The sequence below is a fragment of the Nocardia sp. NPDC003693 genome, from assembly GCF_053981095.1.
Map to the genome: position 1 here is coordinate 1 of NZ_JBSFNO010000036.1, position 57,671 is coordinate 57,671.

The window sequence follows — 57,671 nt, forward strand, 5'->3', positions numbered from 1 at the left end:
ATCGACCGGGCACTGCTCCACACACGCACCACACGTCGTGCACGACCACAACACCTCGGGATCGATGATGCCGTTGACATCCTCGTGCCCGACCAGCGGACGCTCCGCCTCCGCCCGCGCCTCGGCCGAAATCTTCGCCAGCGCCGCCTCGTTCGGCTTGCCCTCGGCGTCGACGAGACCGATCTCGTCGCCGCCCATGTCCTTGCGGCCGCCGGCCAGCAGGTACGGGGCCTTGGCGTAGCCGTGGTCGCGCAGCGACATGATCAGCAGCTTCGGCGACAGCGGCTTACCGGTGTTCCACGCGGGGCACTGGGACTGGCAGCGACCGCACTCGGTGCAGGTGGTGACGTCGAGGATGTCCTTCCAGGAGAAGTCCTCGAACTTGCCGACGCCGAAGGTGTCGTTGTCCGGGTCCGCGGTCTCCATGTCGATCGGCTTGCCGCCGGACATCATGGGCTTGAGCGCGCCCAGCGCGACGTCGCCGTCGGCCTCGCGCTTGAAGTAGATGTTCGGGAACGCCGAGAAGCGGTGCCACGCAACACCCCAGGTGACGTTGCGGCCGACCAGCAGCAGGAACAGCGCGCCGGAGAGCAGCTTGATGAGCGCGAAGATAGAGACCATGGTCGGGCTCGCGGGCAGCAGCTTGGCGACCTGCTCGGTGAAGAAGTCGGACCAGGTGGTCGAGTGCCCGTAGGTCGCGATCTTGCCGGCCTTCACGAAGATCATGCCCAGGCCCTCGACGAGCACGATGGACTCGATCACGTAGGCGGGCGCGAACTTCGAACCGCTGAAGCGGGACAGGCGCTCCGGCTTCCGGGGGTGGTTCAGCTGGCGAATGATGATCAGCGTCACGATGCCGATGACCGTGCCGATGCCCAGGACCTCGTCCACGAAGTGGTAGATGCCCCAGGAACCGATGATGGGCCAATGGAATTCGGGGTTGAAGACCTGGCCGTAGGCCTCGAACCAGAGGATGAAGCCGGCCAGGAAGCCGATCATCACCAGCCAGTGGGCCCAGCCGACGGTGCGGAACTTGTTCATGCGCGTGTGCGCGAGGAACTCGACCAGCATTGTCTTCAGACGCGGGAAGAACGGCCGCCACCGGTCAGGTGCGGACTGGCCGACCATGATGGTTCGCACGATGCTGCGTGCGCCGCCGATCAACGATGCCCAACAGAAGATTGTGAGCACCGCCCCAATCGTGCCCAGTGTCACTGTCAGGGCATTCATGTCGCGACCTTTCTACCGGTTCAACAAGCTCTCCGAGGGCGGACGGGTTCCGTCCTGGTGGCTTGTATCCTAACGAACAGTAAGTTACTCGCCGGTAACTTAACTGTCCAGCGTGTTCCCACACCGTAAATCCCGGCAAATCCGGAATGAAACAAAGGGCAGGCTTACTTCGAAACCTCTTCTGATTCAGGATGAAAGCGATCTCGCTTCGAGAGGTTGCTTCGACTAAGCTCACGTCGTCCGAAGTCTGTGCGCATCTTCACATGCTCGGGGAGAGTTCGCCGTTTCGCGCGTAGGCAGGGCCTGAGGGAAGCCACCGGGCCTCGCGTGGCGAAGATGCGGACAGCGGATTACCTGATGACGGATTGGAAAAACCGAATGAAGTTTCGCAGCACCACTGCGGCGGCTGCCTTGGTCATCGGCGCAATGACCATGGGGATGACTTCTGCCCACGCCGACGAACCCGCCCCCGTGCTGGACGTGCAGGCGAACGCGGGAATCAGCTACTCGACCAAGCTGGTCGACGGCAAGAACGTCGTGTCGACGTTGAAGAACGGCATCTTCCAGCTCAGCGAGCAGCCGGGTCTCACCGAAGAGGACCCGAAGACCACCCTGGTGAACGTCGTGGACAACCAGGGCGCCACCGTGATCACCTTCCCGCTGGCGTACAACGTGGCCGGTGTGATGATCCCGGTCAAGTCCGAGGTCAAGGAGGAGGGCCGGGTTCTCGAGATCGTTCCCGAGAAGCCCGCCGACTTCAAGCCCGGCACCGCGACCCTGGTCGCCAAGCCCATCGCCTCCGCCGAGGAGAACCAGCGGGCCATGGGTAACTTCTCCACCCAGTTCGGTCTCGCGACCGGCATCGGCTCGTTCATCGGCGGCGCGGTCGGCGCGGCCATCGGCTGCCTGGTGACCATCGTCGCGGGTTGCGTCCCCGGCCTGGTCGCGGGCTTCGGCATCGGCGGCATCCTCGGCACGATCGCCGTGGGCGGCCCGGCGCTGATGGCCAGCGGCGTCGAGCTCATGGAGACGTTCCAGGCGCCGGACGGCACCTCCAAGTGGGCGAAGTAGTTCACGAGTAGTTCAGCGACACCACGTCTCGGCCCGCCCGCTCGTCGGGGCGGGCCGTTCGTGCTTTCGGGGCCTTATCGAGCCGAATTCGTGATGCGGCCCCGGGCATGTCGCGGCGGCTCAGGCGGGTAGTTCCAGCCGCCCCCGAAACGACGCGGTGCCCACGCGCCGCCCGAAGCGGCCGTAGCTGCGCTCGGTCATCTCGAACCCGCCGTCCTCGCGCACGAGCAGGACTGTGCTGCACCGGGTTCCGTGCAGCGGACTGGCGATGAAGCGCGAGGAGTTGATGCGCTCGCCGCGAATGCCGATCCCGGTGTCGGGCAGCTCGTCGTCGGCGGCGCGGGTGCGATCGGCCAGCAGCTCGAGGTAGCCCTCGGTGTCGCCGGGGTCCGCGGCGACCAGCTCGCGCAGCCCGTACACGCCGCTGCGCACCTTGGGCCACACCGGGGCGGGCCGGCCTGTCGGGAGATCGTTTTCGGCCGTCAGGGAGGCGGCCAGCGGCCCGTTCGACAGGCCGTGGAATCCGGGGGTCAGTTCCCGCGGTCCCTGTCCGCTGCGATTGCCCTGCCACCACAGCGTCCGCAGATCCGAGACCACGAGATTGAATCCGTTGTAGTCGTCCGGGGCGGTGGCGACCGCGCGCACGAACTTCTCGGAATCGGCGTCGCCGCCGAGGAAATCCATCATCAGCGCCCCGCGCGAGCGCGCGTCGGCGCGGCGTTCGCCGGGTCCGCGCACGTTGGTCACCGCGGCGAAACGCCGTGATTCGCGTCCCAGTCCCAGCCAGGTTCCGGGCACCGGCCCGGCCGCTCCGCGATCGCGCCCGGCGAGCAGCCCGGGCACCTCGTCCCACTCCCGCAGCGATTCGGTTGGACGGGTATAGAACTCATCCCGATTGGCGGCGACGATCAACCGATACTCCGGATGCGCCCGCCACCCGAGCAACACCAAACACATGCGTCCAGCATGCCGGATGCCTTCCGGCCGGTCCCATGCCCGGACACCGCCGACTCGCCACCCGCGTGCTGCCCCGGGAAACCCGGTGGGCCGGGCGGGCTCGCATCGCCGAGTTCGCTCGCCGCGGGCGCGAGCGGCATCGGATTCCGGGGGCGAAAGGTCCGATCGACCGTGTCCCGGACACCGAAAAGGCCGGTAGCTGTTGCGCTACCGGCCTTCTCGAAGCTCTTACCTGGTGTGCCCGACTAGCTCGTGCGGACCCGCAGTCCCGGGTTGTCCGAGAGCACCGTGCTCAGCGGCTGCGCGAACAGCTGCGGGGCGTTGCCGGTGATCAGGCCGATCAGGTTCGGGATCTCGCAGATCGGGTAGTCCGCGACCGAGGAGGCGCTGGAGATGCCCAGGGCCAGGGTGCCGGTGACGATCGGGCCGCCGCTGTCGCCGGGCAGGGCGCAGATGTTGGCCGAGAAGCTCTGGGTGAGCAGGCGATCGCCGACCTGGACCGACTGGTCGATCGCGTTGACCACGCCGCAGCTGAACCCGGTGCGCGAGCCGGACTTGCAGACCGGGGCGCCGACCACGGGCACGGCCACGCCGGTCACCGCGATGGGCGCGGCGTTCGGGACCCGAACGATGTTGTTGCTGAAGCGATCCCGGCTCTGGTCGTTGATGGACACGATGGAGTAGTCCTGGTTGCCCAGCACCGACTTCTGGAAGCTGCCGAGCTGGCCGCCGACGCGGTCGCTGCCCTGCAGTTCGAAGACGCCGGGGGAGTTGGCGCCGCCGGTGGCGGGAATGTTCGGGTTGCAGTGGCCCGCGGTGATGTTCACGACGTTGCCGGCGTGATCGGAGCCGTTGAAGCCGAGCGAGCAGCGCAGCGACATGCGACCCGCGATGGAGGCGTAGCCGTCGCCGGCGGCCAGCGGGCCGGTGCCCGTGCCGGCGATGGCGCCGGCCTGCTGAACATCGGCTTCTTCGCTGCCGGTGGGCGGCACCGAGCTGACGATGACGCGCGCCGGGTCGACGAAGCTGGGCAGCGCGAGGCCGGGCTGGTCCACCCGCACCGCGATGCTGTTGTTCATGGTGTCGATGGCGACGCCGCGCACGGCCTTGGCGACATCGGCGGGCTGATCGTCCAGCCACTTCTGGAAGGCGTTCTTCTCGCTGCGCAGCACCGACTCGCTCTTGGCGACGTCCTTGGTGCCGAACCCGGCCTCCTGCGCGGCCTTCCGCGCTTCGTCCGCGCCCTGGCCGTTGGTCAGGGCGACCACGGCGCGGCCGGCCTCGTCGAGCCAGGCGCCGGCGAAGACGTTCGGGAACTGGCGCTGCGCGGTCGCCGAGAAGGCGGCCACCTGCTGGGCGAGATCGGCGCGGGCCAGGTAGTCCTGGGGCGAGATCTTGAGGTCGCGGGTGATCGCCTGCACGAGTTCGGCGGGCAGATCCGGGGTCGCGGGTTCCGCGTGTGCGCTCGCCGCCAGCGGCCCGGCAAGCAGCAGCGCGGTGGCCGCTATGGCTGCGTTGCGGACGAGGGACCGTGGCCTGCGGCTCACGGGCGGCGACGAATAGCGCATACGTGGCAGGAGCATGAGCCGACTATATGGTGTCCGCACCGTTATGCCTACTTATTCCCCGGTGACGATTCGGTATTCCACCGGCAAACAGCAGGCACGCCGATATCAAGATCAATGCGTGTCGCCTCAGCCCAGATTCGGCTTCGTGCGGACCTGGATCCCGCTGCCCAAACCGCCGCCCGCGTTGGCGTCGATATCGGCCAGGATGGCCCGAATCGGAATGCCCAGGGTCGCGGTGCCGCCGTAGGAGGCGAGCGCGGCGTTGGCCTCGTTGCAGTTCGGCGCGTCGGCCGCGTTCGAACCGCTGGTGATGCCGAGCGCGCGGGTGCCGGACACGATCGCGCCGCCGCTGTCGCCGCCCAGGGTGCAGGCGCTGCTGGCGAAGCCGCGCACCGTCTTGGACTGACCCTCGGCGGTGTACAGCTGGGTCTCGACCCGGTCGGCGACGACGTAGCCGCAGGTGAAGGTGGAGGACTGGCCGGACTTGCAGACCGGCGCGCCGGTAATGGGATCCGCCACCCCGGTCAGGGTGAGGGTGGTGCCGTTGGCGCCGCGCACCGACGGCTGATCCATGCCGGCGCTCACGGCGGCCTCGTTGAGCCGGATGACCGAGTAGTCCAGCGCCGCGTACCCGCCCAGCCGGGTGGTCACGAAGGTGCCGACCCGCGGGCTCGAACTCAGATCGCGGACGTTGGGCAGGTAGACGTCGGCCTGCTCGTCGGCCTTGCCCAGATTCGGATTGCAGTGTCCGGCACTGATGTTGAGCGCGTTGCCGGCGTTGTCCACGCTGTTGAAACCGAACGAGCACACGTCGACGCTCTGCAGCGCGGCGTCGTTCAGCGCGGTCGGGGCGCTGATGTAGGTGTCGCCGCCCATGGGCCTGCGCTCCACCGGGCCGCCGCCGTCCGGCGAGAGCACCACCTTGATGTTGGCGATGAGCGTGGGCAGGTTGAGCAGGTGGCCGCCGGGGGTGTTGGCGACGCTCACCACCAGCTGGCTGTTGAGGAAGTCGATGGCGACCGAATTGATGGCGCCGGAGATCTCGCGCGGAATGCCGGTGATCCAGTTGTTCAACTGATCCAGCGAGCTCTCGAGGTTATCGGCGTTGATCGGCGCGAGCCGGGTCTGATATCCGTCGGCGGCGACAACGCGCGCGGCATCGAGGGAGGTGACCGCCAGGACCGGTTTGCCGTCGGTGCCCATCCAGGCGCCCGCGAACTCCTCGGGGCGCTCGGCGCGGAATTCCTTTGCGTAGTTCTGCAATTCCTGCGCCTTGGCGGCACGGTCCAGATATTCCGCGGGCGACATCTTCAGGTCGCGCGCGATCGCCTGCACCAATTCGGCGGGCAGGGCGTCGGCCGCGGGATCGGCGGCGGCCGGTGACGCCGCCAGCAGGGGACTGACCAGGACGGCCGAAACGAAAGCGAGGCTTGCTGTTCGGACCGTGGCGCGGCGCGCCGAGAACTTGCGCATGGAGTCCCTTCGTAGTGCACCAGCAGACCGACTGTCCGGTTACCGTGCGGAACATCGGTCAGCGCATCACTTTAGGGCACAAGCCCGGAAAGGTCTCTACGAAATCAGCGCGAATACTGCGCCCACGGATTCTGCACCGGCGGTGGGGTCGGGAGTTCGAACAGCGGCGGCGGATATTGCTGGGTCGTCACCGGTGGACGCGTCGTGCTCGGGGGCGTCGAATCCGGAATCGCCGTCGGCGGAGCCGTTTCGGCGGTCGTGGTCGGCGGCGGCGTGGTGGCCGGGGCGGGTTCGGCGGGTTCGGACACCGGGGGTGCGGCGGCGTCGGGCGTGGTGGTCAGTGGCGGTACCGCGCCGGCGGTCATCGACGGTTGCGAGGCCACCTCGCCGCGCGGCGGGCCGGGCTGCTCCTCGTCCGGGCGCAACACCGTCGCCACCCCGAGGCCACCGAGCAGCAAACCGATGACCGCCGCCGCGGCGGCGATGATGTACGGCCCGCGCGAACCGCGATCACGCCCGGGCGACGGGGCGGCAACCGGCGCGGGCACCACGGGTTCGGCGGTGGTCGCCACGGGGATGGCGGCCGAATACGCCTGTGCCAGGGGCGCGTGCTTGGACACCGCGGGCAGGATGTCGGTGACCTCCGCCGAATTCTGCGTGCTCGCGGTCGGGTCGGGCGGGGTCACCCCCGCCGGGGTGGCCAGCACCGCGGCCAGAGCCGCGCGAGCGGCGTTGTACGCGAAGGACTTCGCGGTGTCGTCCGCCGAGGACTGCGGCAGGTCGCGCTCGCTGACCAGCACCACGGCCTTGAGCCCCAGGTAGTCCAGCGCCTCGCGCAGGGCGCGCACATTCGATTCCGGCCAGCCGGTCGGATGCGTGGCGTAGAACTCGGCGGGCCCCTCGAGCAGATCGGCGGCCAGATTGATGAGGCAGAAGGCGGCGGTGGCCATGAGGTCCTCGGCGCGATACGCCTCGCCCTCGTCCACCGGCATGCCCGCGGGGTCGCCGACGGCGGTGACGAAACCGCGAATCGAGTGCGCGCCCGACTCCGGCGGGTCGCCGCCGAGCACGGCGTCCCCGTCGTCGGACATGTGCAGCACGGACTCGCGCACGATGTAGTGCACCGGGAGTGTGGCATCGTCACCGGTCACGACAGCCACGACGGATTCGTCGTCGGCTATCCGCAGGCCCACCCCAGTGGCCATCCTCGTTACCTCACTCGGTGCGTCCGGGTCCCGCTCGCGCCCGGGTCATACGAGGAGGGATCCGTGACCCATGGCGCGAAGCATTGACAATAGCTCCGAACGGGAGCTCGCACCGATTCGACGGCGTATCCGTGCCACATGATGCTCCACCGTCTTGGCGGAGATATAGAGCCGCGCGCCGATCTCCCGGTAGGTCAAGCCGAGAAGTACCAGCTCCGCGACCTCCCGCTCCCGTTCACTCAGGACGGTATCCGCGAGTGGTTCGGGGCGGGGAGCCGGGGTGGGCGGCGCGGGCGCGCGGACCGGTGATTCGGGTGGGCGGGCCTGGGCGCGCACGGTGCGGGCCAGCTTCAGCAGGGCGGTCGCGGTGCCGGCGTCGGCGGCCGCCAGGGCGGCTTCGCTGGCCAGGCGGGCGGCGTCCCAGATGAGACCGAGTTCGGCCAGCCGGGCGACGGCGGTCTCGACCGGCGCGCGCTCGACCTGCCCGCGCAGCACCAGGACCCAGGTGCGGCCCGCGTCGGCCAGGATCGCGGCCTGCGGGTCGCCGGCCAGCGCCGCGGCCTTGAGCCGATGTGCGTGCGGCAGCAGATCGCGGGGGCTCTCGTGCGCGAGGGCGGCCTGAATCGCGTACCAGTGGAAGGCATTCGCCCAGGCGGGCGGATCGCCGAGCCGGTGCAGCAGGTCCGCGGCCGAGTCCACCAGGGCCGAGACGCGGCTCTCGTCCCGCAGCCGGATGCCCGCCAGCCACAGCTCGCCGATGGGCAGCAGTGCGAGCAGGTCCGCGCTGACCTCGTCGAACAGCGGGTACGCCGCCTGCCAGGCCAGCACCAGCGCGGTGTGATCGCCGGAGCGGCGGGCCAGGCCGATGATCACCCCGTGCGCGAGCAGCCGGTCGCGCGGATCCAGCGCGGCCACATCCAGTTCCGCGATGCCGGCCGCCGCCGACTGCTCGTCGCCGCCGAGCATGGCGACCCAGGCGGCCAGCACCGCGTGCTGTGGGTCCCCGGCCGCGCCCCGCAGCGCGTCGGCGGCCCGGCGCGGTTCGCCCATGCTCAGGCACAGCAGGGTCGCTATGGATACCGCCGAGCACGGCAGGAATCGGTCCCCGCCGTTCTCCGCGGGCCCGACCCCCGAGTGCGCGGCGTGGATGAGCGCGGAGGCGGCCGCCGTCGCCGCGGTGCGGCCGGTGTCGGCGCCGCGCGGACCGGATCGCGCGGGCGGCGCGCCGTAGCGCGCGAGCGCCGGCTGCCACCGTTCCGGTGCGGGCTCCCGACGGGTGGGCACGCGGTCCGGCCGGTCGGGCTGTGAGCCCGTGAGTACGCCGTTGTGTGGGCGCGCGGGTTGTGCGGCACCGCCGGGGAGGTACCCGGTCCCGGGCGCGGTGGTGCGCGCGGATTCGGGATCATGCGTCGTGTCGGATTGCGAGTGCGCCGCGGTGTCGAGCTGTGCGGCGCCGGGGAGGTACCCGGTCCCGGGCGCGGTGGTGCGGCCGGTCGCCGAATCATGTTCTGCGCGAAGCGCCGTCTCCGAGTGAGGGGACGTGGTTGTCCCCGACGTCGGGTGAGCGGTGGCGTTCGCGCCACGGTGCGTCGATGTCCCGGGGCTCGGCTGTGCCGGTGCGGGCGGGAGATAGCCGCCGGCGCGGGGGCCGGCATGGACTGTGCCGGAACCGAACTCATCGGGGGACGGGGCCGATCCGGGGTCGGGTGCGGGGCGGCCCGGGCGGCGCTGGGGCAGGCCCGGCGGGGTCACGGAGTCGGCCAGGGCCTCGGCGATCAGGGCGGCGCGGGCGGTGGCCTCGGTGGGGGGCCACTGGGACGCGGTGGCGGCGAGGGCGCGGGCGGTGGCGGTGTCCCCTGAGAGGTAGAGCACCGCGGCCGCCACGGCCCAGTCCGGTCCCGCGCGGTCGGGGCCGAGCCAGGTGTAGAGCTGGGCGGCCCGGGGCACCAGGCCGCGCCTGGTCCACACGCCCGCGCAGACGCGCACGGCGGCGGCCAGATCCGCGGGGGTGGCGGTATCGCGGGCCAGGGTCGGTTCGGCCAGGCGCAGGGCGGAATCGCAGTCCCCGGCGCGCGCGGCGGCGTCGGCCCAGCGCACGGCGATGGTCGCGGGATCCGCGCCCGCCGCCGCGGCGGCGGCGTAGTGCCGGACGGCGTCGTCGCCCGCCTTTTCCGCAGCGGTGCAGAGGAATTCGGCCAGGCGTTCGTCGCGGACCCCGGATTCGGCGAGCAGCAGCGCGGTGTGGTCGCGCAGCAGTCCGGCGTCCAGGCGGGCCCGCAGCAGCCGGCGCTGCACCGCCAGCAGCCTGCGGTCGCCGACGAGCGTGCGCAGCGGCGCGATGGCCGGGGCCAGCAGCAGATCCGCGTCGGTGATGAGCGCGCCGGCGCGGGCGCGGTCCACCAGATCCTGTGCGGCGCTCAGTGATACGTCGAGCACCTCGGTGAGCTCACTGGTGTCCAGGCCGGCGCCGATGGCCGCGACCACGAACGTGTCGAGCAGGTCGGGGTCGGCGTCGTCGAGCCGGGCGCGGGCCCAGGCGGCGACGGCCTCGTCCACCGCGGTGATGCCGGAGTCGAGGCGGGTCGCGCAGGCGGCGGTCAGGGCCGCCACCACACCGCCGTGGATACCGGCGGTCTGCTTGTGGATGTGCTGGGCCAGGCCGCGCGGCACCATCATGCCGAGTTCGCGTGCGAACGGGGCGATTTCGGTCGCGCCCAGGGCCCGCAGATCCACCACCCGGCCGCGGCGCGACACCAGATCGGTGAGCGCGCGCAGTCCGGCGTCGTGCGGGCGCGGGCGGGTCGCGATGATCACCGCGCAGCGGCCCGACTCGGCCACGGCGCGGAGTGTTTCCAGCGCCCGCGGGCTCAGGTCGTGCGCGTCGTCCACGACCAGGGCCGCGCCCCGGCGCGCGAGCGAACGGGTCGCCCCCCGGAGGCCGGGCAGGCCGGTGCCGGGCACCTGCGCGACGATGCCGCTCGATTCCGGCTCGTGCGCCGGATCATGCTGGGCCAGTAGCTCGTCCGGGTTGTCGATCAACAGCGCGCCCCGGGCGCGCAGCCGGGCCCGGACCGCGCCGAGCAGCACCGATTTACCGGTGCCCGAGCGGCCGCGAATCAGGAACAGCGGGGGAGCGGAGTCGTCGGAGTCCAGCTCACGAAGGATTTCACGCGCGCACGGCAGGGAATCGAGCGCTACGGGGGTGTTGCCTACCACGATGATTCAACTCTCATCCACCGGTGTGCGGAAGAATAGTGCCCGGCACCTTGGGCGCCGCGTTGCCTAATGGATCGGCGAGCGGTTCGGTGACGAGCGGCGGAACGGCCGGCAGCGCGGGCGGCTGCAGCGACGGGAGTTGCGGGTTCACCGGCTGTGCCACCGGAACCTGCTCTGTGGCAGGCACTTCGGTGGTACCCGGTGGTGCGGTGGGATCGGTGGCCGGTAGCCCGTCGGCGGTCGTGGCCGCGCCCGGTGTGCCCGCGCGGGCCGCGGTGGTGGTCACCGGATGGCCGATGGGAGCGGCGCGGCCGCCGGCGGCGGACACGGCCTCGGGGGTGTCCAGCGCGGCCACCGTGGTCGAAGACGGTTGCGGGGCGGTGGGATCCGCGGGGGCCGACTGCACGCCGGTGCCCATCGCGAGGGTGCCCGTGGCCAGCGCCGCCACCGCCACGGCGACGGCCCCGGCGACGGCTACGCGCCGCCAGTGGGTGAAGCCGCCGGTGGGCTGTTCGGTCGCGGGTAGCGCCGGAATCCGGCGGACGGGGTTGGGGGGACGCACGGGAGTCGCCGCACCGCTTCGGTTCTCGTGGATCGCCGGCCGGTGGTGTGCGGTGTCGAGCTCGGCGTCGTCCGCCGGTCGCGGCGACTCGTGATACCGGTGCGGTGTGTCGGATTCGGCTCGCGCCACCGGGTTCTCGGCGGGCGGCCGATCCTCGAACTCCGCGCCCGGTTCGCGCGCGGTGCCCACCGGATGGTTCCGCAGTCGCGCGGCGCGGACCGCGGCAGGATGCGATTCGCGCCCGGCCTGCCGGGGCGCCGGCAGCGGTACGGACAGGGCGGCATGCGGTTCGGTGGTGGTGATGTCGGCCAGCAGATCGGCGGCCAGCAGCGCCGCGCCGTGCGCGCTCAGGTGCGCCGGGTCGGCGGCCGCCGCCACCGGGATGCCGAATTCGGTGGAGAGCATTTCGGTGACCAGCGGGATGGCCGCGCTGCCGCCGGTGAGCAGAATGCCGTCGAGGTCCGCGATCGTCAGGCCCGCGCGACTCACGGCGTCGCAGACGAGCTCGAGCGAGGTGAGCAGCGGCGCGCGGAAAAGGTCCTCGATCTCATCGCGCACGAGCCGCACATCGACCGGGCCAATTTCGGGCAAACACACCGGAACCATCGTCGCGGTCTCTTTGCTGAGAATTTCTTTCGCGTTTCGGCAGCGCACCCGCAACGCCGACAATTCCTGTTCCACCAGCGGGTCGAACGGGTCGAAATCCTTATCGCCCACCGCATAGGCGAGCACGTAACGCATGGTCAGCAGATCGAATTCCGCACCCGCCACGCCGGTATCGCGGAGGGGCTCGCCGAGCAGGCCCGAGAGTGCGCCGGTGCGGACGATCGAGATCGTCACTCCCGTCGCGCCCAGGTCGTAGACGACCATCGCGCCGTCGTGGCTCGACTGGTGCACCTCCTGCAGCCAGCGCATGGCGGCCGTGGGTTCGGGGACCAGGGCGACGCCGTCCAGGCCCGCCGCGGCCAGGGCCGCACGCTGCGCCTCGACCGTGTGCTGGGTCCACCACGCCGGGTAGCAGGCCACCGCGGCGTCGGCGGCGGAGCCCGCGTCGTTCACGGCCCGGCCGACCGCCGCGGCGACGAGATCCGCTGCGCGCACGGCGGTTCCGTCCGCCATGCGCATGTCCACGGGATCCCCCACCCGGGACAGGAAACTTTCCGGTAGATCCTGCTCGCGGCCCGGCGCACTCGGCCGCACCCGCAGTTGTCGTTGTTCCCCCGAAGATGTCACGGCGACCGTATTGGACGACCCGACAGTGATGCCGAGCGCCATCCCCTGCCTCATTCGTGATCCCCTGTCAATTGATTCACGCGACGTTGAATCGCGTGCCGCCCGCAGCTCATTAGTCCGATTTGTACGAAAAAGTGGTGTAGGCCGGGTGGCCCATGGGGGCTGTCGGTTGCTGGGGGTTCGTTGTTACTGCCCGACACGCGGATGTGGGGAATTTCCCCTAATGTCCCGACACCCCCCAAAGTTGCGACACGCCGTGTAAGGGGGGCGCGCCCCGTTTCGGCGTAACGGCGCGCGTTCCTAACGTGAAAGGAAATTCGAGCAGCGCGGGCCACCGGGGCCTGCCCACCGCAGGAGATGATTCGACATGAGCCCCAACGCAATTCTCGAGTTCATTCTCAACCTGCTGCGCGACCAGGACGCGGCCGCCGGATATTGCGCCAACCCCGCCCAGGCTCTCCTGGACGCCGGCCTCACCGCCGTGACCCCCGAGGACATCGCCGCCGTGGCGCCCATGGTCGCCGAGTCGGCCCTGGTAGCCGGAGGTTCGCAGCTGTCCGCGATCATCGCCGCCGGCGGTGCGGGAGCCGGCGTGAACGGCTCGACCGCGCTGGAAGGGGCCGCCGCGACCAACGGCGCGGCGGTGACCTCCGCCGTCGCGGGCCTCGGGATCACCACCGCCGCCGCGACGACCGCCGGCGTCGGCGTGGACGCCGGGGTCGATACGGCGGCCGCCCTCGGCACGACGGCCGGCGTCGAGGCTGCGGTGAACGCCGCCCTGGGCGCGGGTGCCGCCCTCTCCGCCGCAGCCGACGCGGCCGCCGACGTGGCGGCAGGCGCCGGTGTGACCACGGCTCTGGGCGCGCAGGCGGCCACCGACCTGTCCGCCGGCCTCGGCGCCGCCCTGGACGCGGCCACCACCCTCGGAACCGGCGCAGCCGCGGTGGCAACCGCCGGCGCCCAACTCGGAACCGGCTTGGAGACAGGTCTTTCCGCCGGTGTCGGCGCGGTCACCGGTGTGGGCACCGACGTCGCGGCGGGGGTCGATGTCGCCCTCGGTGCGGGTGCACAGGCTGTGAGTGGTGTGGATGCGGCGCTCGGTGCGGGTGCGCAGGTGGTCAGCGGTGTGGATGCGGCAGTCGGCGCGGGTGCGCAGGCCGCAGGTGGTTTGGCGGGCGGTCTCGCCGCCGGAGCCCAGGCCGCGGCGGGCGCGGGCGCGGCTCTCGGCACGGCGGTGGATGCCGCCGCCGAGCTGTCGACCGGCCTCGGCACGGCGGCGAATGCGGCCGTCCAGGTCGGAAGTGGCTTGGAGACGGGTCTTTCCGCCGGTGCCGGCGCGGTGACCGGCGTCGGCGCCGGCCTCGCGGCAGGCGTGGACGCCGCCGCCGGAGCCGGAGCCGGCCTCGGCGCAGCTGCGGCCGCCGCGGTGGACGCGTCGACTCAGGCGGCGGCGAGTGTTGGAGCGGCCGTGGATGCGGCAGCAGGTGTCGGCGTCGGCGCAGGCGTCGACCTCGATACCGGTATCGATGCTGCGGCAGGCGCGGTCACGGGTCTTGCGGCGGGTGTCGGCGGGACGGTCGACGCCGCTACCCACATCGGAAATGGTCTGGAGACAGGTCTTTCCGCTGGCGTTGGAGCAGTCGCGGATGCGGGGGCCGATCTCGGTGCGGCACTGTCCGCAGGTGTCGGTGCCGGCGCGCAGGCGGCCGCCGGCGTGACCGGCGGGACGGACGCGGCTCTCGGCGCTGTCGTCGACGTGGCAGGCGACCTCGCGACGGGCGTCGACGCGGCCGCGCAGGTCGGAACCGGCTTGGAGACAGGGATTTCCGCCGGTGCCGGTGCTGCGCCGGGCGTGGGTGCGGCCGTGGACGCGGTGGTTGGGGCGGGAGTTGACGCCGCGACCGGACTCGGCGGGATTGTCGACGCGGGCGCGGCTCTCGGTACGGGTGTGGAGGCGGCAGTCGGGGCGGGAGCCGGCCTCGGTACAGGCATTGCCGCCGGAGTTGACGGGGTTCTTGACGCTGGGGCGGCTGTCGGCGCGGGTGCCGAGAGTGTCGTTGGGGCCGGTGCCGGACTGGGGGCGGGGGTGGTTACCGGTCTCGACGCGGCCGTCGATGCTGGCGCTCAGGTCGGAAGTGGTTTGGAGACGGGGCTTTCCACCGGGTTGGGTGCTGCGACCGGCTTGGGCGGGGGTCTCGAGGCCGGGTTGGGGGCCGTCGGTGACGCGGGCGCGCAGGCGGGTGCCGGTGTCGACGCGGCTGTCGGCGCGGGTGCTGGGCTGGCGGCGGGGGTTGGCGCGGCGGTCGATGCCGGGGCGGGATTGGCATCAGGAGTGGGTGCGGCTGTTGACGCCGGTGCGGACCTGGGTGCCGGGATCGGGGCGGTGAGTGATGCCGGGGCGCTGGTTGGGAGTGGTTTGGAGACCGGGCTTTCCAGTGGTGTGGGGACGGTGACCGGTGTGGGTGCCGGGGTTGGGACCGCTGTGGACTCGGGGCTCGATGGTGGAGCGGGGTTGTCCACCGCGCTGGGTGCCGCTGCCGACGCGGGTGTGGGTGCCGCCGCCGAAGCTAATGCCGGTGCGGGAGTTGACGTGGGCGCGGGTGCAGGCGCGGGGCTCGGGGCCGGGCTCGACTCGGGGGCGCAGGCGGGGAGTGGGCTCGAGACGGGACTGACCGGGGTGGGGGACGCGGTCACGGACTCGGGGCTGGGTGCCGAGGCCAATCCGTGGGCGGGGCTGGACGTTTCGCAGGCGTTCGGCGAGGGGGACGCGGGGATCGACGGCGGGCTGTTCGGGGACGGCGGCTTGGACGGTGGCAGCGAGTTGGGCAGCTACGCGGGCGGGGACATCGTGGGGGACATGCTGCACTCGTGACCGGAGGTCGGGGCGCGGGCAAGTCGGTGGGACTAAGTCGAAGGTGGCGATTCGCGGATGTCGCAGGAGGCGAACATGTGTCGTGGTGCTCTACCCGGGAGGGTGCACCAACACGGGATACCCGGTGCGCGGTCGGCGATTCGGGCGGGCGGGACCGTGCAGGGGTTCCCGGCCACCCACCTTCGAAGCGGCCGAACCCCCGCGTCCGACCACTCCGGCGGGGCCCGTCGGGGACGGAGGGTGTGGTGAGCGCGGGGGTGGGACGCGGGGGACTGTTGGAGGTGCTGGGGGAAGCGGTGGGGGTCGCGCGGGAGGCGGGGCGGGGGGACCTGGTGGGGCGGTTGGGGATCGTGGCGGGGCGGGTGCGGGACCCGCGGCGGCGGATCGTGGTGTGCGGGTTGGGGAACCAGGGGAAGAGCCGGTTCGTCAACGCGCTGGTGAACTCGGGGCTGTGTGTGGTTGGGGATGATTCGGCGGGGGTTGTCGCGGTGACGCTCTCGTACGGGGAGCGGGAGCTGGTCGAGCTGGTGGTCGCGGGGGCCGAGGGGGAGGAGCCGGGCCGGATCGAGGTGGCGGGGGACCGGTTGGCGGAGGTGGTCGCGGGGCGGGGCGCGGCGCGGGGGCGGGTCGTGCTGGGGGTGGAGGTGCGGACGCCGAACCGGCTGCTGGCCGACGGGATCGTGGTGGTGGACACGCCGGGGCTGGGTGCGCACGGGGGCGGGGGGACGGCTGCGGTGCTGGCCGGCGCGCCCACGGCGGACGCGGTCCTGATGGTCACCGACGCGTCCACCGAGTTGACCGAGCCCGAGGTGGAGCTGCTGCGACAGGTGCGCGAATTGTGCCCGGCCACCGCGGTATTGCTCGCCAAGGTGGATCTGTATCCGCACTGGCGTCAGGTGTTCGAGGCCGATCAACGGCATCTGGCCACCGCCGGGCTGGACATCCCGATCCTGCCTGTGTCCGCTCTGCTGCGGGAGCACGCGCTGCGATTGCAGGACGAGCAGCTCGGGCGCGAGTCCGGGTTCGGCCCGGTGTTCGGGTTCCTGCGCGAGCAGGTCGTCGCCCGGGACGAGGCGGCGCTCGTACGCACCGCGGCCGTCGACATCGCTTCCGCCACGGAACATCTCGCGCTCGCCCTGGGCAGTGAGCTGGTGGCGCTGCGCGACCCCGAACGCGGCGCGGCCGCCATCGGTGAACTGCACGCCGCCAAGACCGCCGCCGAACAGCTGCGCCGCCGCACCGCGGTCTGGCAGCAGACCCTCGGCGACGGCATCACCGACCTGGTCGGCGACATCGACCACGACCTGCGTAATCGCCTGCGCGACATCGCCCGCACCGCCGAGGACTGGATCGACGAGAACGACCCCGGCCGGCACTGGGACACCGTGGAGGAATGGCTCTCGGGCACCGTCGGCACGGCCGTCGGTGACAATCTGCTCTGGACCCGCACCCGCGCGGTCCGGCTGGCCGAGCGGGTCGCCGAGCACTTCGCCGAGATCGGCGCGGTCGACCTGCCGGACGTACGAGAAGGTCTGGACGGCAACGTCTCCCGATCCGGCTCCTGCACCCTGTCGGATCTGGAGCCCGACCTCGGCTTCGGCCACAAGCTCCTGGTCGGCGTGCGCGGTTCCTACGGCGGCGTCGTCATGGCCGGCCTGGCGGGCACCCTCGCCGGCCTGTCACTGGTCAACCCGCTGTCCCTGGGCGCGGGCCTGATCTTGGGCGGCAAGGCTTTCCGCGACGACAAGCAGGCCCGCCTGCTCAAGCGCCGCGCCGACGCGAAGATCGCCGTCCGGCGCTACCTCGACGACGTCGCCTTCCACACCGCCAAGGAGACCAAGGACCGCCTGCACCGCGTCCACCGTCTGCTGCGCGATCATTTCACCGCCGTCGCCGACCGCACCCTGCGCTCGCTCGACGAATCCCTGCGCGCCGCCCAGGAAGCCGCGACCCTCGAAGCCACCGCCCGCAGCACGCGCGCCGCGACCCTCGAACGCCGCCTGCACGCGGTGGCCGATCTCCGCCGCCGCGCCGACGCCCTCCTCGCTCCAGCCGCGCCGCACACCGCCCTGCCGCCGGCTTCCTGACGCGTCGCCGAGTTCCGCCCGTGGCGCGCCGGTGCGTGTGGGTCTCGGTGAGATTCATCAGGAAATCGAAAGGCCGCGGCAGCGGCGGACCGGTGCGCAACTGCTCAGGGATCGCCGCACGGCCTGCCCCGCAGCTTGCGCCACCCGGGTGACGCGATCGGCCCGTGTGGGCTGTCGCCTGGACCGGCGCACGGCACGTGCGCCGGTCCCGCCCGATCCGATCGGGCGCCCGCCGCCGCGTCGCAGATCTCATGCCGCCGGAGACCTTCGGGAACCCCGCGGGACATCGCGCCTCGACCGTCGCGACACATCGCGTCCCGGAAATCGTGCGATCGCACCGTCGTCACCGGCACACTCGTGCACGGGCCGGCGAAGGCTCGCGCCCACGCACGGCGGGCGGCACCGCGCGTCGCCGTCGATCGCGGCCCCCGTGTCCGTGTTCGCCCGATTGTCGGGTTGCTAACGGGGACACCGATTCGGGCGACAGGTTTGCGACGCGTGGAGGTGCGGAGTGGAAGCTGTGAACACCGGGTTCGGGCTGGGCGCCGAGACCCGCGGACTGCTGGCGGCCGCGCGCCGGGGCCTGGGCGAGCAGGCGCGCGCACAGGTGGACGCGTGCGCCCGCCGCCTGGACGAACCGCTGCGGGTGGCCCTGGCCGGACAGCTGAAGGCGGGCAAGTCGACCCTGCTGAACGCGCTGGTGGGACAGGACATCGCCCCCACCGACGCGACCGAGTGCACCCGCCTGGTGACCTGGTACCGCCACGGCGTCGCGCCCCGGGTCACCGCCCACTCCCGCGAGGGCGCGCGCGCCGACGTGGTCGTGCGGCGCACCCGCGGGGTCGACGGGCTCGCCGGCGCACACGGGCTGACCTTCGATCTCACCGCGCCGCGCTGGCAGCCGCCGGGCGTGCGCGAGGTCGATCACCTCGAAGTGCACTGGCCCTCGGCGGAACTGGAGCGCACCACCATCGTCGACACCCCCGGCATCTCGTCGCTGTCCCGGGACGTGTCGGCGCGCACCGCACGGCTGCTGGCGCCAGGCGCGGACGGAGCCACGCTGCCGAGCGCCGACGCCGTGATCTACCTGCTGCGCCGCCTCGACTCCGCGGACATCGACTTCCTCGAACGCATCGGCTCGGACACCGCAGCGGAGGGGACGGCGAGTGCCCACGCTCCGGGCGGCAACGTCCCCCTAGCTGCCGGTGGCGTCGCGCACAGTACGGGCGGCGACCACCAGCCGACGCGGACAGCGCATTCCCCGCGCTCGTCCGGACCGCTCGGCGTCATCGGCGTCGTCTCTCGCGCCGACGAGATAGGCGCCGGCGGGCTGGACGCCCTGCACTCCGCCCGGGACGTGGCCGCCCGGTTCGCCGGCGAGCTCGAACGAACCGGCCTGTGCCAGTCGGTGATTCCGGTCGCGGGCCTGCTCGCCTTCGCGGCCGCCACCCTCCGGCAGCGCGAGTACGCGGCCTTCGAGGCGCTGGCCGCGGTTCCCGTGGACGAGCTGAGCGTGGCGCTGCTGTCGGCGGATCGCTTCGCCCGCCCCGATTCGACACTGCCGGTGCCGCCGGACCTGCGCGCCCACCTCGCCGCCCGCTTCGGCCTGTTCGGTATTCGCCTGGCGGTCACCCTCGTTCGCCTGGGCGTACGCGATTCCGCCGCCCTCGCCGCCGAACTCACCCGGCGCTCCGGGCTCGAAGAACTCCGCACCGTGCTCGACGTGCAATTCGCCCAGCGCGCCGAGGAATTGAAGGCGCATTCGGCGCTCACCGGCCTGGCCCGCATCCTCGCCGCGCATCCCGGCGTGACCGCCGACGCCCTGCTCCCGCGCGTGCGCACCCTGCTCGCCGATGTGCACGGCTTCGCCGAACTCCGCCTGCTCGGCCACCTGCGCACCGGCGAATTGCCTTTGCCCCCGGCCGATCTCACCGAACTGCACCGGCTCGTCGGCGGCGCGGGCGTGGCCACCCACCTGCGCCTGGACCTGCCGGCGGGGACGGATCTGCCCGTCCAGCGTGCGGCCGCCCTGGCCGCGGTGCAGAAGTGGCGGGCGCGGGCCCGCCATCCGCTCGCCGACCAGTTCCTGGCGAACGCCTGCCTGACCGCCGTCCGCAGCGCGGAGGGCCTGCTCGACGTCCTGCACGAGCCGCCGACCACGCCGTTCGCGCGAATCAGCGGGCACAGCCGCTGATTCGGGGACCCGGGCGGTGCGCCCGGCTCCCCGGCGGGCTCACGGCGCGGTGGCCGCGCTGCGCGGATCGATGAGGATCTTCGCGTGCGAATCCGGCGACGCCAGTGCCGAATACGCCGAATCCACCCCGTCGAGCCCGACGGTCCCGGTGATGAGCGGCGCCGGATCCACCTTCCCCTCGGCGATCATGTGCAGGGTGTCGCGGAACTCGCCCGGGTCGTAGCCGAGCACGAAGCGCAGTTCGATCTCCTTGTTGATGGCCATGGCCGGATGGATCGCGTCGGATTCCATACACACCCCGACCACGATGATCCGCGACAGCGGCGGGGCAGCCGTCAGCAGTTGATCGATCATTCCCGGCACGCCGACACATTCGAAGATGACCGGCCCCGTCGGCCCCTTGTTGAGGGTGTGCGCGGCCCGGAACACGTACCACCAGGGGATATTCGGCAGCCGCCGCAGTTTCTCCATGGCGTCGAAGCCGAGATTGAGCACGTCGGTGACGCCGCTGATGCCGGATTTGCGCGGCGCGGAGGTCCACGGCGAATCCACGCCCGGGTCGACCACCACGTCGGCCCCGCAGCGCGCGGCCAGTTCCCGTCGGCGGGGCGAGAAGTCGCTGGCGACCACCGTGCGCACCCCGGACGCCTTCAACATGGAGATGACCGCCAGCCCGATCGGCCCGCAGCCGATGACGAACGCCGTCTGCCCCTTCTCCACCCGCCCGCGCCGCACCGCGTGCCAGGCCACCGCCATGGGCTCGGTCAGCGCGGCGTGCTCGGCGGACAATCCGTTGGGCACCGGGAAGGTCATCGATTCCTGGACCAGCACCTGTTCGGCGTAGCCGCCGGGCGCGGCGGCCGAGAGCCCCGTCAGGTGCGGCTGGTCGCCGTTCCGCAGGATCGGCAGCGAGACCACCCGGGTGCCCGGCTTCCAGCGCTTGCGGGTCTTGGGGCCGTAATCGACCACCTCGCCGCAGAATTCGTGGCCCATCACCACGCTCTGATCCGAGCGCATGAAATGCTCGTATCCGGTGGCGACGGCCATATCGGCGAGCTCGTCACAGTGCAGTCTGGCGTGCAGGTCGGATCCGCAGATGCCACAGCGCAATACATCGATCAGCACCTGCCCGGCTCCCGGAGTGGGTGTTAGCAATTCCGAGACCCGGAACTCGCCCTTGGTTACCGTCACCGCGCGCATCAGCTGACTCCTGTCGAAGTTCGTGGACAGTTCGAATTGTTCTCCTTCCCCGGCCCGAGAATGCGAAAACAGCCCACGGTTTCGGCATTTCGCCGGAATTCGTGGGCCGTTTCAGCGATATCAGGCCGGGGTCAGCGCCTCGGCGCGGGCCTGTTCGGCGGCGGGCGCAGGTCGCGTGTCCCGGGGGAGGGCGAAGAATCCCGCGCACACCGCGACCATGAGGCCGATGCCCCATTTCAGGGTGTGGTCGAAGGCGTGCGCGAAATTCGCGGCATTGGCCTCGGGGCTCGTCGCCACCACATTGTCGAGTTGCCCGAAGAACACGATGCCGACCAGCGCGACGCCGAGCGCGAGGCCCAATTGCTGACCGGTATTGAGCAGCCCGGACGCCGCGCCTGCCTCCCGATCGGGGATCTGGCCGAGCAGCATGTCGATGGTCGGCGCGACCACGAACCCGAAGCCGATACCGGTCACGATCAGCGGGAAAACCATTTGCCAGGAAGCGAATCCGGCGCCGTATTCCACGCACATCCAGCCGTAGAGCGCGAAGCCCGCGGCCACGATCACGCCGCCGCCCACCAGAACCCAGCGGCCCAGGCGCGGTGCGAGCACACTCACCGAGACGCCTGCGCCGATACCCGCGCCGACCGCGAAGAACATGGCGGTCAGCCCCGCGCGCATCGGTGACCAGCCCAGTCCGGCCTGCATGAACAGCGTCCAGATGAGGAAGAAGCCACCGAAGCCGATCCAGAACAGCAGCCAGCCGCCGAGGCCGACGGTGAAGGCGCGGGAACGGAACAGGCCGAGATCGATCAGCGGGGATCCGGCCGTGCGGGCCCGCCGCCGCTCGTAGGCGATGAACAGTGCGAACACCGCCGCGGCCGCGCCCATCATGAGGAAGGTCCACAAGGGCCAGTCGAGCCGGCGGCCCTCGGCGAGCGGGTAGATCAGCAGCATGACCGCCGAGACGGCCAGCACCATGCCGGCGATGTCCAGGCGCGGCGCGACCGGAGACCTGGAGTCGCGCATGACGATCGCGGCCGCGACGAACGCGGCGACGCCGACCGGGATGTTCACCAGGAAGATCGGCCGCCAGCCCAGGCCGAACAGATCCCACTGCACCAGCAGTCCGCCCAGGGACAGCCCGACCGCGGACGCGGAACCGCCGACGGCGCTGTAGATGGCGATGGCTTTGGTCCGCTCCTTTTTCGGGAAGGTGACGCGGATGATGGCCAGGATCTGCGGCACCATCAGCCCGGCCATGGCGCCCTGTACGAAGCGCGAGGCGATGAGCATGGCCGGATCGGTACTGAGCCCGCAGGCCGCGGAGGCGAGGGTGAAGCCCGCCATGCCGAGCAGGAACAGCCGCTTCCGGCCGTAGATGTCACCGAGTCTGCCGCCGGTGATCAGGACGGCGGCGAAGGACAGGACGTAGGCGGCGATGATCCACTCGATCTGCGCGTACTCCGCGTGCAGATCCTGCTGAATGCTCGGGACGGCGACGTTGACGATCGTCACGTCGAGCAGATCCATGAAGCCGGCGGCCAGGATCACGGCGAAGGCAATCCAGCGGCGGGGGTCGAGGGTTGTCGGAACGGTGTCGGATTCCACGGCGAGCTCACTTCGAATCGGTGGGAGTTTGGCGACCTCTCAAACTATGCACATGAAGTGATTATCACGCAATAGGGCAATCATTTGTGGTGCCTTCATGTAGGCTGGGGCGGTGACCGATGCCGCTCCCGAACTCTCGCCGCTCGCCGCGCATCCGGCATTCCTGCTGGGGCAGTTGGGTTCTCACAGTGCGAGCCGATTCGGCGAGCTGCTCGCGCCGCTGGGGATCAAGCCGCAGCACCACGGCATGCTGCGGATACTGCAGGCCAACGACGGGCAGTCGCAGCAGCAGCTGTGCGAGGCCCTGGGCATCCATCGCAACGTGATGGTCGGCCTGGTGGACGATCTGGAGAAGCGCGGTCTGGTCGAACGCCGCAGGCATCCAGCGGATCGGCGCGCGCACGCGGTGCACCTGCTGCCCGCGGGCACCGAACTGCTGGTGGAGTCGGCCCGCATCGCGAGCGAACTGGACGCGGAACTGCTCGCGCCGCTGCGGGCGGAGGAACGCGCGGTGCTCGTCGCGCTGCTGCAGCGCGCCGCCGTCGGCAACGGCCTGACGCCCGGTGTGCATCCCGGTCTGACGGTCGATCGGCGAGCGCCGGACGGCTGTGACCCAACTCACTGACCCGGCCGGTCACAGCCGCCGCCGGTGAGTGTCCAACCGGGTGAAGGCAATTCACCCGGAAGGACACGCAGCATGGCAACCATCGACGTACTCGACTCGTACCTGGCGTACACCGACACCGGCAGCGGTGACATCCCCGTCGTCTTCCTGCACGGCAACCCCACCTCGTCCTACATCTGGCGCAACGTGATTCCGCACGTCAGCGGCGAAACGCGGGTGCTGGCACCGGATCTCGTCGGCATGGGCGACTCCGGAAAGCCCGAGAGCGACTACCGCTTCACCGACCACGCCCGCTACCTCGACGCCTGGTTCGACGCGCTCGGCCTGGACGAGGTGGTGCTGGTCGGCCACGACTGGGGCGGCGCGCTCGCCATGGACCGGGCCGCGCGGCATCCCGGGCGGGTGCGCGGCATCGCCGTGGTCGAGACGTTCCTGCGCCCGCTGAGCTGGTCGGAGATGCCGCCGCAGGGCGCGGAACTGTTCCGCCGCTTCCGTTCTCCGGAGGGGGAGGAGATGGTGCTGGAGAAGAACATGTTCATCGAGTTCAACCTCCCCGCCTCCACCCGCAGCCTGTCCCTCGAAGCGCTCGAGGAATACCGCAGGCCGTATCCCACCCCGGCCTCGCGCAAGCCGATGCTGGTGTGGCCCCGCGAGTTCCCGCTCGACGGCGACCCCGCCGACGTGGTCGCCATCATGGAGAACTACGGCCGCTGGATGGCCGACTCGCCCGAGGTGCCCAAGCTGATCATGGGCGTCGAGCACGGCGTCGGCCTCGGCTCCGCGGAGGCGATCGAGTGGGCGGCAAGGACTTTCGCGTCCGTCGAGACGGTGAACATCGGCCCCGCCGGACACCACTGCCCGGAGGATCAGCCCGACGCGATCGGGGCCGCCGTGGCCGAGTGGCTGCGACGGCACGCGCTCACCGCCGCGCGGGCGGTAGCCTGATATCGCCGTGGCAGGGCTGATCACGGGGCCGGAGCACGCTTCGCCCCGTGATCCCTGCCGGGGCGGCGAATCTCGACGTGGCCGGGTGCCTGCCCCCTCGGCCGCCCGACGTGGGTCCGGCCCGACGTTCCGGTGATCTCCGGCGAAAGCCCTTGCGCCCCGGGGACAGCCTGCACAAGCTGGCGGTATGTCGATACAGCCCGGCGCTCCCGAACCCGTCGAGCCGGAAACGGTGGATGCCGGGCTTGATTCGATTGCTGTGGAGCCCGACCCGGTTGCCGCCGAGCGCGGTCCGGACGCGGCCGAGCGCGAGCTGGTCGCGCGGGCGGTGGCGGGGGACCGGGCGGCGGTGGCGGATGTCGTTCGGCTGCTGCAGGACCCGATCTACCGGCTGGCGCTGCGTATGGTGTGGCGGCCCGCCGACGCGGAGGACGCCGCGCAGGAGATCCTGCTGCGGGCGGTGGGGAGCCTGCGCACCTGGCGGGGCGAGGCCAAGCTGCTCACCTGGGCGTATCGCATCGGGGTCAACTACCTGCTGAATCTGCGGCGCCGGACCCCGCAGGAGGCGAATCAGCTCAGCCTCGACGAATTCGGGGAGGGGCTGCGGGACGGGCTGGCCGAACAGGATTACCGGGGACCCGAGGCCGTGCTGCTCACCCACGAGGTGCGGCTCAACTGCAGTCAGGCCATGCTGCAGTGCCTGGGCCGCGAGGAGCGGATCGCCTTCGTGCTCTCCGACATCTTCGAACTGAGCTCGGCCGAGGCCGCCTGGATCGCGGATGTCACCCCGGCCGCGTATCGAAAACGCCTGGAGCGCGCCAAGAAGCGGCTCGGCAACTTCCTCACCGCGAACTGCGGGCTCGCCAATCCACAAGCGCCGTGCCGGTGTTCGCGCCGGGTGGACCGGGCGCTGAGCCTGGGCCGGGTGAATCCGCGCGCGCCCGCCTTCGCCGGCCACCCGATCACCCCGGACGGGCGCACCGTCGCCGACGCCGAACGACAGATGGTCCGCCTGCACGACGCGGCCGCGATCCTGGGCGCCCACCCGGACTACGCGGTCCCCCGCGCACGTGTCGACGCCATCGCCGCGCTCCTGGAATCCGGTGGCTTTCCGCTGCTGGGCTAGCGTGCCCGGCAGGGATCGTGCCCGGAAGTCCCCGGTGCGGTGCGGTTGTCGCGCGCTGCGAGGGAGACCGCTGGCGCCCTATCCGGCCATGGCCACCGCGCCGAGCCGTTCACGAACCGCGGGTACGACCTCGCGCGCGAAACGCCGGACCTGATCCACATCCAGACTCGCCGGCCAGTACATGAAGGTGTCGAAGCGAGCCTCGCGGTGCAGCTCCGCGATGATCTCCGCCCACTGTGCGGCCGAGCCCCGGATCGACTCGGCCCCGCGCGGCCGGGAATGCCCGGCCCGATCGTCGATGACCCCGGGCAGCGGGGCCATGCGGGCGATGGTTCGCGGGTCGCGCCCGGCCGCCCGCGCGGCGGCGTCGATGCGATCCTGCGCGCCGCGCCATTGCTCCCGGGGCAGCCAGGTCGGCAGCGGGGCGACCCAGCCGTCGGCCGCGCGGCCGATGAGGTCCAGCGCGCGCGGGCCCGCCGCGCCGAGCCACAGCGCCATCCGCTGCGCGGGCGCGGGTCCGCCCGGACCGCCGGCGACCGTGTACTCGGTGCCGCGCACGGTGACGACCTGTCCCGGTCTCCAGGCGGACCGGATGATCTCCATACCCTCGGACAGGGCTCTCAGGGCGGCCGCGCCGCGTGTGCCCGGGCCGCTCGGGGCGAGCGCGCCCTCGTCGAAAGCGCCGGTGCCGACCCCGAGTTCGAACCGCCCGCCGCTGATCAGGCCGAGGGTGGCGGCCTGTTTGGCGAGCATCGACGGCCGCCGCAGCGGCATCGCCGCGATGCCCGAGTACAGGGTGATCCGTCTGGTCGTCTCCAGGGCCGGTCCCAGCACGCTGAAGGCGTCACCGCGTTCGGGCGCACCCGGATGATCCTGTATGCCCACCAGATCCAGGCCCTCGTCCTCGGCCGCCCTCGTCATGTCCAGTACATCCGCCAGCGCGGCTGCCACGGGCGGGATAGAGATGCCGAACCGCACTCCCATCTGGCCTCCTGAGCTGGGCTGACAACTGAGCTAGATCTTTTCCCAGACCGTTCGAAAGCCGGGTATTTCGGACACTCCGCGTGTCTGATTCCCGGGCGCGTCGCGCGACGGCCACTCCCGGCCCGGGTCCGCTCCGCCATTTCCCCTGTGCGGCTGCGAGTTTCCGCACGCAGGTCTGGAGTCGGCCCGGACTCGAGGAGTGCCTCTACTCCCATGCCCCCATCCCGGCGCTGCCCTGCCGCTACCTGCCACCTGTTCGCTCCATGACGAGACCTGTTCGCCGTCCGCCACCGGCTGCGGTCGCGGGCTCAGGCTCGGGCGCGCGCCGCTGTGCCGCGCGTGAACTCTCCGGCCGTGGGTCCATGTGTCCGTCACGCGCCCGTTCCGCCACCCGCCGCGGGCTTTGCCGCGCACCCCGGGCCGCCGGGCCGCTACCATCCGCTTGTGAGTGCGAGATCGTCCGATACGTCGGGTTCTGCCAGCTCCGGGCGCATGCGGGCGCGGGACGTCGACCGCGTCAACGTCCGGGCGCGGCTCGACGCCGCCTACGAGGAGGGGCAGCTCGGGGCGGCGGAGTATCACGACCGGTCCGAACGGGCCAGGGACGCACGGACATTGGGTGAGCTGGACCGGCTCGTCGCCGATCTGCAGGCCACTCCCGGCGCGACGCAGACCCGGGTGCCCACCGCGCGGCCGAGCCGGCGCGGCGGGTATCCGCCGCGCACCCGCGCGCGCGACGAGGACCGGGCCGCCGCCTGCGCGCTGCTCGACGCCGCGCTCGGCGACGGGCAGCTGCGCGCGGAGGATCACCGCGCCCTCACCGACCTCGCCAACGAGGCCAAGAGCCTGGGTGAGCTGTCCGACCTCACCGACGATCTGCAGCGCCCGGTCGGCACCCCCGCCGACGCCCGGCCGCCGACGTCGGTGCGCGGCTTCGTGTTTCCGGTCGCGATGGTGGCGGTCAGCCTCGTCGCGGCGGTGGGCGCGTTCGTGTGGGCGCACCAGCCCGAGACGCCGCCCGCGCCACCGCCGATCGTGGATCTGGGCGTCATCACCCCGAAGATCATCGGAACGCCCAGCTTCGTCACCGGCGCGGGTATCGCCCAGTTCCGCGACGACTACCGCGCCAAGTTCGGCACCACCCTGGTGGACGAGGTCGACTTCTTCGAGGCGCACATCTCGGTGACCCAGGCGCCGCAGCCGAACCGCGTGGCCAAGTACACCTATCGCAGCGGCTTCGATCTGAGCACCGCGCCCACGGTCCGCAAGACCGACACCCCCACCGCCGACCTGGCCGAGATCGACACCGCCGCCCTGGACAAACTGCTCGCCGAGGCCCCGGCGCTGCTGAAGGTCCAGAACGGGACGGTCAGCCACATCGGCTTCGAGCCGCAGCGCGGCGGGCCGCCGGTGCTCAGCGTCTACGTGGACAACTCCTTCGAGGAGCGCGGCAACCTGACCGCCACGCCCGGCGGCGCGATCCTGCGGACATCACCCTTCAAGGGCTAGAGCGAGGCGACGATGGTTTCTCAGCATTCCGGCCTGCGGGTCCGCGACTCCGATCGGGTCGACGCCTGCTCGCTGCTCGATTCCGCCCGCGCCGCAGGCGAATTGAGCGAGTCCGAACACACCCAGCGCACCGCCGCGGCCATGCGGGCGCGGACCTTCGGCGATCTCGACGCGCTCATCTCCGATCTTCAGATTCCGCGAAACCTGGTGGACGCCCCGCTGATTCGCCCGGAACGCCGACTGCCGCGCCGGCGCTGGATCGCCGCCGCGGGCACCGTGGCGGTGGCCGCGCTGCTCGGCTCGTTCTTCGGCTGGATCAGCGAGCCCGACCCGCCGCGCACCGCGCGCACCGACGCGACGACCGGGGCGGGATTCGGCAGCTTCCTGGCCGCCTATCAGGCCGAATACGGAGATTCGCCGGTCGATGATGTGACGATGTACCCGGAGTTCGTCTCGGTGGATCGCCCGGTCGAGGGCAACCGGACCGAGGACCTCGACTATCGCAACGGTCGCTTCGGCAACTCCTCGACCAGCTCGCGCAGCGGCAGCACCGAATCGTTCCAGCTCACCGGGATCGACGTGCGGGCGATCGCGGCCGTGCTGGCGGGCGCGACCGAGACGCTGAGGGTGCCGGGCGGCGCGATCAGCCACATCTCGATTCAGCGGCCGTCCGGGGCGACCGACAAGAGTCCGGTGGTGACCGTCTATGTCACCGACGGCACCCGGAGTGGGCACATGGAACTCACCTTCGCCGGCGAACCGCGCGAGGTGTTCCCCGAAGACGGGAAGTAACCGGACCGCCGCGCCGAAAGTTGCGCGTCCTTCTATCACAATCCGGCTCCGAACCCTGGTTAGAGACCGTTCGGTATGCACACAATGACCCTCGGCCCACCGCTCCGGGAAATTTTTCGCACCCGGGAATACATCTCTGAGGTCGCTCGTTGGTGCAGATCAGACACAAGTTGAGTGAGTTCGACTCAAGTTAGAGTTGCATCGGGACAGAGATCGATGCAGGATTGAGCCGACCACGCTCAGTGTTGCTGTGGACCACCCCGCGGGGTCGGTCCAGTGGCATGGACGCAGGTAATCAACTAGGAGGAAACACCATGGCTCGTGCGGTCGGTATCGACCTCGGGACCACGAACTCGGTCATCGCCGTTCTCGAAGGCGGTGAGCCGGTAGTCGTCGCCAACTCGGAGGGTTCGCGCACCACCCCCTCGATCGTCGCCTTCGCCAAGAACGGCGAGGTTCTCGTGGGTCAGCCCGCGAAGAACCAGGCGGTCACCAACGTCGATCGCACGATTCGTTCGGTCAAGCGCCACATGGGCGAGGACTGGACCGTCGAGATCGACGGCAAGAAGTACACCCCGCAGGAGATCTCCGCGCGCACGCTGATGAAGCTGAAGCGCGACGCCGAGGCGTACCTCGGTGAGGAGATCACCGACGCGGTCATCACCGTCCCCGCCTACTTCGAGGACGCGCAGCGCCAGGCGACCAAGGAAGCCGGCCAGATCGCGGGCCTCAACGTCCTGCGCATCGTCAACGAGCCCACCGCGGCGGCGCTGGCGTACGGCCTGGACAAGGGCGACAAGGAACAGTCCATCCTGGTCTTCGACCTCGGTGGCGGCACCTTCGACGTCTCGCTGCTCGACATCGGCGAGGGCGTCGTCGAGGTCCGCGCGACCTCCGGCGACAACCACCTCGGTGGCGACGACTGGGACGAGCGCGTCGTGACCTGGCTGGTCGACAAGTTCAAGGCGTCCTCGGGCATCGACCTGACCAAGGACAAGATGGCCCTGCAGCGCCTGCGCGAGGCCGCGGAGAAGGCCAAGATCGAACTGTCGTCCTCGCAGTCGACCTCGATCAACCTGCCCTACATCACCGTCGACGCGGACAAGAACCCGCTGTTCCTCGACGAGCAGCTGACCCGCGCCGAGTTCCAGAAGATCACCGCTGATCTGCTGGACCGCACCCGCAAGCCCTTCCAGTCCGTCATCAAGGACGCGGGCATCGCCGTCGGCGACATCGATCACGTTGTCCTCGTTGGTGGTTCGACCCGTATGCCCGCCGTGTCGGAGCTGGTCAAGGAACTGACCGGCGGCCGTGAGCCCAACAAGGGCGTGAACCCGGACGAGGTCGTCGCCGTCGGCGCCGCCCTGCAGGCCGGCGTGCTCAAGGGCGAGGTCAAGGACGTCCTGCTGCTCGATGTCACCCCGCTGTCGCTGGGTATCGAGACCAAGGGCGGCGTGATGACCAAGCTCATCGAGCGCAACACCACGATCCCGACCAAGCGGTCCGAGACCTTCACCACGGCCGACGACAACCAGCCGTCCGTGCAGATCCAGGTCTTCCAGGGCGAGCGCGAAATCGCTTCGCACAACAAGCTCCTGGGCTCCTTCGAGCTGACCGGCATCCCGCCGGCCCCGCGCGGCGTGCCGCAGATCGAGGTCATCTTCGACATCGACGCCAACGGCATCGTGCACGTGACCGCCAAGGACAAGGGCACGGGCAAGGAGAACACGATCAAGATCCAGGACGGCTCCGGTCTGTCCAAGGAAGAGATCGATCGCATGGTCAAGGACGCCGAGGCGCACGCTTCGGAGGACAAGGCCCGTCGCGAAGAGGCCGAGACCCGCAACCAGGCCGAGTCGCTGGTGCACCAGACCGAGAAGTTCATCAAGGACAACGAGGACAAGGTCCCGGCCGACATCAAGACCAAGGTCGAGGCGGCCATCGCCGAGGCGAACGAGGCGCTCAAGGGCACCGACATCGCGGTCATCAAGAGCGCGGTGGAGAAGCTCGCGACCGAGTCGCAGGCGCTGGGCCAGGCCATCTACGAGGCCTCGGCGCAGGAGCAGGGCGCTCAGAACGGCTCTGCCAACGGACAGCCGGACGCCGATGACACCGTCGTGGACGCCGAGGTCGTCGAGGAGCCGGAGAAGAAGTGACGAATCCGAACCCGGAGCAGGAGCCGACTACGGTCTCGGGTGAGGTAGGCGAGGCCGCGGCGGAGGAATTCGCCGCGGCTTCGGCCGCAGATGCGCTGAGCGAGGATTCCCTCGCCGACGCGATCAGCGCCGAACTCGCCGAGCGCACTTCGGATCTGCAGCGGCTCACCGCCGAATACGCCAACTACCGCCGCCGCGTCGAGCGGGACCGTCAGGCCACCATCGACAACGCCAAGGCGACCATCGTGAGCGAATTGCTCCCGGTGCTCGACGATCTCGACCGGGCGCGCGCGCACGGCGACCTCGAGACCGGACCGCTCAAGTCCGTCGCGGACAAGCTGGTCACCGCGCTGCAGAAGCAGGGCCTGCAGGACTTCGGTTCGGAGGGTGAACCTTTCGATCCGACCCTGCACGAGGCCGTGCAGCACGAGGGCTCGGGTCACGATCCGGTGCTCGGCATGGTCATGCGCAAGGGCTACCGCTTCGGCGATCGCGTCCTGCGGCACGCACTGGTCGGTGTCACCGACGCGGTGGCAGATCTGAACGACGCACCCGCGTCGGACCCGGCGAACGGCGGTCCCGATGCCGCTGGCGTCGAGTAATACGACAGCGACCCCGACCGGGGTCCGGACACCGGTCCCGGTGTCGATCGAATCGAAAGGAGGGGATGCCCGGTGAATCGGGAGTGGCTCGAGAAGGACTTCTACAAGGAGCTGGGTATCGCCTCCGGCGCGACCCCCGAAGAGATCAAGAAGGCGTACCGCAAACTCGCCCGCGACCTGCACCCGGACAAGAACCCGGGTGACACCAAGGCCGAGGAGCGGTTCAAGACCGTCAGCGAGGCGCACGCCGTGCTGTCGGATCCGGAGAAGCGCAAGGAGTACGACGAAGCGCGAAAGCTCTTCGCCAGCGGCGGTTTCGGCCGCGGCGGCTTCTCGCCCGGCGGTGGCTACACCCAGGGCGGCGGGTTCTCCGGCGACTTCAATCTCGGTGACATCTTCGGCGGGGCGCAGCCCGGCGGCGCCGACGGCGGCCTCGGCGACATCCTCGGCGGACTGTTCAACCGGGGCGGCACGCGCACCTCGCGGCCGCGCCGCGGCAGCGACGTGGAGACCGAGACGACCCTGGGCTTCCGCGAGGCCGCCCAGGGCGTGACGGTGCCGCTGCGCATGACCAGCCCGGCCGCGTGTACGACCTGCCACGGCAGTGGCGCCAAGCCCGGCACCAGTCCGCGAGTGTGCCCGCACTGCAACGGAACCGGCGTCGTCAGCCGGAACCAGGGCGCGTTCGGGTTCAGCGAACCGTGCGACGACTGCCGGGGCACCGGGTCGATCATCGACGACCCGTGCGTCGACTGCCGGGGCGCCGGCATCCAGAACCGGACCCGCACCATTACCGTGCGCATCCCCCCGGGCGTGCGCGACGGGCAGCGGATCCGGCTGGCCGGTCAGGGCGAAGCGGGTCTGCGGGGCGCGCCGCCCGGCGATCTGTTCGTCACCGTGCACGTCAGCCAGGACAAGGTCTTCGGCCGCAACGGCGACGACCTGACCCTGGTGCTGCCGGTCAGCTACAGCGAACTGGTGCTGGGGACAACCGTTTCGGTGCCGACGCTGGAGGGCCGGGTCGGTGTGAAGGTGCCCCCGGGCACCGCCGACGGCCGCACCCTGCGCGTGCGCGGGCGCGGTGTGTCCAAGCGCGACGGCGGCGCGGGCGATCTGCTCGTCACCGTCAAGGTCGCGATCCCGCAGAAGCTGGACGACGATGCCACCGAGGCGCTGCGGCGCTACGCGGAGGCGGAGAAGACCAGTGGCTTCGATCCGCGTGCTGGATGGGCAGGTGCGTAATGAGTCATGATCCGAACAAGGCCACCGAGGCGCAGTACTTCCTGATCTCGGTGGCGGCGCAGCTGGCGGGCATGCACGCCCAGACGCTGCGCACCTATGACCGCCTGGGTCTGGTGTCGCCGCAGCGCACGTCCGGCGGCGGCCGGCGCTACTCGGACCGTGATGTGCAGCTGCTGCGCGAGGTGCAGCGGTTGTCCCAGGACGAGGGCGTCAACCTGGCGGGCATCAAACGGATCATCGAGCTCACCAATCAGGTCGAGGAGCTACAGCAGCGGGTCGCCGAACTCGGCGCCGAGGTGGAGCGGTTGCGGGCGGGGTACCGGCCGGATCTGTCGCCGCCGCAGCGCAGTACGGCGCTGGTGGTGTGGCAGCCGCGGCATCGGCGGAATCTGCCGTAGCGGTAGTCGGTCAGTGATGAACAGCGCCCCGGAATCCGGGGCGCTGTTCTCGTTTCCGGGTGGGAGCGCTCGGTGGTGTTCGCACTGATGCGGTTTGTTGCAGGCAATGTGCTGGATTCGGTTGTGGGGAGCGAAAAAATGGCGGGTGGGGTGCAAGCGTGTGGCGCCGCAGGTTTCTGGGTAATACAATTAGACCGGTCGGTTGGGAAATTGCGAAGTTTGTTTCATTTGTCGTGAGCGACAAGGGGATTTCGGAACCGGCGTGGTTGCGGTGGGGTCGCTCGATTTCTGAGTCTTGCAAAACGGATCACGCAGGATCTATGGGTGAAAACCCGTGTCGCGCGGCGTGTCCTAGTTGATCAGTCTGTTTTGTGGGGTAATTGCTCGCCTTCGCCTGGTTTTCAGAGAATTGCAGGGGTGTGTTTGAAAGGTCCCGTTCCGTTGCTGGCAAACCTCGCCTACACTTGCTCACCAACGGCTGCTGTCGAGTGTCCCGCAGCACTGCACTCGCCGGATTCGCCTGTGTTCGAGTGCGAAATGGGGTTGTGACACAAATGGATTCGCGGACCGTCGCATTGATAAGAACGACGTTCAAGGCGGTTGCTGCGGAGGAGGGCGGCCCCGAAAAACTCGCTCGATCCTTCTATGCGATCCTCTTCACCGATTACCCCCAGGTGCGGGATTTCTTCCCCGCGGCCCTGGACGCTCAGCGCGACAGGCTCGTCAAGGCCATCGCCTACGTGGTCGACAGGCTGGAGGAGCCGAACAAGCTCCTGCCGTTCCTCGCGCAACTCGGCCGCGACCACCGCAAGTACGGTGTCGTCGCCGAACACTATGCGGCGGTGGCCAAATCACTGAAGGCCGCCATGCAGGCCTACGCCGGCACCGAGATGTGGACCGACGAGGTCGAGCAGGCGTGGGACGCCGGGCTCGGCGTCATCGCCGACACCATGATCGGCGCCGCCGATTCCGAGAGCACCCCGCCGGTGTGGACGGGCACCGTCATCGAACATCGCGAGGTGCTGCGCAATCTCGCGATCGTGCGCCTGCAACTGGATCAGCCCATGCAGTACGCGGCCGGCCAGTACATGAGCGTGCAGGTGCCCTCGCGCCCCCGGATGTGGCGCTATCTCTCACCCGCGATTCCCTCGAATCCCAGCGGCGAGATCGAGTTCCACATCCGCGGCGTCACCGGCGGCTGGGTGAGCCCCGCGATGGTCGGCCACACGAAGGTCGGCGAGCGCTGGCTGATCGGTTCCCCCCTCGGCGGCCTCGGCGTCCCCCGCAACACCCGCCGCAAGATGCTGATGGTCGGCTGCGGCACCGGCATAGCTCCCCTGCGCGCCCAGCTGATGTCGATGACCCAGCGCCGCTCGAACCCGAAGGTGGACATCTTCGTGGGCGGCCACTACCCCTGCGACCTCTACGACCTCGAGGTCCTGAGCCAACTGGCCCAGGCGAACAAGTGGCTGACCGTCCACCCCGTCACCGAGAGCGAAGAAAACCCCTGGTGGCACTTCGACACCTCGACGGAGGAGCCGAAAGATTACCCCGGCCTGGAACCCCGCCGGGTAGGCCAGATAGGCAAGATAGTGGCCAGCTTCGGCGCGTGGGAAGACCGCGACGTCCAGATAGTAGGCGCCCCCTCGATGGTCCAGACGACGAAGTTCCGCCTGATGGCCGCCGGGATCTCGACGAAGAACATCCGCCACGATCCCCTGTTCTAACCGCGGGTCCCCCCCCAAACCCCCGCGCCGCTGTCGTACGACTGGCAGCGGCGCGGGTTCACCAACTTTCATGCACCGGTCGCGTAACGCCTTCGCGCCGAGCGCTTTTCAACCGAATGAGGCAGCCATCGCCCCGAACGAGGAGCTGCCGGGTTCTCGGCGAATCAGCCGCAGTCCAGCCTTGACTTGCCTGTCATGTTCGCCCCTCGACGGCGCGCCGGAGTCCGCCGCTGCTCGCCGCACTTCCCAAGCCCTCGAAACCCATCGCGGTGACCAGGATGAGGACGCGGTTGATTCCACCGTCGCCCCCGGCGTTCGAGTTGTATCGATCGATCTCGTCGAAGCTGGCCTCGAACAGTTCGGCGACACGCTCACGGGCCGCGTCCTCGCTTCCCTCCCACCGGGTCATCGGGCCGTACATGGGGGTCGCGACGATCAGGCCCGGCCCGCCGTCCCCACGCGTGTTCACCAGCACCTGGGCGGAATCGTAGTCGGGGACACCGCCGTAGCGATCATGAGCCAAGAACGCCGGAACAATCTGCGCGTCACATGCGAACCCGATGCCGGGCAGGCTGCCTACCCGGAATTCGACCCTCTCGTCGTCGTGAAACACCGCGCGCCACGGTTCCAGCGCGCCCGAGTTGTGCCCCGCGAGTACTAGTTGCATTGCCGCCTGCGTTCTGGTGTCGGAAGGTGTCGTAGCGAGTATTTCGCAAGTGCGCCCGCTGCCGGTTAGCTCGGTGGTTCGTCAGATAGTCAATTGAGTTGTGGCGCAATGCGAAAGGGGTCACGTGTCGAGAACCGCTGTCACGAACTCCTCCGGTGGAAGGTAGGCGTGGTCGACGACGTAGTGGGCGATCATGACCGGGGCGTGGTAGATGGTGCCGTCCGAACCTCGGACGAGGATCTCCCCGTTGCCCAGTGCGTTCCTGGACTCCATCTCGCGGTGAAGGGACCGCCTGTCCGCTGCGGGGTCGGTTGGCGGGACGAGGTCCGCGAGGCAGTACTCGCACCAGTGATAGCCGCGGGTCTTGGCTACCGGGGCTCTCGTCAGGCGGCGGAGGGCGTCGACGAACCCGGGCGGGGGCCGGCCGACGGTGAACGGCTCGGCGATCGCAAGCCAACCGACGTTGAGGGCGACGTCGTCTCCGGGAGGGGCGACGCCGTAGACGTAGGGACTCAGGTCCGGGAAATGCATGAGGTGATCATCTGTTGCGGGGGATCCAACCTGCTCGGCGCGGATGCTTCGAATCCTGCTGCATCACTGTGACTGTCCAGTTGGTCGGACCAAGGATCAGGGCGGTGGAGTGGGAGAGGGGGAGTTTCGGACATCGGCGTAATCTGCTGTGACGGTGCTGGTTTGCGGGTAGTTTCCCGTCATGGCCAAGACGCCGAAGGGGTCGGGGGATCCGAAGCGACCGGACAAACCGCACGATGCACTGTTCCGGCAGATGATGTCACATCCGGATGCCGTCGCTGGGGAGTTGCGGGCGGTGCTGCCGGAAGCGGTTGCCGCGCAGATAGATTGGGCGTGCATGCGGCCGCAGTCGTGCAGTTTTGTCTCGGCGGAGCTGCGTGCTCGGTTCAGTGATGTCTTGTTCGCGACCCGTTGGGCGGGCCGGGACGCGTTGGTGTACGTGTTGCTCGAGCATCAGCGCAAGTCCGATCCGTTGATGGCGTTCCGGATGTTGGCGTATGTGGTGCGGATCTGGGAGCGGTACCTGGAAAAGCACCCCGGCGCGAAGCGACTGCCGGCGGTGATACCGGTCGTGGTGCACGCGGGCACCGATGGGAAGCCGTGGAGTCACTCGGTCGAGGTAGCGGATCTGATCGATGTCGAACCCTCGATGGCGGCGGCGCTGTCTGGGGTGTTGCCGCGGATGGGCTTCCTGCTCGATGATCTGGCCACGGTCGATGCGGCCGCGCTGCTGGCCCGGCGTCCGGCGCGGGTCCGGGTGACGTTGACGCTGCTCAAGAGCGCACCGGGAAATCGGCACCTCGAACGCGACCTGTCGGCGTTGATCGCGGACCTGACGACCCTGACCACGACCGAGCTCGATCGTGTACTGGAGTACATCCTTGTGGTGGGCGATACTGTGGTAGATGATCTGCTGCCGGTGATCGATCAACTCGGACCTGAAATCAAGGAGGCATTCGTGACGACCGCAGAACGACTCCGCGCCGAAGGTCTGGTCGAGGGCCGTGCCGAGATGTTGATCGAGCAGTTGTCGCAGCGGTTCGGGCCGGTACCGGATCCTGTGGCCGACGCCATTCGGGCGCAGAGTTCGGTGCGGTTGCAGGAGATGGGGCGTCGCGTCCTTACCGCGGCCAGCTTGGCTGAGGTAATCGCCGAATAGGCGGCTTGTCCCGGGAACCGGCTCGGCGGCTCCTCAGAAAGCCTCGTACCTGATGTTCTCCAACGGAGTGCCCGTATCCACGAGGATGTCGACCGTCGTCTCCACGGCCGTCGTTCCGCCGCAGACCAGGATCTGCTGGTGATCCAGGGGGGCGAAGCGGGACAGGGCCGCGGCCAGGGGGCCGGGGACCAGCTCCTCGGGGCGGAAGCCTATGTCCACGCGGCACTCGTCGTACCAGGGGTCGGGGTGGGCGGGGTCCGTATCGGAATCCACCACGGGAACTATTGTCAGCCAGGGGAGTTCGTTGCCGAGCAGGGCCAGCATGTCGGCGGCGTAGAGGTCGCGGGGATAGCGGGCGCCGACGAACAGGTGGGTGCGGGGCGGGTGGGGGCGGCGGGTCAGATCCAGCAGGAGGGCGCGCAGGGGAGCCAGGCCCACGCCGTCGGCCACCATGATCAACTCCGCGGCGGCCTCGTGGACCGCGAGCCAGCCGGCGGGGGCGGTGATCCGCCACTCGTCGCCCGCGCGGGTGTCCGCGACCAGGGAACCGCTGCACCAGCCGCCGGGGACCGTGCGGACGTGGAACTCCAGCTTGCCGTCCAGGGACGGGGGCAGCGCGGAATACATGCGGCGCACCATGTTCGGGTGCTGCGGGGTGCGCACCTCCACCGACTGACCGGGAGCGCAGGGCACGAACTCGCCGATCAGGCGGATCACCGTGGTGTCCTCGCGCAGCCGGTGCACGCCGACCACGGTGGCTGTCCATTCGGTCACCGGGCCGAGGGGGATCTCACCGGTCTGATCGGGGTCGAGGGTCACCGCACACTCCTGAAAGTTTTACTGAAAACCATTGTCCCGCAGGGCTGTTCGCCCGAGCCATCTACACCGGATCGGTGCTGATGTTGCGCTCGGGGGTGCCGACCGCCATCAACGCCCGTTTGGTGTCGGCGATCATGCGCGCGGACCCGGCGATCTGAATCTGCCGGTCCTCCCACGCGCCGAAACTCGCCACCACCGCGCCCAGGTTACCGATCAGCCGCCGGTGCATGCCGAACGGCGGATCGGCGGGCGCGTACGGATGCCACCACGGATTGGTTTCGTTCTCGCACACCGGAATAACCGTCAACCACGGATTGCTCTGCGACAGCTGCCAGAGGTTCTCCACGTCGTAGAGATCGCACGGATAACGCCCGCCCATGAACAGGTGCACGCGCGGATTGATGCCGCGCCTGCCCATTTCGATGAGCTGCGCCCGAATCGGCGCGATGCCGGTGCCGGAACTGATCATCAGCACATCGCGGCGGCTGCGCAGATCCACGTGCAGCCCGCCCAGTGGCGCGGCGATCATCCAGCGGTCGCCCACCTCGGTCTCGTTGATGATGGCGGGACTCACCCAGCCGGTGCGCACCTTGCGCACGTGGAACTCGATCTCGCCGTACGGGTTGGTCGGAATCGCCGGGGACAGATACCGCCACATCTTCGGCCGCTGCGGAATGGCGATGGGCACGTACTGCCCCGCCTGATACGGAATCGGGGTGTCGGACTGCAGTCGCACGATGGCCAGATCGTCCACCACGCGCCGGTGCCCGACCACCGTGGCCTCCCAGTAGGGCTGCGACTTGTCGGAGTTCGCGCCGATCGCCATCGACGCCGAGATCAGGATGGTGATGTCCTGCCACCCCTGCTCGAGCTCCCGGCTCCAGTACCCGGTGCCGTTGTAGCTGCGGAACGCCGCGAGCAGCGCCCGTCCCGCCATGTCGTAGTGGGCGGCCTCCACACCGTACTTGCGATGGTCACGCGCGAGTTGCTCCAGGAAGCGCTGTGCCCGGTCCCAGTCCTCGAGATTGTCCAGAACGAACTGGATGGCCGTCATCAGCCGCTTGGGCTGCATGTCCATGGCGGAGGGAAAGAGTTCCCGGAGGCCGGGAATCTCTGCGAAGAGGTGACCGTAGAACGCGCTGATCAGCCGTTCGGGCCCGTGCGGTGCCTCTACGACTGTCCGGAAGTTTGCGCGGACCAGCGCTGCCGAACGCGCATCCACGACGTCGAACATTCCTTTCGTGTGCTGTACCCCGGACGCACCCGGTTCCAGGGCGTCCTCCGCGTCAAGTATCCCTGAAAAAACGGTGGTCGCACGGATATAGCCGGAGCTCACCCATTTGCACCCCCGCGCCCTCAGATGACGAGCACCGTCTTACCACGCGCACCGGATGCGCCGATAACTTCCGGCGCTCCGTCCAGCGGCGGGGTGGCGTCGATCGGCACCACCAGATCGCCGTTGCCCACATCGCGCAGCAGTTCTCGCAATTCCGGTGCGCCGCCGGAGGATTCGAAATCCCCGCCCCGGATGCCGCGGCCCCGCAGATCGGCCCCGCCCGCGGACCCGACCGTCGTGTAGGCCGCGCCGCCCTCCCGCACGAGGGCCGCGTTCTCGGCGAACCCGGCCGGATCGCTCACCAGATCGAAGAGCACGTCGATGCCGCCGGGTGTGCTCATGCGCACCGAATCGGCGACCGAGAGCGGGGAGTTCTGCTCGCGAGTGGGGGAGTCGCCCACCGGCATCCGCCCGTAGTCGACCACCTCGGCCGCCCCCAGCCGGATCATGCGGTCGGTGTCGTCGGGCCGGGCGGTGGCGATGACGTGCGCGCCCGCCAGCGCGGCCAGCTGCACCAGGTAGGAACCCACGCCACCGGACGCGCCGACCACCAGCACCCGCTGCCCGTCGCCGAGCGACGCGGCGTGCACCAGATCCAGCGCGGTGATGCCGGCGGTGGGCAGCGCCGCGGCCTGGATGGAGGTCACCGAATCGGGGATCTTGGCGATGATCGAGTTCGACGGCACCACGATGTACTCGGCGAAGGTGCCGTGCCCCACCGGCGGGATCAGGAACTTGCCGACCACGCGATCGCCGACCCCGAAGTCCTCGATGCCCGCGCCGACCGAGGTGATGACGCCCGCGCCGTCGACCCCGGGGATGAGCGGGAACTCGTGCGGGAGCTTGCCGTCCAGGAAGCCGTCGATGATGCGCTTGTCGAAGGGGTTGACCCCGGCGGCGTCGAGCTGGATCTGCAGGGTCCCGGGCCCGGCCTCGGGGGTGGGCATCTCGGTGACCTCGGCCTTGCCGCCGAATTCACGAACCACGATCGCGCGCATTGCTGCTCCATTCGTTCGGGGTGTGTTCCGAGCCGAGCATGGGACGAGCGGGTGATGCGTCAACGAACGGCCTCATCGTAGGCCGATATGCCCCGTGTGCACCGTGATTCGGGCCATTCGCTCGGTTGCGTGGCGAGTAGCGTGAGGGTGCAGTGCGGCGGGGCCTGAAAATATTGAACTTGAGCGGAACAGACTCAACTTCTACTGCGTTGAACCCGGCAGAGCAAACAGTAGGAAAGGGGACTTGTGGACTCGTTCAATCCCACCACCAAGACTCAGGCGGCCCTGACCGCCGCCTTGGGAGCGGCTTCGGCGGCCGGCAATCCGGAGATCCGGCCCGCGCACCTGTTGGTCGCGCTGCTGGATCAGACCGACGGCATCGCCGCACCGCTGCTCAAGGCCGTGGGCGTCGACCCCGCGACGGTGCGGGGCGAGGCACAGGACATCGTCGACCGGCTGCCCCGGGCCTCCGGCGCCACCACCACCCCGAATCTGGGGCGCGAGGCGCTCGCCGCGGTCACCGCCTCCCAGCGCCTGGCCACCGAGATGGGCGACGAATACGTCTCCACCGAACACCTCATGGTCGGCCTGGCCGCCGGTGACTCGGACGTCTCGCAGCTGCTGCTGAAGTACGGCGCGACCGCCGACGCCCTGCGCGAGGCGTTCACCGCCGTGCGCGGCAACGCCCGCGTCACCACCGCCGACCCCGAGGGCAGCTACCAGGCGCTGGAGAAGTACTCCACCGACCTGACCGCGCAGGCCCGCGACGGCAAGCTCGACCCGGTCATCGGGCGCGACAACGAGATTCGGCGCGTGGTGCAGGTCCTGTCGCGGCGCACCAAGAACAATCCGGTGCTCATCGGCGAACCCGGCGTCGGCAAGACCGCCATCGTGGAGGGCCTGGCCCAGCGCATCATCGCCGGGGACGTGCCCGAATCGCTGCGCGGCAAGAAGCTGGTCTCGCTCGATCTGGGCGCCATGGTCGCGGGTGCGAAGTACCGCGGCGAGTTCGAGGAGCGGTTGAAGGCGGTGCTGGAGGAGATCAAATCCAGTGCGGGCCAGATCATCACGTTCATCGACGAGCTGCACACGATCGTCGGCGCGGGCGCGACCGGCGAATCCGCCATGGACGCCGGGAACATGATCAAGCCGATGCTCGCGCGCGGCGAACTGCGCCTGGTCGGCGCGACCACCCTCGACGAATACCGCCAGCACATCGAGAAGGACCCGGCCCTGGAACGCCGCTTCCAGCAGGTACTGGTCGGCGAACCGTCGGTGGCGGACACGGTCGGCATCCTGCGCGGACTCAACGAGCGGTACGAGGTGCACCACGGCGTGCGCATCACCGACTCGGCGCTGGTCGCCGCCGCGACGCTCTCGGACCGGTACATCACCTCGCGCTTCCTGCCGGACAAGGCCATCGACCTGGTCGACGAGGCCGCGTCCCGGCTGCGCATGGAGATCGATTCGCGGCCGGTGGAGATCGACGAGGTCGAACGCGCGGTGCGCAGGCTCGAGATCGAGGAGGTCGCCCTCGCCAAGGAGACCGACGAGGCGTCCAAGGCCCGGCTCGAGAAACTGCGTTCCGAACTCGCCGACGACCGCGAGGTCCTGAACCAGCTCATGACCCGCTGGCAGAACGAGAAGCAGGCCATCGATTCGGTGCGCGTGCTCAAGGAGCAGCTGGAGAACCTGCGCGGCGAGTCCGAGCGCGCCGAACGCGACGGCGATCTGGGCACCGCGGCCGAACTCCGGTACGGCCGAATTCCCGCGCTGGAGAAGGAACTCGACGCGGCCGAGGCCAAGGCCGGGGCCGCCGCCGACGGCGAGGTCATGCTCAAGGAGGAGGTCGGACCGGACGACATCGCCGAGGTGGTCTCGGCGTGGACCGGCATCCCGGTCGGCCGCATGATGGAGGGCGAGACGCAGAAGCTGCTCCGCATGGAGGAGGAGCTCGAGCGGCGCGTCATCGGTCAGCGTGAACCGGTGCGGGCGGTGTCCGACGCGGTGCGCCGGGCGCGCGCCGGGGTCGCCGACCCCAACCGGCCCACGGGCTCGTTCCTGTTCGTCGGCCCCACCGGCGTCGGCAAGACCGAACTCGCGAAAGCGCTGGCGGACTTCCTGTTCGACGACGAACGCGCCATGGTGCGCATCGACATGAGCGAGTACTCCGAGAAGCACTCGGTGGCCCGGCTCGTCGGCGCGCCCCCCGGCTACGTCGGCTACGACCAGGGCGGTCAGCTCACCGAGGCGGTGCGGCGTCGGCCCTACACCGTGGTGCTCTTCGACGAGATCGAGAAGGCGCACCCGGACGTGTTCGACATCCTGCTGCAGGTGCTCGACGAAGGCCGGCTCACCGACAGCCAGGGCCGCACGGTCGACTTCCGCAACACCATCCTGATTCTCACCTCGAATCTGGGCGCGGGCGGCTCGCAGGACATGGTGATGAACGCGATTCGCGCGGCGTTCAAACCCGAGTTCCTGAACCGGCTCGACGATGTGGTCATGTTCCATCCGCTCGACGAGGAGCAGCTCGAGGGCATCGTCGACATTCAGCTGGAGCAGTTGCAGAAGCGGCTGGCCCAGCGCCGCCTGAACCTGGACGTGTCCGATTCGGCCCGCTTCTGGCTGGCCGTGCGCGGGTACGACCCGGCCTACGGCGCCCGTCCGCTGCGCCGGCTCATCCAGCAGTCCATCGGCGACACCCTCGCCAAGGAGCTGCTGGCCGGGGAGGTCAAGGACGGTGACACGGTCAAGGTGAACGTCAGCTCGGACGGCGATCACCTCATCGTGGGCAGGTGATCTCCGAACTCGGCCGGGCGGTTGCGCAGAGCACACCGCTCGGTCGAGTTCGCGGCTGCGGAGAGCTCGGCAGCCTAGTCTGGAGGTCATGACGAATCCGAGCGATCCGTGGGCCCGGCGGCCCGACGTGAGCCCGGGGGACGGACCGACCGAGAAGGTGGAGTCCCCAGCCGGGCCGGTCGGGCACACCTCCGATCCCGCGGGCGCGTACGGGCCGACCGAGTATTTCGGGCAGGTTCCCGGTCCGGAAGCCACCCGCGTCATACCGCCGTACGACGCGGGCTGGGGTGGCTACGAAGCGGGCGCGGGCTACGAACCGACGGCCACCTACGCGGCCGGAGCCGGGTACGCGCCGACGAGCACCTACGACACCGCGGGCGGATACGTCCCGCAGCCGCCGCCGAACTATCCGGGCGGTCCGCCCGGCGGATACCCGCCCGCCGGATTCCCGCGCCCGCCCGCTCCCGAACCGCCGCGCCGGACCGGGCTGTGGATCGGGGTCGGGCTGGCCGCCCTCGCGGGCATCGCGGTGATCGGCGTGGCGGTGGGAGTGCTGCTGGCCAACCGCACCACGCCCGAATCACCCTCCGCCGGCGGCACCACGGCGGCCCCCACCTTCGTGTTTCCCACCAATCCGAACACTTCGTCGCAGCCGCTGCCCAGCGGGGTACCGCAGATTCCGGGCCTGGGCGACATCGACTCGCTCGGTGCGAACATGGGCACCATCGCCGCCAATGACGGCACCACCCTCACCATGACGACGCTGGCCGGTACTACGGTGACCGTGCACACCGACGATGAGACACAGGTGATTTCGCTCGGTAGCACGAAGGTGGCGGATCTGCCGGTGGGTGAGATGGTCATGGTGCAGGGCGACAAGGGCGCCGACGGCTCCATCCAGGCCAAGGTCATCATCGGCACGTCACTGCCCGGTGGAACCCGATGAACGCACGAAACCGGTTATCCATACCCGGTCCCGAAAACCGTTCCTGCCCGGTGCCGTTGTGCGCGGGCGAATCCGCTCGGCGCGCAGTGGCGAGCGAAAATGGCAGAGCGCACCGGGCAATCAACCGCCCGGCTGGATAGGGTAGGCGGCGATGACGGCTATATGGTTCGGGTTGGCGGCGATCGCGCTGGTGGGTGCGATCGTGCTGCTCTATTTCGATCGGCTGCAACGGCAGCGCACCGGTCACGTGCGCCAGGTCTGGGCGAAAACCCAGGGGTACACCTATGTTTCGGTGGAACCGTCGCTGGCCTCCACCTGGCGGCGCGGCGCGCTGGCCAAGCTCGGCTACCTGTCCGCGGTGGACGTGGTGTCCGGTAATCGCAAGGGCGAGAAGTTCGTTCTGTTCGACCTGGAGGACGCCGCGACACTGGTCGCGGTGCGCCGGCAGATCGGCTCGGACATCGACATCGACCTGCGCGTGAAAACGGCCGCCCCGCCGAAGGACCACGACCTCGAACTGCTCGGCGCGATCGGGGACCGGGTGGTGTTCGCCACCAATCCCGACATCGCCCGGCACGCGGTGGATCAGCGCATGGTCGCGTTCATCGAATCGCTGCCCGACTCCGTGCAACAGCTGTGGAGCGAAGGCAATTGGACCCTCGGCATGCTGCCGGTCGGGTCGGTCGCCAAGGATTGGGAGACCGCGATCGACGCGGTGCTGCGGCTCTCGGGGCTGCTGCACGTGCTGCCGCCGGTCAACAATTCCGAACGCGGTCGCGACGAGCTGCCCGAACCCGGTAACTCGCGCCCGCTGCCCGAGGACGACGACTACGACGGGTACGACGCGGACGGCGACTACGAGCCCGAGCGCACCCGCCCCGCGCGCGAGAGCGGCGCCCTGGTCGGCGACATCGCCGGAGCCGAAGCCCCCGAGGAAGCCGAATCCTGGCGTCCCGCACTGAAAGTCGTGCCGGACCCGCGCAATCGCCCGCGCCGCAATTGGCCGCCCGCCGCCGAGGACGAGACCACGAGCCGCTTCGACGACGACGATCGTGACGACCGCCCGGACGAGGACGACGACTGGCGGGACGGCGAGTCCGCGCAGCGGCGCGAACCGGCCGAGCCCGAGGAGGGCTGGCGTCGCGACCAGGGTCGCAGCGCGCCGCCCGGCGGTCCCTTCCACCCGGGCTTCCGCCCGTACCAGGGACCGACGCCGCGGTGAGTGATCCCGCCGCTATCGCCGCTGCCGCCGTGACTCGTCACGGCGGCAGCGGCGTTTTCGCGGTCCGAGGCCGACCGCGACACACCGGGGGTATCGCGGTTGGGCCATTTGCGCGTGTACTGCCCGCGCCCGCGCGGCACAGGCACCACAATGGTGGCGCAGTCCCGGTCATCGCCGACCGTGTCCTCGAAGATATGCCGATGATGGGCGATTGATGACCGAGAGTGCTCCCGTTTCGCGCCTGCCCGGCGCTCATCGGCCGGTGGCCATGGTCACCGGGCCGACCTCCGGAATCGGCAGGGCGTACGCCACCCGGCTCGCCTCGCTCGGCTACGACCTTGTGCTCGTGGCGCGGGACGAGCAGCGGCTGGCGGCGCTGGCTCACGAGGTGGAGGTGCGGTTCGGGGCGCGGGCGCAGGTGCTGCCCGCCGATCTGGCCCGCGCGGCGGATAGGGACAGGGTCGCGGCGCGGTTGGCCGAAGGCGTCGAATTTCTGGTCAACAACGCGGGTTTCGGTTTCTCGGAGGAGTTCTGGACGCTGTCCCCCGAAGCCCTGCAGTCCCAGCTCGATGTGAACGTCACCGCCGTCGTGCAGCTGACCCGCGCGGCGCTGCCGCCCATGCTGCACGCGGCCAACGGCACGGTGGTGAATGTGGCCAGCATCGCCGGGCTGATACCCGGGAGGGGCTCGACCTACTCGGCCTCCAAGGCGTACGTCGTATCCTTCTCGCAAGGGCTGGCGGGCGGGCTGGCCGGGACCGGCGTTCGGGTGCAGGCACTGTGCCCGGGTCTGGTCCACACCGAATTCCACGAGCGAGCCGGGCTACAGACGCGTTCGCTGCCGCGAGCGCTGTGGCTGACCGTGGACGAGGTGGTAGCCGGCTCGTTGCGTGATCTGGAGAAAGCCCGGGTGCTCAGCGTGCCCGGAGCGCAGTACAAAACGATCGCTGCGGTTGCCGGACTGATCCCGAGGTCCCTGGTGACCCGCCTCAATCGGGGCCTGTTCAACGCACGCGGAAGGACATAGACACAGCAATGCAGGTAACGACGACCGACCGGGACAGACTGGCCGAACTCGTGCGCGCCCTCGCGGTGGTGCACGGCAAGGTCACCCTGTCCTCGGGCAAGGAAGCCGACTACTACGTGGACCTGCGCCGGGCCACACTGCATCACGAGGCGGCGCCGCTGATCGGCAAACTGCTGCGTGAACTGGTCGCGGACTGGGATTTCGAATCGGTCGGCGGTCTCACCATGGGCGCGGATCCGGTGGCGGCGGCGGTGCTGCACGCGCCCGGCCGTCCCATCGACGCCTTCGTGGTGCGCAAGGCGGCCAAGGCGCACGGTATGCAGCGCCTGATCGAGGGCCCGGACATCGTGGGTAAGCGGGTGCTTGTGGTGGAAGACACCACGACCACGGGCAACTCCCCGGTCACCGCCGTGCGCGCGCTGCGCGAGGCGGGCGCGATCGTGGTGGGCGTGGCGACGGTCGTGGATCGGGAAACCGGTGCTGACCAGGTCATCGCGGCCGAGGGGCTGGAGTATCGGTCCATTCTGGGCCTGAAAGACCTTGCGCTGGGGTAAACAAGATCTTGCTCTGGGCTGAACCGGTGCTCTGGGTTAGCCTGGGTGCTGGTCTTCTGTCCGACAACGTGGTCGAACAATGTGTTGCGAAGGGTCGTGTGAGTCACCAGTGGTGAGCATTGCAATCAACAAGGGCAATCAGAATGTTGCGATGCTCGGCATCGGTGCCTATCGACCCACCCGCATTGTCAGCAACGACGAAGTGTGCGAGAAGCTCGACTCCACCGACGAGTGGATCTTCGAACGCAGCGGCATCCGCAACCGCCGCTGGGTGAGCGGTGACGAGTCGCTGCGTTCGATGGCGGTGGCGGCCGGCGAGCGGGCCATCAAGAACAGCGGCATCGATCGCTCCAAGATCGGCGCGCTGATCCTGGCCACCTCCACCTGGCCCGAGATCACCCCGCACGGCGGCCCGACCGTCGCGTCGGATCTGGGCATCAACGGCATTCCGGCCTTCGACCTGGTCTCGGGCTGCGGCGGCTTCGGCTACGGCCTGGGCGTCGCGTCGGATCTGGTGCGCGCCGGTTCCGCCGAATACGTGCTGCTCATCGGTGCCGAGACCATGTCGTTCTCGCTCGATCCCGAGGACCGCGGCACCGCGTTCATCTTCGGTGACGGCGCGGGCGCGGTCATCGTGGGCCCGAGCGAGGAGAACGGTATCTCCCCGACGGTGTGGGGCAGCGACGGCGAGAACGCCTCGGCCATCGGCCAGAACTACAACATCCTCGAGATGATGGATCGCGCCGAGGAGTTCCAGCACAAGGATCCCGAGACCGATCCGGTCGGTCGCATGCTGCTGCGCATGGAGGGCCCGCGCGTGTTCCGCTGGGCCGCGGTCACGCTGCCGCGCGCGCTGTCCTCCGCGGTCGAGGCGGCCGGGGTGTCCAAGGACGACATCGAGGTCTTCGTCCCGCACCAGGCCAACGCCCGCATCAACGAGCTCATGCGCAAGAACCTCGGCCTGCCCGACGATCTGCCCATGGCCAACGACATCGAGAACACCGGCAACACCTCGGCGGCGTCCATCCCGCTGGCCATCGAGGAAATGCTGGTCACCGGCAAGGCCAAGGGCGGTCAGCTCGCGCTGCTGCTCGGCTTCGGCGCCGGCCTGACCTACGCCGGCCAGGTCGCCACGCTGCCCCCGGCCCCGGCCGAACCCTCCTTCTGATGCCCAGGCCGTTTCGCGCCGCCTTCGTCGGCGCGGCCGCGGTGACGGTGTTCGGCGCCGTCACCGGCCGGGATCGGTTGCAGTGGATCGCCAAACCACTGCTCATGCCGCTGCTCGCGGCGGACGTGGCGACCAACGACGACGGGCTGCCCGCCGCCGAGCGCGCGGTGCTGCTCGGCGCGCTGGCCGCGGCGACGGTGGGCGATGTCCTGCTCATCGAGCCGGACGACGATCGCCGATTGATCGCGGGCGCTTCGTCTTTCGCGGTGATGCAGACCGGGTACTCCTGGCTGTGGTGGCGGCACGGCGCGCGGCCCAAGGCGGCCATCGCCGGTCAGCGCCTGGGCGCGTGGCTCGGCGCGGCCGCCCTCATGCGGGCCAAGGCTCCGGCGGTGGCGGTTCCGCTCACCGCCTACGGCGCGACCCTGGGCACGGCGGCCACCCTGGCCTCGGATCCGGATCTGGCGCCCGGCGCGAAAAACTTTGCCGGCGTGAACATCCCGGGCACCCACCCGCGCACCCGCGTGGGCGTCGGCGCCCTGCTGTTCACCGTCTCCGACGGCTTGATCGTGCTGCGCAAGATCTTCGCCCGCACCCCGCGCTCGCGCCGGGTGACCGAGGGCGTCATCCTCGGCACCTACGCGACGGCCCAGTACCTGCTGGCTGATCCCCGCGCCCACGTGCGCGGGGAGTGAGTCGAAATCTCCTGGACTGCAAGAGCTTCCGAGTGAGGTGACGCGGTCCAAGGGCCTGTGCCCGATCGGACGGACCGACGCGAACAGTCCCGCGGCGGGGGACGCCGTTGGGTGTCGAAGTAGGTCGCGTCCATCGAGCCGGCTTCGGCGCTAGTTCCGAACGCCCGACCCGCTCGCGGCGGCGTTGTACAGCTGCATCGCGGGGCACGAGGCCGGGTCCGCGGCCCGGGCGCACAGGCCGAATGCCAGGAAGGCCAGCGGGAACAGCACCGGGGCGACAACGGCGTCGGTCAGCGCGGAACCGGTGGTCGCGATCGGCGTGACGACCATATTCGGCGCCGCCGGAGCCTGGTCGAGAGAAAGCGGTGCGGCCCCCGCGGTTGCCGACGCCGACCCGATCGCGGCCGATACGAGCACCGCGGCCACGGCCGCCTTCGCGAACTTCTGCATGATCGCTCTTCCGTTGCACGAGAACTGATTTGCGAACACTGTAGTTCACAAACCCTGCTGTGAATCGTTTTCGCTTCAGATCGAACGCGTCAGGGCAGGTGGTGGAGCAGGGTCCTGCCCTCGTCGCTCGACCACCAGGCGGTGTGGCCGAGAAAGTAGTGGGTGTAGGCGATCTCGGCGTTCTCGGGGTTGCCGCCGGGGACCACGGCGAGGAAGTAGTCGATCTCGGAGAGCTCGTACTCGGCGTGTACCAAGGGGACCAGGTCGGGCAGGGCGGACTGCTCCCGGATGGTCAGCGGGCGTACCGAGGTGTAGCCGTCGAGCAGGGCCCGGACCTGGTCGGGGCGCGGGTGGGCGGGGCCGCCCGTGCGCAGGGAGATCCAGTCGACGGCGCAGCGTTCGATCGCCACGGCCAGGTCGTGGACGGCGGTCGTGCGGTCGCCGAGGCCGAAATCTATGACGGTGGACGGCTTCTCGTGTTCCCAGAGCAGGTTGGTGCCGTGCCAGTCGTTGTGCGTCCACAGCGGGGGGAGATGTTCGAGGACGGTGCGCAGTCGCTTGTGGAAGGGCAGGTGGAGGCGCTCCACGTCGGCGCGCCAGTCGCGGGCGGCGAGGAAATCGGCCAGGGCGGGGCGGTCGGCCGCGTAGCGCTCCATCGCCGCTATCGGGTCGGGGGCGGAGAAGATGGTGAAGCTCGCCAGCAGGGGGCGGGGCGGTCGCGCGGGGGCGTCGTATCCCTGTGCGGCCAGGTGTAATTCGGCCAGGGCGCGACCGGCGGCGGTGGCCTGTTCGAGCGAGAGATACGGGGTCCAGGAGAAGGTTCCGCGGTACAGGTCTTCGCCGACGCCGAGTTCCTGTACCTCGTAGGTGAATTCACCGTGCTCGCGGGTGAGCGCGATGCGCGGAACGGGGATTCCGTTCGCGCGCAGGTGGTTCATGAAGCCGTGTTCCTCGGCGAGCGCTGCCGCGTCGCGCAGGGCCCGGGGCAGGCGTTTGACGATGAGCGGGCCACCGTCGGCGGTCCGGACCCGGGCGGTCGCGGACAGCGGCCGGGGACTGTGCCATTCGAGCGCCGCGCCGGGCGCCAGGGCGATGTCGGGGGACAGGACGGCCGCGACTTCGGGCGGGGTCAGGGGCGGCCAGTCGGGGGCGACCAGCGGATCCGAGCCCATGCCGAAGACGCGGTCGTCCGTCACGATCAGCCCTTTCGCCGGTCCAGTGCCACCAGTACGCCGGTCACCGCCGCCGCCGACAGGAAGGCGAACGCCGAGGCCGAGGTCCACCAGGTGGCGTGAATGCCGGTGAAATCCTGTATCCGCGACCAGAAGCTCACCCACCAGCTGATCGAGCCGGGATTGATGAGCTGGTAGACGACGAAGCCGATCGCCCAGGGCAGCAGCATGAGTGGGCGGGCGGGCGCGTGCTGGGACAGGTCCCAGCTGTGCCGGCCGCGGCCGAAGAAGTAGTCGACGATGAGCACCGCGCTCAGCGGCACGAAGACCGAGCCGATCAGGTACAGGAAGTTGGCGTACCCGCTGAAGTCGCGCACCGGCAGCGCCAGCAGCGTCACCAGCACGCCGACGCCCAGGGCGAGGATGCGGCGGTCCACCTTGGGCAGCAAATTCTGGATGGACATGGCGGTGGAGTACACGTTGGCGAAGGACTGATCGGTCTCGCGCAGCACCAGCACCGCGAAGAAGGCCCAGCCCGCGGCCACCCCGAGCAGGGTGTCGAAGATCTTGTCCGGGTCGCCGCCCGCCTGCAGGATGGCGAGGATACCGAGCAGGTAGCACCAGAACTGCGCGACCGAATAGCCGATGACGGTGGCCCCGGCCGCGCTGCGGGCGCTGCGCGAATGGCGGGTGTAGTCCGCGGCCAGCGGGACGAAGGACACCGAGACCGCCAGGGTGGTGTCCACGGCCGGGAAGAACCCGCTCCAGCTCGCGCCGGCGACCTCCGGAATCGGTTGCCGCAGTAGCTGAATCGTGAAATAGATCAGCGCGATGCCCACCGCGACCGAGACGTACTTGCGTAGGATGTGCAGTACCCGCAGCGGCCAGATGGCCATGACGGTGGACAGCGCGCCGGCGGCGAAGATCACCAGGGCGTGCGGGACCCTGTCATCGGTCAGCGCCGCGACGCCGAGCGCGATGACGGTGAGTTCGTACACGCCCCAGCCGACGCACTGCACGATGTTGGCGACGGTCGGCGCGTAGGACAGCCGGGTGCCGAAGAGCCCGCGCAGCACCGCCATGGCGGGCGCACCCGTCCGGGTTCCCACCATTCCGGTGCCCGCGACCATGGCGATACCGGCCACGGTGCCGAGCAGGGTGGCCAGCAACGCACCCGCGATCGGCAGCGGCGGATGCCCGGTGGGGAACAGCACGTAGGCCGCACCGCTGAAACCGATCAGGCTGACGCCGAGATTCAGCCAGAAGGCCGCCTGGTCGCTGAAGCTCAGCGTGCGCGGCGGCTCGGTGTCGAGCAGCAGCGGCGCTTCCTGGCGGTCGGGCGGTGTAGCGGTGTTCATGGGTCGTGATGCTACGGGGCATTGCAGGCAAAACGGTCAGCAAGCTTCCGGCATACGAGACAGCGCGCGGCGCGACCGGCGACGGGCTCAGAGGCAGAGCATGATCCGATCGCGATTGCGGGGATCCACGCGGATCGACAGGGTGCCACCCACCGCGATCAGCGGGCGCACCAGCGGCTCCACGTCGAACACGATGCGCCCCCGGTAGGTCTCCGAACCCGGCACCACCAGCTCCAGATCGATCTGGGTCAGCTCGGTGCAGTGATCGGTGCGGCGCAGCGGCCGCACGGCCTCGATGTTGGCCCAGCCTTCGAGCCCGTGCCGCAGCAGTTTGCGATCCTCGCGAGAAGGGCGCTGCGCCAGCAACATCGCCCCGCCCAGGAAACAGCCGAACAGCCCGACCAGGGCCACCACCTGCAGGGCCGCCGTGCCGGGCGGGGTGCGCGGCAACAGCCACGCGAGCCAGACGGCGAGGATGATCAGGTACAGGGCGGTCACGCCGAGCACGGTGCGTATGACGCGCGCGTGGTCCATGAGAACCTCCACCACGGCTGCTGGAACTCCAGGATAGGTCCCGGAATCCGCGCTCGGTGCCGGATCGACGCGCCCGGTGCCGGAGTGCGGCACTCTCGTTATCTACGACAGAGTTCCGTAGTGCCGCAGGTGAATTGGCCGCGGCCCGGCACGTCTACGGCGCGGTGCGCAGCGCGGTGAGCGCGTCCAGATCCAGGGGGATGCTGATTCCCTCGAGCTCGAGGGTGACCCGGCCCGTGTGCTCGCCGGTCGGTTCGTACCGGTCACCGCGCAGCCGGTGAGTGCGCAGGCACACCGTGCCCTCGATGTCGAGCAGCCAGTACTCGGCGATGCCGCTCTCGGCGTATTCGGTCATCTTCATGATCCGGTCGGTGCGCCGGGAGCCGGGAGAGATGATCTCCACGGCCGCCAGCACATCCGCGGGTTCCACCCGGTCGGCGTGCGCGGCGCCGGCCGCACCGCCGACCACCAGCACGTCGGGCACCCGCACCGTCGGCGGCGTGCCGTCGTCGATCACCAATTCGATGCGGGCGAGCGCGGCCACCGAGCGCGGCAGCGCCGGTTCCAGCTGCGCCGCCATGCGCCAGACCGCCAGCTGATGGCGCGGCGGCTGCGGCGCGACCACCAGCACCCCGTCCACGAGTTCGCGGCACCGGCCGCGTTCGAGCTCGGGTAGCGCGGACCACTCGCCGAGGGTCAATAGGTGATCAGGCCAGGACGCAACCGTTTTCAGCGCTGCTGTAGTAGTCGGGCGCACCATGGGGACCAGTCTTCCACGCCCGGCAATCACACAGCGATGTTTCAACCCTTCAACCGCAGAACCGCGAGCACCCGGCGATGGTGGAGATCCGAAGGCGGCAGCTCGAGCTTCATGAAGATGTTGCCGATGTGCTTCTCCACCGCGCGCTCGGTCACCGTGAGGGCGTGCGCCAGCGCGGAATTGGACAGCCCCTGCGCCATCAGTTCGAGCACCTCGCGCTCGCGCGGGGTGAGCCGAGCCAGTGAATCCTGTTGCCGTGCCGCGCCCATGAGCTGGCTCACCACTTCCGGATCGAGTGCGGTGCCGCCGGTCGCGACCCGCTGCAGGGCGTCGATGAAATCCCCGATATCGGCCACCCGATCCTTGAGCAGGTAGCCGACCCCGCCGGCGCCCGCGGCGAGAAGTTCGGTGGCGTAGCGGGTTTCGATCCACTGCGAGAACACCAGCACCCCCGTGTCCGGGTGGCTGCGGCGCAGCTCCAGCGCGGCGAGCAGACCCTCGTCGGTGAAGGTGGGCGGCATCCGTACATCCACCACCGCTACTTCCGGGCGATGTTCGACGACCGCCGCGCGCAGGGCCGTGCCGTCGCCGACCGCGGCCACCACCCGGTGACCGCGGTCGGCGAGCAGGGCCACCAGCCCGTCGCGCAGAATCGCGTTGTCCTCGGCCACGACCACCCGCAGCGGGGCCTGGGGATTCGCGGTGCTCACCGGCGTTCTCCTCTCGGGGCGGGCGGTGGTGCTTTGAGGTGCGTCATTGCGGGCCGTCGAGCGGCAGGACCAGGGTGACCACGGTGGGCCCGCCGATCGGACTGTCCACGGCGAGGGTGCCGTCCACGGCCAGGGCGCGCGCGGCCAGCCCGGCCAGCCCGCCGCCGACGGTGCGGTCACCGCCGTTGATCACCGGCTGCAGCGCGCCGCCACCGCCGTTGTCCCGCACGCTGACCGCGATGCGGTCGCCCCCGGTCGGCAGCACCGCGACCCAGATCCGGTTCGCACCGGCGTGTTTGGCCACGTTGGTGAGCAGCTCGGCGACCGAGAAGTACGCGATCGACTCGATGGCCGGGCTGGGCCGGCGCGGCAGCATGACCCGCAGTTCCACCGGGACGGCCGAGCGCGCCGCGAGGGTCTCCAGCGCCGCCTCCAGGCCGAGTTCCAGTGCGGGAGGATGGATTCCGCGCACCAGCTCGCGCAGTTCGGTCAGCGCCTCCTTGGATCCCGCGCGAGCCTGGGCGATGAGTTCGCTCGCTTCGCCGCCGGCGGCCAGGCGTTCCTCGGCGCGGCCCAGCATCATGGCGATGCTGACCAGGCGGGCCTGGGTGCCGTCGTGCAGATCGCGCTCCAGGCGGCGCAGGGTCGCGGCGGCGTCGTCCACGGCGGCGCGGCGGCTCTGCTGCAGTTCGGCGACCCGCCGGTCCCGGGCGGTCGGGGTGAGCAGCCAGCGCGCGAGCAGCCGGTGCGCCCAGCACACCGTGCGAATCAGCCAGGGCAGGGCGAAGCAGAGCACGATGCCGATCGCGGACGCCGCCAGATTCCGGGGCCAGGAGTCGACGTAGAAGTCGCCGATCTGGAACAGCGAATGATGCTCCACCCCTTCGGAATCCAGGTTGACCGGGTGGAACAGCGCCCAGGGGATGGGGGAAAACGCCAGGAAGACCGACATCGCGACGACCACGAGGGTCAGATAGCCGACCACCACCCCGAGCGCGCCCTGCACCACCAGGAACGCCAGCGCCCGCCAGGACACCTGATCGGTGAACGCGCCGCGCAGCCAGCCGAGCAGCCCGGGCCGGGACGCGAACGGCGGGGGTTCGGGCAGGTCGTTGTCCAGCAGTGCGCGATTGAGCCCGCGATAGACGTGGCCCCAGATCCGGCCGCCGAGAATGACCGCCGCGAGCAGCGGGATCCCGACCAGGAAGATCGAAAGATAGCCCGCGCCACCCAGTCCGAAGAACAGGTAGGTGGCGGCCGCGCAGTCCAGCACGAAGACCACGACGAGGTAGAGCAGTTCCTTCCAGGTCCGCAGCCGGAACGGGGCGAGCAGCACCGCGCGCCACACGGGCTCGGGCGCGGTGGTCTCCGGCGGCGGTCCGGCGGGCGGCGGGTTGTCGGTCGAATCGGGCATATCGAGTACCAGGGTAGGCAGGGCGGCGGTTTCGCTCATCACCCCATCGTTCTCGCGCGGGGTGGGTGCGGGCGATGGAGCAGGCCCGTAAATGCGGGGTGTGGACAGCACCACCACCTAGCATCATGCCTATGAGCTATGAGTATCCGCCGCCGGGCAATCCGCCTCCGCCGCAGCCCGGGTACTACGGTGCGCCGCCCCCGGATCATCCGCAGGCCACCACCGTCCTGATCCTGGGCATCCTGAGCCTGGTGCTGTGCCAGTTCCTCGGGCCGGTGGCCTGGGTGATGGGCAAGCGTGCGCGCGACGAGATCGACGCCTCGCACGGCACCCTCGGGGGACGCGGCATGGTGAACGCCGGGTACATCTGCGGCATCGTCGCCACCTGCCTGCTCGCCCTGGGTCTGCTGGTCGTCGTGATCGCCATCGTGGTCGGTGCTTTCAGCAGCACCACCGCCTAGGCACGCGCTCACCGCGCCGTCGAAATACGATGGTGCGGTGAGTTACCCGCCCTACGGCTATCCCGCTTACCCGCACTACGGCCCGCCGCCGGACCATCCGCAGGCCACGACCGTCATGGTGCTCGGAATTCTGAGTCTGGTGCTGTGCCAGTTACTGGGTCCGGTCGCGTGGATCATGGGCGCCAAGGCACGCCGGGAGATCGACTACTCCGGCGGCCAGATCGGCGGGCGCGGGAACGTGCAGGTCGGCTACATCTGCGGCATCATCTCCACCTGCATCATGGGGCTGTTCATCCTCGGATACGGCGGCGTGATCCTGTACGCCGTGACCTCCGGCTCCTGGTGACCGGAGCGGGCGCCGGCGCGGCGGTCACTACGATGTCCGGGTGAGCTCCGCCCCGACAGCCGACGATCCACTCGCCCCCGGTCCGACCGAATGGGGCGAGCATCCGCACGGCGTCGGGCCCTGGTCGGCGGAGTACGGCTCCGAACCGCCCGCCGATCCCCGCCTGGATCTCGAACTGCTCGCGCACGGCGACCGCCGCAACGTGGTCGACGCCTACCGGTACTGGACCCGCGAGGCGATCGTCGCCGATCTCGACTCCCGCCGGCACCCATTCCACGTGGCCATCGAGAATTTCGGGCACGACGCGAACATCGGCACGGTCGTGCGCACCGCCAACGCCTTCGGCGCGGCCGCGGTCCACATCGTCGGCCGCAAGCGCTGGAATCGGCGCGGCGCCATGGTGACCGATCGCTACCAGCACATCCACCATCACGCCGATACCGCCGAGCTGCTCGAATACGCTGCCGCACACGGTCTTACGGTCGTCGCGGTGGACAACGTCCCGGGCTCGGTGCCGCTGGAGACCGCCGACCTGCCGCGCGACTGCCTGCTGCTGTTCGGCCAGGAGGGCCCCGGCGTCACCGACGCCGCCAAGCACGCCGCCCGGCTCACCGTCTCCATCGCCCAGTTCGGGTCCACCCGCAGCATCAACGCCGGCGTCGCGGCGGGCATCGCCATGCACGCCTGGGTTCGGGCACACGCCGATCTGACCGACGCCTGGTAGCCGCGCCGCCGGGACGGACCGTCCCACGCCGGCCGCGCCGCCGTCCCGACTTTTCCGCCGCGCGGGCCCCGCCACCGGCCGAACAGCGGGCGCGCGCCGGAAAGTGGTAACAAATCAGCCACATGGCGGGCTGTCCGGCTGGCACGATATGTCCATGACTTCGCGGACCGGGCGTAATACCGAGTCGAGCGCTGCTTTGTGGGCCGAGCGCGCCGATCTGGCGGAGTCGGCGATCGTGGCGCGGCACCTGCGCCCGCTGTGGGCGATTCCGGGGACGACGCTGGGGGTGGTGGGCTGGCCCGCCACCAAGCGCGAGCGGGCCTTCATGTTCTGGCACTACTGGTGGCAGGCGCACCTGATCGACTGCGCGGTCGACGCGGCCAATCGCGCGCCGACCCCGGCCCGGCGGCGGCGGATCGCGACCGTCGCGCAGGGGATGCGGGTTCGCAACCTCACCGGGTGGACCAACAACTACTACGACGACATGGCGTGGCTGGCCATCTCGCTCGAACGCGCCGAGCGGACCCAGGGCATCACCGAGGTGCGCGGTGGGCTGCTCGCGCTGGAGAAGGACCTGTACACCGGCTTCGAGCCGCAGTTCGGCGCGGTGCCGTGGCGGCGCGGATCGGACTACTTCAACGCCCCGGCGAACGGACCGGTCGGCATCGCCATGGCCCGGCTCGGCCGCTACGCCCGCGCGCAGGAGATCTCCGACTGGCTCGATGACACCCTGCGGGACAAGAACTCCGGCCTGATCCTGGACGGCATCCACCTGCCCTCGGGCGAGATCGAGACGCCCGCCTACAGCTACTGCCAGGGCGTGGTGCTCGGCCTGGAAACCGAATTGGCCGTGCACACCGGCGAACCCAGGCACGTCGACCGCGCGGTGCGCCTGCTAGCGGCCATCGAGGAACATCTCGTGGTGGGCGGGGTGGTCACCGGGGACGGCGGCGGCGACGGCGGCCTGTTCAACGGCATCCTGATCCGCTACCTGGCCCTGATGGCGCTCATGCTCCCGGGCGAGGAACCGGCGCAGGTGAACGCGCGGCGCGGGGCGGCGGACATCGTGAGCCGCTCGGCCGTGGCGGCCTGGGAGAACCGGCTCGACGTGGACGGGAACCCGCTCTTCGGCCCGGATTGGCGACAGCCCGCGCGACTACCGCGCATCTCCGGCGCGGGCATGCTCGAGGGCGGTTCGGTCACGGCCTCGCGCAACCCCGAACGTGATCTGTC

At 70.0% G+C, this 57,671-nt stretch carries 48 protein-coding genes (1 of these 48 running past the window's edge); 26 read left to right on the forward strand and 22 right to left on the reverse strand.

Going from position 1 to position 57,671, the window contains the following annotated elements; translation table 11 throughout:
* Positions 1-1,230: 4Fe-4S dicluster domain-containing protein (locus ACWDOP_RS30275; protein WP_456347776.1), on the reverse strand; the 1,230-nt coding region annotated here is incomplete at its 3' end.
* A 438-nt stretch (positions 1,231-1,668) separates the two neighbouring features.
* Here ACWDOP_RS30275 and ACWDOP_RS30280 point away from each other — a divergent pair.
* Positions 1,669-2,301 carry a hypothetical protein gene (locus tag ACWDOP_RS30280; protein ID WP_454204458.1) on the forward strand — a complete coding sequence of 211 codons (633 nt, stop codon included), beginning with the start codon at positions 1,669-1,671 and terminating at the stop codon, positions 2,299-2,301.
* A 120-nt stretch (positions 2,302-2,421) separates the two neighbouring features.
* Here ACWDOP_RS30280 and ACWDOP_RS30285 read toward each other — a convergent pair whose 3' ends face one another.
* From ACWDOP_RS30285 to ACWDOP_RS30310, 6 genes are all read right to left on the reverse strand, one after another.
* On the reverse strand, positions 2,422-3,258 hold the full coding sequence (locus ACWDOP_RS30285; protein WP_456347777.1) for an NRDE family protein: 837 nt from the start codon (positions 3,256-3,258) through the stop codon (positions 2,422-2,424).
* A 245-nt stretch (positions 3,259-3,503) separates the two neighbouring features.
* A complete protein-coding gene (locus ACWDOP_RS30290) occupies positions 3,504-4,841 on the reverse strand; it encodes a S1 family peptidase (RefSeq protein WP_456347778.1) in 1,338 nt (445 codons plus the stop codon).
* 111 nt (positions 4,842-4,952) lie between these two features.
* Positions 4,953-6,299 (reverse strand): S1 family peptidase, encoded by a 1,347-nt coding sequence (locus ACWDOP_RS30295; protein WP_456347779.1) that lies wholly within the window; start codon positions 6,297-6,299, stop codon positions 4,953-4,955.
* Positions 6,300-6,403: 104 nt separating this feature from the next.
* Positions 6,404-7,504, reverse strand: coding sequence for a hypothetical protein (locus tag ACWDOP_RS30300; RefSeq protein ID WP_456347780.1), 1,101 nt, complete (start codon positions 7,502-7,504; stop codon positions 6,404-6,406).
* A 45-nt stretch (positions 7,505-7,549) separates the two neighbouring features.
* The gene (locus ACWDOP_RS30305; RefSeq protein ID WP_456347781.1) at positions 7,550-10,720 is read right to left on the reverse strand and encodes a LuxR C-terminal-related transcriptional regulator; all 3,171 of its coding nucleotides are present in this window, start codon (positions 10,718-10,720) and stop codon (positions 7,550-7,552) included.
* A gap of 13 nt (positions 10,721-10,733) precedes the next feature.
* Positions 10,734-12,569, reverse strand: coding sequence for an Hsp70 family protein (locus ACWDOP_RS30310; RefSeq protein ID WP_456347782.1), 1,836 nt, complete (start codon positions 12,567-12,569; stop codon positions 10,734-10,736).
* Positions 12,570-12,882: 313 nt separating this feature from the next.
* On the opposite strand from ACWDOP_RS30310, the gene ACWDOP_RS30315 reads away from it, so the two are divergent.
* The 3 genes from ACWDOP_RS30315 (at position 12,883) to ACWDOP_RS30325 (ending at position 19,668) form a co-directional block, all read left to right on the forward strand.
* The gene (locus ACWDOP_RS30315) at positions 12,883-15,387 is read left to right on the forward strand and encodes an IniB N-terminal domain-containing protein (protein ID WP_456347783.1); all 2,505 of its coding nucleotides are present in this window, start codon (positions 12,883-12,885) and stop codon (positions 15,385-15,387) included.
* Between the two features lie 245 nt (positions 15,388-15,632).
* Complete coding sequence (locus ACWDOP_RS30320) at positions 15,633-17,474, forward strand: dynamin family protein (protein WP_456347784.1); 1,842 nt, start codon at positions 15,633-15,635, stop codon at positions 17,472-17,474.
* A 520-nt stretch (positions 17,475-17,994) separates the two neighbouring features.
* On the forward strand, positions 17,995-19,668 hold the full coding sequence (locus tag ACWDOP_RS30325; protein ID WP_456347825.1) for a dynamin family protein: 1,674 nt from the start codon (positions 17,995-17,997) through the stop codon (positions 19,666-19,668).
* A gap of 39 nt (positions 19,669-19,707) precedes the next feature.
* Here the strand turns inward: ACWDOP_RS30325 and ACWDOP_RS30330 are convergent, their stop codons facing one another.
* The gene (locus tag ACWDOP_RS30330) at positions 19,708-20,868 is read right to left on the reverse strand and encodes a zinc-binding dehydrogenase (protein WP_454204467.1); all 1,161 of its coding nucleotides are present in this window, start codon (positions 20,866-20,868) and stop codon (positions 19,708-19,710) included.
* Between the two features lie 120 nt (positions 20,869-20,988).
* Complete coding sequence (locus ACWDOP_RS30335; protein WP_456347785.1) at positions 20,989-22,479, reverse strand: MFS transporter; 1,491 nt, start codon at positions 22,477-22,479, stop codon at positions 20,989-20,991.
* Positions 22,480-22,591: 112 nt separating this feature from the next.
* Between ACWDOP_RS30335 and ACWDOP_RS30340 the strand changes: the two genes are divergently transcribed.
* From ACWDOP_RS30340 to ACWDOP_RS30350, 3 genes are all read left to right on the forward strand, one after another.
* Positions 22,592-23,104: a MarR family winged helix-turn-helix transcriptional regulator gene (locus ACWDOP_RS30340; protein ID WP_456347786.1), complete on the forward strand. Its 513-nt coding sequence runs from the start codon at positions 22,592-22,594 to the stop codon at positions 23,102-23,104.
* Between the two features lie 72 nt (positions 23,105-23,176).
* Positions 23,177-24,049, forward strand: a complete 873-nt coding sequence (locus tag ACWDOP_RS30345) for a haloalkane dehalogenase (RefSeq protein ID WP_456347787.1) — start codon at positions 23,177-23,179, stop codon at positions 24,047-24,049.
* A gap of 187 nt (positions 24,050-24,236) precedes the next feature.
* Positions 24,237-25,175: an RNA polymerase sigma factor gene (locus tag ACWDOP_RS30350; RefSeq protein ID WP_456347788.1), complete on the forward strand. Its 939-nt coding sequence runs from the start codon at positions 24,237-24,239 to the stop codon at positions 25,173-25,175.
* Between the two features lie 78 nt (positions 25,176-25,253).
* Here the strand turns inward: ACWDOP_RS30350 and ACWDOP_RS30355 are convergent, their stop codons facing one another.
* A complete protein-coding gene (locus ACWDOP_RS30355; RefSeq protein ID WP_456347789.1) occupies positions 25,254-26,159 on the reverse strand; it encodes an LLM class flavin-dependent oxidoreductase in 906 nt (301 codons plus the stop codon).
* A 444-nt stretch (positions 26,160-26,603) separates the two neighbouring features.
* Here ACWDOP_RS30355 and ACWDOP_RS30360 point away from each other — a divergent pair, with 444 nt between their 5' ends.
* The 7 genes from ACWDOP_RS30360 to ACWDOP_RS30390 all read left to right on the forward strand — a co-directional run bounded on the left by ACWDOP_RS30360 (position 26,604) and on the right by ACWDOP_RS30390 (position 34,585).
* Positions 26,604-27,668: a DUF1707 domain-containing protein gene (locus ACWDOP_RS30360; protein WP_456347790.1), complete on the forward strand. Its 1,065-nt coding sequence runs from the start codon at positions 26,604-26,606 to the stop codon at positions 27,666-27,668.
* Between the two features lie 12 nt (positions 27,669-27,680).
* Positions 27,681-28,460 carry a DUF1707 SHOCT-like domain-containing protein gene (locus ACWDOP_RS30365; protein ID WP_456347791.1) on the forward strand — a complete coding sequence of 260 codons (780 nt, stop codon included), beginning with the start codon at positions 27,681-27,683 and terminating at the stop codon, positions 28,458-28,460.
* 314 nt (positions 28,461-28,774) lie between these two features.
* Positions 28,775-30,616 (forward strand): molecular chaperone DnaK, encoded by a 1,842-nt coding sequence (dnaK, locus tag ACWDOP_RS30370; protein ID WP_456347792.1) that lies wholly within the window; start codon positions 28,775-28,777, stop codon positions 30,614-30,616.
* On the forward strand, positions 30,613-31,218 hold the full coding sequence (gene grpE / locus ACWDOP_RS30375; RefSeq protein ID WP_454204476.1) for a nucleotide exchange factor GrpE: 606 nt from the start codon (positions 30,613-30,615) through the stop codon (positions 31,216-31,218). Before dnaK ends, grpE begins: the two co-directional genes overlap by 4 nt.
* Positions 31,219-31,290: 72 nt before the next feature.
* Entirely contained in the window at positions 31,291-32,460 is a 1,170-nt protein-coding gene (gene dnaJ, locus ACWDOP_RS30380; RefSeq protein WP_454204477.1) for a molecular chaperone DnaJ, read from the forward strand.
* Positions 32,460-32,858 (forward strand): heat shock protein transcriptional repressor HspR, encoded by a 399-nt coding sequence (locus ACWDOP_RS30385; RefSeq protein WP_454204478.1) that lies wholly within the window; start codon positions 32,460-32,462, stop codon positions 32,856-32,858. Before dnaJ ends, ACWDOP_RS30385 begins: the two co-directional genes overlap by 1 nt.
* 554 nt (positions 32,859-33,412) lie before the next feature.
* The gene (locus tag ACWDOP_RS30390) at positions 33,413-34,585 is read left to right on the forward strand and encodes a globin domain-containing protein (protein ID WP_454204479.1); all 1,173 of its coding nucleotides are present in this window, start codon (positions 33,413-33,415) and stop codon (positions 34,583-34,585) included.
* Between the two features lie 193 nt (positions 34,586-34,778).
* On the opposite strand, the gene ACWDOP_RS30395 is transcribed toward ACWDOP_RS30390, so the two are convergent.
* Positions 34,779-35,252 (reverse strand): hypothetical protein, encoded by a 474-nt coding sequence (locus tag ACWDOP_RS30395; RefSeq protein WP_456347793.1) that lies wholly within the window; start codon positions 35,250-35,252, stop codon positions 34,779-34,781.
* 120 nt (positions 35,253-35,372) lie between these two features.
* Entirely contained in the window at positions 35,373-35,783 is a 411-nt protein-coding gene (locus tag ACWDOP_RS30400) for a DUF7919 family protein (RefSeq protein WP_456347794.1), read from the reverse strand.
* A gap of 181 nt (positions 35,784-35,964) precedes the next feature.
* Between ACWDOP_RS30400 and ACWDOP_RS30405 the strand changes: the two genes are divergently transcribed.
* Complete coding sequence (locus ACWDOP_RS30405; protein WP_456347795.1) at positions 35,965-36,942, forward strand: Rpn family recombination-promoting nuclease/putative transposase; 978 nt, start codon at positions 35,965-35,967, stop codon at positions 36,940-36,942.
* A 33-nt stretch (positions 36,943-36,975) separates the two neighbouring features.
* On the opposite strand, the gene ACWDOP_RS30410 is transcribed toward ACWDOP_RS30405, so the two are convergent.
* From ACWDOP_RS30410 to ACWDOP_RS30420, 3 genes are all read right to left on the reverse strand, one after another.
* Positions 36,976-37,761 (reverse strand): FAD-binding oxidoreductase, encoded by a 786-nt coding sequence (locus tag ACWDOP_RS30410; protein ID WP_456347796.1) that lies wholly within the window; start codon positions 37,759-37,761, stop codon positions 36,976-36,978.
* A gap of 61 nt (positions 37,762-37,822) precedes the next feature.
* Positions 37,823-38,983 carry an FAD-binding oxidoreductase gene (locus tag ACWDOP_RS30415; RefSeq protein ID WP_454204487.1) on the reverse strand — a complete coding sequence of 387 codons (1,161 nt, stop codon included), beginning with the start codon at positions 38,981-38,983 and terminating at the stop codon, positions 37,823-37,825.
* A 134-nt stretch (positions 38,984-39,117) separates the two neighbouring features.
* Positions 39,118-40,095, reverse strand: a complete 978-nt coding sequence (locus tag ACWDOP_RS30420) for an NADP-dependent oxidoreductase (RefSeq protein WP_456347797.1) — start codon at positions 40,093-40,095, stop codon at positions 39,118-39,120.
* A 246-nt stretch (positions 40,096-40,341) separates the two neighbouring features.
* On the opposite strand from ACWDOP_RS30420, the gene clpB reads away from it, so the two are divergent.
* The 7 genes from clpB (at position 40,342) to ACWDOP_RS30455 (ending at position 48,509) form a co-directional block, all read left to right on the forward strand.
* On the forward strand, positions 40,342-42,897 hold the full coding sequence (gene clpB, locus ACWDOP_RS30425; protein WP_456347798.1) for an ATP-dependent chaperone ClpB: 2,556 nt from the start codon (positions 40,342-40,344) through the stop codon (positions 42,895-42,897).
* 88 nt (positions 42,898-42,985) lie between these two features.
* Entirely contained in the window at positions 42,986-43,843 is an 858-nt protein-coding gene (locus ACWDOP_RS30430) for a DUF5666 domain-containing protein (RefSeq protein WP_456347799.1), read from the forward strand.
* Between the two features lie 151 nt (positions 43,844-43,994).
* Complete coding sequence (locus ACWDOP_RS30435; RefSeq protein ID WP_456347800.1) at positions 43,995-45,065, forward strand: hypothetical protein; 1,071 nt, start codon at positions 43,995-43,997, stop codon at positions 45,063-45,065.
* A 214-nt stretch (positions 45,066-45,279) separates the two neighbouring features.
* Positions 45,280-46,092, forward strand: coding sequence for an SDR family NAD(P)-dependent oxidoreductase (locus ACWDOP_RS30440; protein WP_456347801.1), 813 nt, complete (start codon positions 45,280-45,282; stop codon positions 46,090-46,092).
* Between the two features lie 8 nt (positions 46,093-46,100).
* On the forward strand, positions 46,101-46,646 hold the full coding sequence (pyrE, locus tag ACWDOP_RS30445; protein WP_454204492.1) for an orotate phosphoribosyltransferase: 546 nt from the start codon (positions 46,101-46,103) through the stop codon (positions 46,644-46,646).
* A 109-nt stretch (positions 46,647-46,755) separates the two neighbouring features.
* The gene (locus tag ACWDOP_RS30450; protein WP_454204493.1) at positions 46,756-47,814 is read left to right on the forward strand and encodes a beta-ketoacyl-ACP synthase 3; all 1,059 of its coding nucleotides are present in this window, start codon (positions 46,756-46,758) and stop codon (positions 47,812-47,814) included.
* Entirely contained in the window at positions 47,814-48,509 is a 696-nt protein-coding gene (locus ACWDOP_RS30455; RefSeq protein ID WP_456347802.1) for a lysoplasmalogenase family protein, read from the forward strand. Before ACWDOP_RS30450 ends, ACWDOP_RS30455 begins: the two co-directional genes overlap by 1 nt.
* Positions 48,510-48,659: 150 nt before the next feature.
* On the opposite strand, the gene ACWDOP_RS30460 is transcribed toward ACWDOP_RS30455, so the two are convergent.
* The 7 genes from ACWDOP_RS30460 to ACWDOP_RS30490 form a co-directional block, all read right to left on the reverse strand.
* Positions 48,660-48,959, reverse strand: coding sequence for a hypothetical protein (locus tag ACWDOP_RS30460; RefSeq protein ID WP_456347803.1), 300 nt, complete (start codon positions 48,957-48,959; stop codon positions 48,660-48,662).
* Between the two features lie 89 nt (positions 48,960-49,048).
* The gene (locus tag ACWDOP_RS30465) at positions 49,049-50,155 is read right to left on the reverse strand and encodes a phosphotransferase enzyme family protein (RefSeq protein ID WP_456347804.1); all 1,107 of its coding nucleotides are present in this window, start codon (positions 50,153-50,155) and stop codon (positions 49,049-49,051) included.
* A 2-nt stretch (positions 50,156-50,157) separates the two neighbouring features.
* On the reverse strand, positions 50,158-51,489 hold the full coding sequence (locus ACWDOP_RS30470) for a purine-cytosine permease family protein (protein ID WP_456347805.1): 1,332 nt from the start codon (positions 51,487-51,489) through the stop codon (positions 50,158-50,160).
* 87 nt (positions 51,490-51,576) lie between these two features.
* Entirely contained in the window at positions 51,577-52,023 is a 447-nt protein-coding gene (locus ACWDOP_RS30475) for a hypothetical protein (RefSeq protein WP_454204498.1), read from the reverse strand.
* A gap of 154 nt (positions 52,024-52,177) precedes the next feature.
* Complete coding sequence (locus ACWDOP_RS30480) at positions 52,178-52,723, reverse strand: Uma2 family endonuclease (protein WP_456347806.1); 546 nt, start codon at positions 52,721-52,723, stop codon at positions 52,178-52,180.
* A gap of 101 nt (positions 52,724-52,824) precedes the next feature.
* A complete protein-coding gene (locus tag ACWDOP_RS30485) occupies positions 52,825-53,466 on the reverse strand; it encodes a response regulator (RefSeq protein ID WP_456347826.1) in 642 nt (213 codons plus the stop codon).
* Positions 53,467-53,536: 70 nt separating this feature from the next.
* Positions 53,537-54,946 (reverse strand): sensor histidine kinase, encoded by a 1,410-nt coding sequence (locus ACWDOP_RS30490; RefSeq protein ID WP_456347807.1) that lies wholly within the window; start codon positions 54,944-54,946, stop codon positions 53,537-53,539.
* Positions 54,947-55,038: 92 nt separating this feature from the next.
* Between ACWDOP_RS30490 and ACWDOP_RS30495 the strand changes: the two genes are divergently transcribed.
* The 4 genes from ACWDOP_RS30495 to ACWDOP_RS30510 all read left to right on the forward strand — a co-directional run.
* Entirely contained in the window at positions 55,039-55,368 is a 330-nt protein-coding gene (locus ACWDOP_RS30495) for a DUF4190 domain-containing protein (RefSeq protein WP_456347808.1), read from the forward strand.
* A 37-nt stretch (positions 55,369-55,405) separates the two neighbouring features.
* Positions 55,406-55,714 (forward strand): DUF4190 domain-containing protein, encoded by a 309-nt coding sequence (locus ACWDOP_RS30500; RefSeq protein ID WP_454204502.1) that lies wholly within the window; start codon positions 55,406-55,408, stop codon positions 55,712-55,714.
* Positions 55,715-55,754: 40 nt separating this feature from the next.
* On the forward strand, positions 55,755-56,438 hold the full coding sequence (locus tag ACWDOP_RS30505; RefSeq protein ID WP_456347809.1) for a TrmH family RNA methyltransferase: 684 nt from the start codon (positions 55,755-55,757) through the stop codon (positions 56,436-56,438).
* A gap of 154 nt (positions 56,439-56,592) precedes the next feature.
* Positions 56,593-57,671: the 5' portion of a glycoside hydrolase family 76 protein gene (locus ACWDOP_RS30510; RefSeq protein WP_456347810.1), read on the forward strand. The gene runs 64 nt beyond the window's last position; 1,079 of the gene's 1,143 nt are visible here — the first part of the coding sequence; it begins with the start codon at positions 56,593-56,595; its stop codon lies off the right edge, out of view.

What these genes read in the sequence shown, in the direction of transcription:
- ACWDOP_RS30280 (WP_454204458.1), top strand. Translation starts at nt 1,669, where the DNA reads ATGACTTCTGCCCACGCCGACGAACCCGCCCCCGTGCTGGACGTGCAG.
- ACWDOP_RS30285 (WP_456347777.1), bottom strand. Translation starts at nt 3,258, where the DNA reads ATGTGTTTGGTGTTGCTCGGGTGGCGGGCGCATCCGGAGTATCGGTTG.
- ACWDOP_RS30290 (WP_456347778.1), bottom strand. Translation starts at nt 4,841, where the DNA reads ATGCTCCTGCCACGTATGCGCTATTCGTCGCCGCCCGTGAGCCGCAGG.
- ACWDOP_RS30295 (WP_456347779.1), bottom strand. Translation starts at nt 6,299, where the DNA reads ATGCGCAAGTTCTCGGCGCGCCGCGCCACGGTCCGAACAGCAAGCCTC.
- ACWDOP_RS30300 (WP_456347780.1), bottom strand. Translation starts at nt 7,504, where the DNA reads ATGGCCACTGGGGTGGGCCTGCGGATAGCCGACGACGAATCCGTCGTG.
- ACWDOP_RS30310 (WP_456347782.1), bottom strand. Translation starts at nt 12,569, where the DNA reads ATGAGGCAGGGGATGGCGCTCGGCATCACTGTCGGGTCGTCCAATACG.
- ACWDOP_RS30315 (WP_456347783.1), top strand. Translation starts at nt 12,883, where the DNA reads ATGAGCCCCAACGCAATTCTCGAGTTCATTCTCAACCTGCTGCGCGAC.
- ACWDOP_RS30330 (WP_454204467.1), bottom strand. Translation starts at nt 20,868, where the DNA reads ATGCGCGCGGTGACGGTAACCAAGGGCGAGTTCCGGGTCTCGGAATTG.
- ACWDOP_RS30345 (WP_456347787.1), top strand. Translation starts at nt 23,177, where the DNA reads ATGGCAACCATCGACGTACTCGACTCGTACCTGGCGTACACCGACACC.
- ACWDOP_RS30350 (WP_456347788.1), top strand. Translation starts at nt 24,237, where the DNA reads ATGTCGATACAGCCCGGCGCTCCCGAACCCGTCGAGCCGGAAACGGTG.
- ACWDOP_RS30355 (WP_456347789.1), bottom strand. Translation starts at nt 26,159, where the DNA reads ATGGGAGTGCGGTTCGGCATCTCTATCCCGCCCGTGGCAGCCGCGCTG.
- ACWDOP_RS30365 (WP_456347791.1), top strand. Translation starts at nt 27,681, where the DNA reads ATGGTTTCTCAGCATTCCGGCCTGCGGGTCCGCGACTCCGATCGGGTC.
- dnaK (WP_456347792.1), top strand. Translation starts at nt 28,775, where the DNA reads ATGGCTCGTGCGGTCGGTATCGACCTCGGGACCACGAACTCGGTCATC.
- ACWDOP_RS30385 (WP_454204478.1), top strand. Translation starts at nt 32,460, where the DNA reads ATGAGTCATGATCCGAACAAGGCCACCGAGGCGCAGTACTTCCTGATC.
- ACWDOP_RS30390 (WP_454204479.1), top strand. Translation starts at nt 33,413, where the DNA reads ATGGATTCGCGGACCGTCGCATTGATAAGAACGACGTTCAAGGCGGTT.
- ACWDOP_RS30395 (WP_456347793.1), bottom strand. Translation starts at nt 35,252, where the DNA reads ATGCAACTAGTACTCGCGGGGCACAACTCGGGCGCGCTGGAACCGTGG.
- ACWDOP_RS30400 (WP_456347794.1), bottom strand. Translation starts at nt 35,783, where the DNA reads ATGCATTTCCCGGACCTGAGTCCCTACGTCTACGGCGTCGCCCCTCCC.
- ACWDOP_RS30405 (WP_456347795.1), top strand. Translation starts at nt 35,965, where the DNA reads ATGGCCAAGACGCCGAAGGGGTCGGGGGATCCGAAGCGACCGGACAAA.
- ACWDOP_RS30420 (WP_456347797.1), bottom strand. Translation starts at nt 40,095, where the DNA reads ATGCGCGCGATCGTGGTTCGTGAATTCGGCGGCAAGGCCGAGGTCACC.
- ACWDOP_RS30430 (WP_456347799.1), top strand. Translation starts at nt 42,986, where the DNA reads ATGACGAATCCGAGCGATCCGTGGGCCCGGCGGCCCGACGTGAGCCCG.
- ACWDOP_RS30435 (WP_456347800.1), top strand. Translation starts at nt 43,995, where the DNA reads ATGACGGCTATATGGTTCGGGTTGGCGGCGATCGCGCTGGTGGGTGCG.
- ACWDOP_RS30440 (WP_456347801.1), top strand. Translation starts at nt 45,280, where the DNA reads ATGACCGAGAGTGCTCCCGTTTCGCGCCTGCCCGGCGCTCATCGGCCG.
- pyrE (WP_454204492.1), top strand. Translation starts at nt 46,101, where the DNA reads ATGCAGGTAACGACGACCGACCGGGACAGACTGGCCGAACTCGTGCGC.
- ACWDOP_RS30455 (WP_456347802.1), top strand. Translation starts at nt 47,814, where the DNA reads ATGCCCAGGCCGTTTCGCGCCGCCTTCGTCGGCGCGGCCGCGGTGACG.
- ACWDOP_RS30460 (WP_456347803.1), bottom strand. Translation starts at nt 48,959, where the DNA reads ATGCAGAAGTTCGCGAAGGCGGCCGTGGCCGCGGTGCTCGTATCGGCC.
- ACWDOP_RS30470 (WP_456347805.1), bottom strand. Translation starts at nt 51,489, where the DNA reads ATGAACACCGCTACACCGCCCGACCGCCAGGAAGCGCCGCTGCTGCTC.
- ACWDOP_RS30475 (WP_454204498.1), bottom strand. Translation starts at nt 52,023, where the DNA reads ATGGACCACGCGCGCGTCATACGCACCGTGCTCGGCGTGACCGCCCTG.
- ACWDOP_RS30490 (WP_456347807.1), bottom strand. Translation starts at nt 54,946, where the DNA reads ATGAGCGAAACCGCCGCCCTGCCTACCCTGGTACTCGATATGCCCGAT.
- ACWDOP_RS30495 (WP_456347808.1), top strand. Translation starts at nt 55,039, where the DNA reads ATGAGCTATGAGTATCCGCCGCCGGGCAATCCGCCTCCGCCGCAGCCC.